This window comes from uncultured Brevundimonas sp., from assembly GCF_947305955.1.
In the GTDB taxonomy this organism is placed as follows: domain Bacteria; phylum Pseudomonadota; class Alphaproteobacteria; order Caulobacterales; family Caulobacteraceae; genus Brevundimonas.
Map to the genome: position 1 here is coordinate 55669 of NZ_CAMZFB010000001.1, position 53230 is coordinate 108898.

62 protein-coding genes, 1 tRNA gene and 1 pseudogene (2 of these 64 running past the window's edge) are annotated in these 53230 nt (G+C 62.4%); 30 read left to right on the forward strand and 34 right to left on the reverse strand.

The window, feature by feature from the left end; translation table 11 throughout:
- Both rph and Q0Y42_RS00275 read left to right on the forward strand, forming a co-directional pair.
- Window positions 1–109, forward strand: partial view of a ribonuclease PH gene (gene rph, locus Q0Y42_RS00270; RefSeq protein ID WP_297798917.1) — the 3' portion only. 611 nt of this gene lie to the left of the window's left edge; 109 of the gene's 720 nt are visible here — the last part of the coding sequence; its start codon lies beyond the left edge, outside the window; its stop codon occupies window positions 107–109.
- Between the two features lie 55 nt (window positions 110–164).
- Entirely contained in the window at window positions 165–545 is a 381-nt protein-coding gene (locus Q0Y42_RS00275) for a hypothetical protein (RefSeq protein WP_297798920.1), read from the forward strand.
- A gap of 274 nt (window positions 546–819) precedes the next feature.
- Here the strand turns inward: Q0Y42_RS00275 and pnp are convergent, their stop codons facing one another.
- The 10 genes from pnp to rimP all read right to left on the reverse strand — a co-directional run bounded on the left by pnp (window position 820) and on the right by rimP (window position 12550).
- On the reverse strand, window positions 820–3048 hold the full coding sequence (gene pnp / locus Q0Y42_RS00280) for a polyribonucleotide nucleotidyltransferase (protein ID WP_297798922.1): 2229 nt from the start codon (window positions 3046–3048) through the stop codon (window positions 820–822).
- Between the two features lie 257 nt (window positions 3049–3305).
- Window positions 3306–3575 carry a 30S ribosomal protein S15 gene (gene rpsO / locus Q0Y42_RS00285; protein ID WP_292039642.1) on the reverse strand — a complete coding sequence of 90 codons (270 nt, stop codon included), beginning with the start codon at window positions 3573–3575 and terminating at the stop codon, window positions 3306–3308.
- Between the two features lie 89 nt (window positions 3576–3664).
- Entirely contained in the window at window positions 3665–4597 is a 933-nt protein-coding gene (gene truB / locus Q0Y42_RS00290; protein ID WP_297798928.1) for a tRNA pseudouridine(55) synthase TruB, read from the reverse strand.
- On the reverse strand, window positions 4597–5049 hold the full coding sequence (gene rbfA, locus Q0Y42_RS00295) for a 30S ribosome-binding factor RbfA (protein WP_292054887.1): 453 nt from the start codon (window positions 5047–5049) through the stop codon (window positions 4597–4599). The genes truB and rbfA overlap by 1 nt, the downstream gene beginning before the upstream one ends.
- Window positions 5050–5121: 72 nt before the next feature.
- On the reverse strand, window positions 5122–5817 hold the full coding sequence (locus tag Q0Y42_RS00300; RefSeq protein WP_297798933.1) for a DUF2459 domain-containing protein: 696 nt from the start codon (window positions 5815–5817) through the stop codon (window positions 5122–5124).
- Between the two features lie 3 nt (window positions 5818–5820).
- On the reverse strand, window positions 5821–6348 hold the full coding sequence (locus Q0Y42_RS00305; RefSeq protein WP_297798935.1) for a hypothetical protein: 528 nt from the start codon (window positions 6346–6348) through the stop codon (window positions 5821–5823).
- Window positions 6349–6466: 118 nt separating this feature from the next.
- Window positions 6467–9439, reverse strand: coding sequence for a translation initiation factor IF-2 (gene infB, locus Q0Y42_RS00310; protein WP_297798937.1), 2973 nt, complete (start codon window positions 9437–9439; stop codon window positions 6467–6469).
- A gap of 106 nt (window positions 9440–9545) precedes the next feature.
- Window positions 9546–10220 carry an RNA-binding protein gene (locus Q0Y42_RS00315; RefSeq protein WP_297798939.1) on the reverse strand — a complete coding sequence of 225 codons (675 nt, stop codon included), beginning with the start codon at window positions 10218–10220 and terminating at the stop codon, window positions 9546–9548.
- A gap of 18 nt (window positions 10221–10238) precedes the next feature.
- Complete coding sequence (gene nusA, locus Q0Y42_RS00320) at window positions 10239–11960, reverse strand: transcription termination factor NusA (RefSeq protein WP_297798942.1); 1722 nt, start codon at window positions 11958–11960, stop codon at window positions 10239–10241.
- Entirely contained in the window at window positions 11960–12550 is a 591-nt protein-coding gene (gene rimP / locus Q0Y42_RS00325; RefSeq protein WP_297798943.1) for a ribosome maturation factor RimP, read from the reverse strand. Before rimP ends, nusA begins: the two co-directional genes overlap by 1 nt.
- 166 nt (window positions 12551–12716) lie before the next feature.
- Between rimP and Q0Y42_RS00330 the strand changes: the two genes are divergently transcribed.
- The gene (locus tag Q0Y42_RS00330; protein ID WP_297798945.1) at window positions 12717–13250 is read left to right on the forward strand and encodes a biotin transporter BioY; all 534 of its coding nucleotides are present in this window, start codon (window positions 12717–12719) and stop codon (window positions 13248–13250) included.
- Here the strand turns inward: Q0Y42_RS00330 and trmB are convergent.
- Together trmB and htpX are read right to left on the reverse strand one after the other, a co-directional pair.
- Window positions 13237–13968, reverse strand: coding sequence for a tRNA (guanosine(46)-N7)-methyltransferase TrmB (gene trmB / locus Q0Y42_RS00335; protein ID WP_297798947.1), 732 nt, complete (start codon window positions 13966–13968; stop codon window positions 13237–13239). The two genes, Q0Y42_RS00330 and trmB, sit on opposite strands and share 14 nt — an antisense overlap.
- Before the next feature lie 56 nt (window positions 13969–14024).
- Entirely contained in the window at window positions 14025–15002 is a 978-nt protein-coding gene (gene htpX / locus Q0Y42_RS00340; protein WP_297798950.1) for a zinc metalloprotease HtpX, read from the reverse strand.
- 188 nt (window positions 15003–15190) lie between these two features.
- Between htpX and Q0Y42_RS00345 the strand changes: the two genes are divergently transcribed.
- Window positions 15191–15376, forward strand: a complete 186-nt coding sequence (locus tag Q0Y42_RS00345) for a DUF1674 domain-containing protein (RefSeq protein WP_297799050.1) — start codon at window positions 15191–15193, stop codon at window positions 15374–15376.
- A 92-nt stretch (window positions 15377–15468) separates the two neighbouring features.
- Here the strand turns inward: Q0Y42_RS00345 and pyrF are convergent, their stop codons facing one another.
- Window positions 15469–16203 (reverse strand): orotidine-5'-phosphate decarboxylase, encoded by a 735-nt coding sequence (pyrF, locus tag Q0Y42_RS00350; protein WP_297798952.1) that lies wholly within the window; start codon window positions 16201–16203, stop codon window positions 15469–15471.
- A gap of 100 nt (window positions 16204–16303) precedes the next feature.
- Here pyrF and Q0Y42_RS00355 point away from each other — a divergent pair, with 100 nt between their 5' ends.
- A complete protein-coding gene (locus Q0Y42_RS00355) occupies window positions 16304–16999 on the forward strand; it encodes a MarC family protein (protein ID WP_297798954.1) in 696 nt (231 codons plus the stop codon).
- A 45-nt stretch (window positions 17000–17044) separates the two neighbouring features.
- Here the strand turns inward: Q0Y42_RS00355 and Q0Y42_RS00360 are convergent, their stop codons facing one another.
- From Q0Y42_RS00360 to glpK, 4 genes are all read right to left on the reverse strand, one after another.
- Window positions 17045–17848: an SDR family oxidoreductase gene (locus Q0Y42_RS00360; RefSeq protein WP_297798956.1), complete on the reverse strand. Its 804-nt coding sequence runs from the start codon at window positions 17846–17848 to the stop codon at window positions 17045–17047.
- A 36-nt stretch (window positions 17849–17884) separates the two neighbouring features.
- Entirely contained in the window at window positions 17885–18355 is a 471-nt protein-coding gene (locus Q0Y42_RS00365; protein WP_297798960.1) for an Rrf2 family transcriptional regulator, read from the reverse strand.
- Window positions 18356–18448: 93 nt separating this feature from the next.
- The gene (locus Q0Y42_RS00370; RefSeq protein ID WP_297798962.1) at window positions 18449–19522 is read right to left on the reverse strand and encodes a phosphotransferase family protein; all 1074 of its coding nucleotides are present in this window, start codon (window positions 19520–19522) and stop codon (window positions 18449–18451) included.
- 25 nt (window positions 19523–19547) lie between these two features.
- Window positions 19548–21053 (reverse strand): glycerol kinase GlpK, encoded by a 1506-nt coding sequence (glpK, locus tag Q0Y42_RS00375; RefSeq protein ID WP_297798964.1) that lies wholly within the window; start codon window positions 21051–21053, stop codon window positions 19548–19550.
- A gap of 46 nt (window positions 21054–21099) precedes the next feature.
- On the opposite strand from glpK, the gene Q0Y42_RS00380 reads away from it, so the two are divergent.
- From Q0Y42_RS00380 to Q0Y42_RS00390, 3 genes are all read left to right on the forward strand, one after another.
- The gene (locus Q0Y42_RS00380) at window positions 21100–22077 is read left to right on the forward strand and encodes a threonine/serine dehydratase (protein ID WP_297798966.1); all 978 of its coding nucleotides are present in this window, start codon (window positions 21100–21102) and stop codon (window positions 22075–22077) included.
- A 68-nt stretch (window positions 22078–22145) separates the two neighbouring features.
- Entirely contained in the window at window positions 22146–22619 is a 474-nt protein-coding gene (locus tag Q0Y42_RS00385) for a MaoC family dehydratase (RefSeq protein ID WP_297798968.1), read from the forward strand.
- A gap of 100 nt (window positions 22620–22719) precedes the next feature.
- Complete coding sequence (locus tag Q0Y42_RS00390; protein ID WP_297798969.1) at window positions 22720–23619, forward strand: sulfurtransferase; 900 nt, start codon at window positions 22720–22722, stop codon at window positions 23617–23619.
- A 197-nt stretch (window positions 23620–23816) separates the two neighbouring features.
- Here Q0Y42_RS00390 and Q0Y42_RS00395 read toward each other — a convergent pair whose 3' ends face one another.
- A complete protein-coding gene (locus tag Q0Y42_RS00395; protein WP_297798971.1) occupies window positions 23817–24737 on the reverse strand; it encodes a Gfo/Idh/MocA family oxidoreductase in 921 nt (306 codons plus the stop codon).
- A gap of 6 nt (window positions 24738–24743) precedes the next feature.
- On the reverse strand, window positions 24744–25904 hold the full coding sequence (locus tag Q0Y42_RS00400) for a DegT/DnrJ/EryC1/StrS aminotransferase family protein (protein WP_297799052.1): 1161 nt from the start codon (window positions 25902–25904) through the stop codon (window positions 24744–24746).
- 208 nt (window positions 25905–26112) lie between these two features.
- On the opposite strand from Q0Y42_RS00400, the gene Q0Y42_RS00405 reads away from it, so the two are divergent.
- Window positions 26113–26622, forward strand: coding sequence for an HAD family hydrolase (locus tag Q0Y42_RS00405; RefSeq protein WP_297798973.1), 510 nt, complete (start codon window positions 26113–26115; stop codon window positions 26620–26622).
- Window positions 26623–26686: 64 nt separating this feature from the next.
- Window positions 26687–27562, forward strand: coding sequence for an alpha/beta hydrolase (locus Q0Y42_RS00410; protein ID WP_297798975.1), 876 nt, complete (start codon window positions 26687–26689; stop codon window positions 27560–27562).
- A 56-nt stretch (window positions 27563–27618) separates the two neighbouring features.
- Here the strand turns inward: Q0Y42_RS00410 and Q0Y42_RS00415 are convergent, their stop codons facing one another.
- Both Q0Y42_RS00415 and Q0Y42_RS00420 read right to left on the reverse strand, forming a co-directional pair.
- Entirely contained in the window at window positions 27619–27843 is a 225-nt protein-coding gene (locus Q0Y42_RS00415) for an alkylphosphonate utilization protein (RefSeq protein WP_297798977.1), read from the reverse strand.
- A 62-nt stretch (window positions 27844–27905) separates the two neighbouring features.
- The gene (locus Q0Y42_RS00420) at window positions 27906–29972 is read right to left on the reverse strand and encodes an NAD(+) synthase (protein WP_297798979.1); all 2067 of its coding nucleotides are present in this window, start codon (window positions 29970–29972) and stop codon (window positions 27906–27908) included.
- 85 nt (window positions 29973–30057) lie between these two features.
- Between Q0Y42_RS00420 and ftsY the strand changes: the two genes are divergently transcribed.
- The 3 genes from ftsY to Q0Y42_RS00435 all read left to right on the forward strand — a co-directional run bounded on the left by ftsY (window position 30058) and on the right by Q0Y42_RS00435 (window position 32304).
- Window positions 30058–30993 (forward strand): signal recognition particle-docking protein FtsY, encoded by a 936-nt coding sequence (ftsY, locus tag Q0Y42_RS00425; protein ID WP_297798981.1) that lies wholly within the window; start codon window positions 30058–30060, stop codon window positions 30991–30993.
- 6 nt (window positions 30994–30999) lie between these two features.
- A complete protein-coding gene (locus Q0Y42_RS00430) occupies window positions 31000–31602 on the forward strand; it encodes a septation protein IspZ (protein ID WP_297798983.1) in 603 nt (200 codons plus the stop codon).
- A gap of 129 nt (window positions 31603–31731) precedes the next feature.
- Window positions 31732–32304 carry a MarR family transcriptional regulator gene (locus tag Q0Y42_RS00435; RefSeq protein WP_297798984.1) on the forward strand — a complete coding sequence of 191 codons (573 nt, stop codon included), beginning with the start codon at window positions 31732–31734 and terminating at the stop codon, window positions 32302–32304.
- Here Q0Y42_RS00435 and Q0Y42_RS00440 read toward each other — a convergent pair.
- The 5 genes from Q0Y42_RS00440 to Q0Y42_RS00460 all read right to left on the reverse strand — a co-directional run bounded on the left by Q0Y42_RS00440 (window position 32301) and on the right by Q0Y42_RS00460 (window position 35145).
- Window positions 32301–32543, reverse strand: coding sequence for a hypothetical protein (locus tag Q0Y42_RS00440; protein ID WP_297798985.1), 243 nt, complete (start codon window positions 32541–32543; stop codon window positions 32301–32303). The two genes, Q0Y42_RS00435 and Q0Y42_RS00440, sit on opposite strands and share 4 nt — an antisense overlap.
- Before the next feature lie 58 nt (window positions 32544–32601).
- Window positions 32602–33162, reverse strand: coding sequence for a DsbE family thiol:disulfide interchange protein (locus Q0Y42_RS00445; protein WP_297798987.1), 561 nt, complete (start codon window positions 33160–33162; stop codon window positions 32602–32604).
- Window positions 33162–33317 (reverse strand): heme exporter protein CcmD, encoded by a 156-nt coding sequence (ccmD, locus tag Q0Y42_RS00450; protein ID WP_297798988.1) that lies wholly within the window; start codon window positions 33315–33317, stop codon window positions 33162–33164. Before ccmD ends, Q0Y42_RS00445 begins: the two co-directional genes overlap by 1 nt.
- 14 nt (window positions 33318–33331) lie before the next feature.
- Window positions 33332–34051 (reverse strand): heme ABC transporter permease CcmC, encoded by a 720-nt coding sequence (gene ccmC / locus Q0Y42_RS00455; RefSeq protein WP_297798990.1) that lies wholly within the window; start codon window positions 34049–34051, stop codon window positions 33332–33334.
- Window positions 34052–34125: 74 nt separating this feature from the next.
- A complete protein-coding gene (locus Q0Y42_RS00460; RefSeq protein WP_297798992.1) occupies window positions 34126–35145 on the reverse strand; it encodes an adenosine kinase in 1020 nt (339 codons plus the stop codon).
- An 88-nt stretch (window positions 35146–35233) separates the two neighbouring features.
- Here Q0Y42_RS00460 and Q0Y42_RS00465 point away from each other — a divergent pair, with 88 nt between their 5' ends.
- Window positions 35234–36118, forward strand: coding sequence for a transporter (locus tag Q0Y42_RS00465; RefSeq protein WP_297798994.1), 885 nt, complete (start codon window positions 35234–35236; stop codon window positions 36116–36118).
- Here the strand turns inward: Q0Y42_RS00465 and nth are convergent.
- The gene (nth, locus tag Q0Y42_RS00470) at window positions 36115–36864 is read right to left on the reverse strand and encodes an endonuclease III (protein WP_297798996.1); all 750 of its coding nucleotides are present in this window, start codon (window positions 36862–36864) and stop codon (window positions 36115–36117) included. The genes Q0Y42_RS00465 and nth overlap by 4 nt on opposite strands.
- Before the next feature lie 157 nt (window positions 36865–37021).
- Here nth and Q0Y42_RS00475 point away from each other — a divergent pair, with 157 nt between their 5' ends.
- From Q0Y42_RS00475 to Q0Y42_RS00495, 5 genes are all read left to right on the forward strand, one after another.
- On the forward strand, window positions 37022–38074 hold the full coding sequence (locus tag Q0Y42_RS00475) for an HlyD family secretion protein (RefSeq protein ID WP_297798998.1): 1053 nt from the start codon (window positions 37022–37024) through the stop codon (window positions 38072–38074).
- Window positions 38071–39642: a DHA2 family efflux MFS transporter permease subunit gene (locus Q0Y42_RS00480; protein ID WP_297798999.1), complete on the forward strand. Its 1572-nt coding sequence runs from the start codon at window positions 38071–38073 to the stop codon at window positions 39640–39642. Before Q0Y42_RS00475 ends, Q0Y42_RS00480 begins: the two co-directional genes overlap by 4 nt.
- Entirely contained in the window at window positions 39642–40235 is a 594-nt protein-coding gene (locus Q0Y42_RS00485) for a TetR/AcrR family transcriptional regulator (protein ID WP_297799002.1), read from the forward strand. The genes Q0Y42_RS00480 and Q0Y42_RS00485 overlap by 1 nt, the downstream gene beginning before the upstream one ends.
- Window positions 40236–40324: 89 nt before the next feature.
- Entirely contained in the window at window positions 40325–41104 is a 780-nt protein-coding gene (locus Q0Y42_RS00490) for a creatininase family protein (protein WP_297799003.1), read from the forward strand.
- Window positions 41104–41544 (forward strand): hypothetical protein, encoded by a 441-nt coding sequence (locus Q0Y42_RS00495; protein WP_297799004.1) that lies wholly within the window; start codon window positions 41104–41106, stop codon window positions 41542–41544. Before Q0Y42_RS00490 ends, Q0Y42_RS00495 begins: the two co-directional genes overlap by 1 nt.
- Here Q0Y42_RS00495 and Q0Y42_RS00500 read toward each other — a convergent pair.
- Genes Q0Y42_RS00500 through tsaD form a run of 3 tightly spaced genes read right to left on the reverse strand, consistent with a single transcriptional unit; the run spans window position 41541 to window position 44160 of the window.
- A complete protein-coding gene (locus Q0Y42_RS00500) occupies window positions 41541–41924 on the reverse strand; it encodes a Rieske (2Fe-2S) protein (protein ID WP_297799005.1) in 384 nt (127 codons plus the stop codon). The genes Q0Y42_RS00495 and Q0Y42_RS00500 overlap by 4 nt on opposite strands.
- Entirely contained in the window at window positions 41921–42919 is a 999-nt protein-coding gene (locus Q0Y42_RS00505; RefSeq protein WP_297799006.1) for an NAD(P)H-dependent glycerol-3-phosphate dehydrogenase, read from the reverse strand. The genes Q0Y42_RS00500 and Q0Y42_RS00505 overlap by 4 nt, the downstream gene beginning before the upstream one ends.
- Before the next feature lie 38 nt (window positions 42920–42957).
- Complete coding sequence (tsaD, locus tag Q0Y42_RS00510) at window positions 42958–44160, reverse strand: tRNA (adenosine(37)-N6)-threonylcarbamoyltransferase complex transferase subunit TsaD (RefSeq protein WP_297799007.1); 1203 nt, start codon at window positions 44158–44160, stop codon at window positions 42958–42960.
- A 51-nt stretch (window positions 44161–44211) separates the two neighbouring features.
- On the opposite strand from tsaD, the gene hemC reads away from it, so the two are divergent.
- The 5 genes from hemC (at window position 44212) to Q0Y42_RS00535 (ending at window position 47784) form a co-directional block, all read left to right on the forward strand.
- On the forward strand, window positions 44212–45153 hold the full coding sequence (hemC, locus tag Q0Y42_RS00515) for a hydroxymethylbilane synthase (protein ID WP_297799008.1): 942 nt from the start codon (window positions 44212–44214) through the stop codon (window positions 45151–45153).
- Window position 45154: 1 nt separating this feature from the next.
- Window positions 45155–45850 (forward strand): uroporphyrinogen-III synthase, encoded by a 696-nt coding sequence (locus Q0Y42_RS00520; RefSeq protein WP_297799010.1) that lies wholly within the window; start codon window positions 45155–45157, stop codon window positions 45848–45850.
- Between the two features lie 46 nt (window positions 45851–45896).
- Window positions 45897–45972: transfer RNA gene (locus Q0Y42_RS00525), tRNA-Thr, on the forward strand.
- A gap of 157 nt (window positions 45973–46129) precedes the next feature.
- Window positions 46130–46636: a DUF4365 domain-containing protein gene (locus Q0Y42_RS00530; protein ID WP_297799011.1), complete on the forward strand. Its 507-nt coding sequence runs from the start codon at window positions 46130–46132 to the stop codon at window positions 46634–46636.
- The gene (locus Q0Y42_RS00535; RefSeq protein ID WP_297799012.1) at window positions 46633–47784 is read left to right on the forward strand and encodes a hypothetical protein; all 1152 of its coding nucleotides are present in this window, start codon (window positions 46633–46635) and stop codon (window positions 47782–47784) included. Before Q0Y42_RS00530 ends, Q0Y42_RS00535 begins: the two co-directional genes overlap by 4 nt.
- Window positions 47785–47881: 97 nt before the next feature.
- Here Q0Y42_RS00535 and Q0Y42_RS00540 read toward each other — a convergent pair whose 3' ends face one another.
- The 3 genes from Q0Y42_RS00540 to Q0Y42_RS00550 form a co-directional block, all read right to left on the reverse strand.
- Entirely contained in the window at window positions 47882–48049 is a 168-nt protein-coding gene (locus Q0Y42_RS00540) for a helix-turn-helix transcriptional regulator (protein WP_297799013.1), read from the reverse strand.
- A gap of 24 nt (window positions 48050–48073) precedes the next feature.
- The gene (locus tag Q0Y42_RS00545) at window positions 48074–48373 is read right to left on the reverse strand and encodes a DNA-binding protein (protein WP_297799015.1); all 300 of its coding nucleotides are present in this window, start codon (window positions 48371–48373) and stop codon (window positions 48074–48076) included.
- A gap of 65 nt (window positions 48374–48438) precedes the next feature.
- Window positions 48439–48675 (reverse strand): helix-turn-helix transcriptional regulator, encoded by a 237-nt coding sequence (locus Q0Y42_RS00550; protein WP_292039736.1) that lies wholly within the window; start codon window positions 48673–48675, stop codon window positions 48439–48441.
- 339 nt (window positions 48676–49014) lie between these two features.
- Here Q0Y42_RS00550 and Q0Y42_RS00555 point away from each other — a divergent pair.
- The 3 genes and pseudogenes from Q0Y42_RS00555 to Q0Y42_RS00565 form a co-directional block, all read left to right on the forward strand.
- Window positions 49015–49209: pseudogene (locus Q0Y42_RS00555) on the forward strand (transposase); the annotation flags it as partial.
- Between the two features lie 347 nt (window positions 49210–49556).
- A complete protein-coding gene (locus Q0Y42_RS00560) occupies window positions 49557–49952 on the forward strand; it encodes a cupin domain-containing protein (protein WP_292039739.1) in 396 nt (131 codons plus the stop codon).
- 67 nt (window positions 49953–50019) lie between these two features.
- Window positions 50020–50727 carry an IS6 family transposase gene (locus Q0Y42_RS00565; protein ID WP_292039740.1) on the forward strand — a complete coding sequence of 236 codons (708 nt, stop codon included), beginning with the start codon at window positions 50020–50022 and terminating at the stop codon, window positions 50725–50727.
- A gap of 496 nt (window positions 50728–51223) precedes the next feature.
- On the opposite strand, the gene Q0Y42_RS00570 is transcribed toward Q0Y42_RS00565, so the two are convergent.
- The gene (locus tag Q0Y42_RS00570; RefSeq protein ID WP_297799017.1) at window positions 51224–51481 is read right to left on the reverse strand and encodes a helix-turn-helix transcriptional regulator; all 258 of its coding nucleotides are present in this window, start codon (window positions 51479–51481) and stop codon (window positions 51224–51226) included.
- Window positions 51482–51660: 179 nt separating this feature from the next.
- Here Q0Y42_RS00570 and Q0Y42_RS00575 point away from each other — a divergent pair, with 179 nt between their 5' ends.
- From Q0Y42_RS00575 to Q0Y42_RS00585, 3 genes are all read left to right on the forward strand, one after another.
- Complete coding sequence (locus Q0Y42_RS00575; protein ID WP_297799018.1) at window positions 51661–52008, forward strand: hypothetical protein; 348 nt, start codon at window positions 51661–51663, stop codon at window positions 52006–52008.
- Window positions 52009–52604: 596 nt separating this feature from the next.
- Complete coding sequence (locus Q0Y42_RS00580; protein WP_297799019.1) at window positions 52605–52976, forward strand: hypothetical protein; 372 nt, start codon at window positions 52605–52607, stop codon at window positions 52974–52976.
- 116 nt (window positions 52977–53092) lie between these two features.
- Window positions 53093–53230 carry the 5' portion of a hypothetical protein gene (locus tag Q0Y42_RS00585; protein ID WP_297799020.1) on the forward strand. 138 nt of this gene lie beyond the right edge of the window, so only the first 138 of its 276 coding nucleotides appear in the window; its start codon is at window positions 53093–53095; its stop codon lies off the right edge, out of view.

Below are 53230 nucleotides of genomic sequence, written 5' to 3' on the forward strand. Positions count from 1 at the left end.
CGAAAAGCGCGGCTTCAGCCGTGCCGAGTTCGACCAACTGTTCGCTCTGGCCGAAAAGGGCTGCACCGAACTGTTCGCCATCCAGAAGGCCGCCGTCGACGCGGCCTAAGGCGGAACTGGCGATATGGCTGGGGCTTATCTTTCTGAACAAGGAAGGAAGCCCCATGCCCCGTCAAGCCATCGCCCTTGTGTCGACGAGCCTGTTCGCGCTGATACTCAGTGCCTGCGACGCCCGCCCGTCTGACCCCGTCCCTACCCCTACAGTCCCACCGACAACGCCCGCCGCCGCCGCCGCCGAAACGACAGCCGCCATCCAGTCCGGCAGTTTGTCACCGCAGGGCCAGCCACTCGAAAAACCGGTCACCTGTCGCGAAGAGATCGGAGACGCCGCTGCACAGGCGCTGGTGCGTCGCTGCATTGCCGTAAGCCCCGCGACACGACCGCCGTGCAACGTCGCCAATCCCTGCCAGATGATCGAGGACGAGATTAAACGCGGCTGCGACTTCTTCGGCCCCAACGAAAAACCCGCCGAGTGCACGAGCTGAAATGCGCTCAAGTCGTGAGGGACCGCGCCACGAACGTAGCGCACTAATAACGCGCTCAAGTCGTGAGTGACCGTGTCACGAACGTAGCGCACTAATAACGCGCTCAAGTCGTGAGTGACCGTGTCACGAACGTAGCGCACTAATAACGCGCTCAAGAGTGAGTGACCGCGTCGCGAACGTAGCACCCGACAGAAGGCAAAGCCTTTTGTCGCTCGATCAAAAAACCCCGCCGGACGAAGTCCGACGGGGTTCTTTTTGATCAAAAGATCAACTCTTAGTCGCGGCGCGGACGACGACCGCCACGGTCGCCACCTTCACGCTTCGAACGACCACCGGTGTCTTCCGAAAGCGGCGGCTCGCCACGTTCGGCACGCTCGGCGTTGATCTTGTCGGTGATGTCCTCGCCGGTGGCTTGGTCAACAACCTTCATCGACAGCTTGGTCTTGCCGCGATCGTCGAAGCCCAGGAATTTGACCTTGACCTCTTGGCCTTCCGAAACGACGTCCGCCGGATTGGCGACGCGTTCCAGAGCCATCTGCGACACGTGGACCAGACCGTCACGGGCACCGAAGAAGTTCACGAAGGCACCGAAGTCGACAACCTTCACAACCTTACCGGTGTAGATGGTGCCCACTTCCGGCTCGGCAGCGATGGAGTTGATCCAGTCGCGGGCCGCGTCGATCTTTTCCTGCTCGTTGGCAGCGATCTTGATCGTGCCGTCGTCAGCGATGTCGATCTTGGCGCCGGTCTTTTCCACGATTTCGCGGATGACCTTGCCGCCCGAACCGATGACTTCGCGGATCTTGTCGACAGCGATCTTGATCGACTCGATCTTCGGAGCGAACTCGCCCAGCTCGGTGCGCGGAGCGTCCATGGCCTTCGACATTTCGCCGAGGATGTGGCTGCGGCCGGCGTGAGCCTGAGCCAGAGCCTGCTTCATGATCTCCTCGGTGATGCCCGGGACCTTGATGTCCATCTGCAGCGAGGTGATGCCTTCCGAGGTACCGGCGACCTTGAAGTCCATGTCGCCCAGGTGGTCTTCGTCACCCAGGATGTCCGACAGGATGGCGAACTCGCCCGACGGCTCCAGGATCAGACCCATGGCGATACCCGACACCGGACGGATCAGCGGAACGCCAGCGTCCATCAGGGCCAGCGACGAACCGCAGACGGTAGCCATCGAGGACGAGCCGTTCGACTCGGTGATCTCCGACACCAGGCGTATGGTGTACGGGAAGTCTTCCTTCGACGGCAGCATCGGACGGATGGCGCGCCATGCCAGCTTGCCGTGACCGATTTCGCGGCGACCCGGCGAGCCCATGCGGCCAGCTTCACCGACCGAGTACGGCGGGAAGTTGTAGTGCAGCAGGAAGTTTTCTTTGTAGGTGCCGGTCAGGCTGTCGATGTACTGCTCGTCTTCGCCGGTGCCCAGGGTCGCAACGACCAGAGCCTGGGTTTCACCGCGGGTGAACAGGGCCGAACCGTGAGTGCGCGGCAGGACGCCGACTTCCGAAACGATCGGACGGACCTTGTCGAGGGCACGGCCGTCAACGCGGTGGCCGTTCTCGATGATGTCGCGGCGCAGGACTTCGGCTTCGCATTCCTTGAAGGCGGCCGAGAATTTCGACGAGTCAACGCCGTCCGGATTCTCGTCGGTCTTCACCAGAGCTTCGGCAGCCTTTTGCTTGGCAGCATCGACGCCCGAACGGCGGTCGTACTTGCCCGGCAGCTTGTAGGCAGCCTTGATCTCTTCGCCGACCAGCTTCTTGATCGAAGCGACGACGTCCGAGTGGTCTTCAGCCTGGAAGTCGAACGGCTCCTTGGCGGCGTGCTCGGCCAGATCGATGATGGCGTCGATGACCGGCTGCATGCCCTTGTGGGCAAACATCAGGGCTTCGAGCATCTTCTCTTCCGAAAGCTCCTTGGCTTCGGATTCGACCATCATCAGGGCGTCAGCCGTACCGGCGACGACCAGATCCAGAGCCGACTCTTCCATCTGGGCGATGGTCGGGTTCAGCACCAGCTCGCCGTCGATCATGCCGACGCGGGCGCCACCGATCGGGCCCATGAACGGAACGCCCGACAGGGTCAGGGCAGCCGAAGCGGCAACCATCGACAGGATGTCCGGATCGTTTTCCAGATCGTGCTGCAGGACGGTAACGATGACTTGCGTCTCGTTCTTGAAGCCCTTGACGAACAGCGGGCGGATCGGACGGTCGATCAGACGCGAAACCAGCGTCTCCTTCTCGGTCGGACGGCCTTCACGCTTGAAGTAGCCACCCGGGATCTTGCCGGCTGCGAAAGTCTTTTCCTGGTAGTTCACGGTCAGCGGGAAGAAGTCCATTCCCGGCTTCGGTGCACGACCGTAGACGACGGTGGCCAGAACAACGGTTTCACCGTAGGTGGCCAGCACAGCGCCGTCAGCCTGACGGGCGATGCGACCGGTTTCCAGCGTCAGCGGGCGACCCGCCCACTCGATCGTCTTGCGTTTGATATCGAACATTTTTCTTCTTTCGTCTCCCGCGGGCGTATTCCCGTCGGGGGTGTGCGGAGCGTCAGGTCGTTCAGTCCTTCAGTCCCCGATAACCTGACAGCCCTCTGCCGTCAGATCGGTGAAGAGGACCATTTCTCGCGGCCCTCGCGTCGGTTGCGCCGTTGCATCCCACGGCGCCGGGAAACGTGCATACTAGGTGCGGAACGAGGCGCGGACGTGACCGCCCGCGCCTCGTGGAAATTCATCCGATCCGCAACCGGGGCGCCTTAGCGACGCAGGCCCAGCTTGGCGATCAGCGCTTGGTAACGAGCGCTGTCCACCTTGTTCAGGTGGTCAAGAAGACGACGACGTTGCGAAACCAGCTTCAGCAGGCCGCGACGCGAGTGGTTGTCTTTCTTGTGGGTCTTGAAGTGCTCGGTCAGGTTGGCAATGCGCTCCGAGAGGATTGCAACTTGAACTTCAGCCGAACCGGTGTCGCCTTGCGAGCGAGCGTTTTCAGCAATGACTTCAGCTTTACGGGCAGCCGTAATCGACATCGTATGTCCTTTCTTGCCCTATCGCTCGCCTCGCGGAGGCTCGCTGTATGAGGGCGCTAGACAACCTGAAAACGAGACAGGGTCTGTTCTCAGGTGAGGTTAAATACGCGGTCCGGCGCTAGCCGTCCGGCCTTGAGATTGCAGAGGCAAACCAGCGTCCCGTCGGAGTAGATTGCGACAGTCCCCTCGTCCGAACCTAGCCGGCTTTGGAGCTGTTCAACCTGCTTCGGCAGAAGAACGATGGGTCGTCCCTGTCTCAGAGAGAGGGCTTCCTGTTCCGTCACGGCCAGATCCGGGATGTCGTCCAGAGCGGTCGCCACAGGCAGAAGGCCTTCAGAGGCGGTGCCCTTATGCGCCAAATCCTCGAGAAAATCCAGTGTGACGGCGTTCTGTACGTTAAACGGCCCCACCATCTCGCGTCTAAGGACAGAAACATGCCCTTCGGCACCGAGAACGGCGGCAAGATCTCGCGCCAGCGACCGGACATAGACGCCCTTGCCCGTACGCATGGTGATTTCGACGTGGTCGGCATCGGGCGCGTCGGTCACGGCGGCCTCGTGGATCGTCACGCGACGGGATTTCAGTTCCACTTCAACGCCTTCGCGCGCCAGATCATAAGCGCGCTCGCCATTGACACGGATGGCCGAAAAGGCAGGCGGAACCTGATCGATCGTACCAACGAACTGCGGCAGGGCGGCTTTGACCTGTTCCACCGTCGGGCGCACATCCGAGCGTCCGATGATCGTACCCTCGCGGTCGATACTATCGGTGGAGATGCCCCAGTGGATGACGAAGCGGTAGATTTTCTGCGCGTCCATCATGAACGGCACGGTCTTGGTCGCCTCGCCCAGCGCGATAGGCAGGATGCCGGAGGCCAGCGGATCGAGCGTACCCGCATGGCCTGCCTTCTGGGCGTTGAACAGACGGCGAACCTTGGTCACAGCCTCGGTCGAGCCCATCTCATAAGGCTTGTCGAGGCAGATCCAGCCGTTGACGATCTCGCCCTTCTTGCGACGGGCCATCAGTCTTCCTGCGGCTCGTCTTTGGCCTTCAGGTCGGCCTGAATGCGCGGATCATTGAACAGGGCGTCCATATAACCGGCGGCATTGAAGCTCTTGTCGTGCAGGAAACGCAGTTCCGGCGTGTATTTCATGTCGATGCGACGACCCAGCAGGCCGCGCACAAACTTGGAATGCTCGTTCAGAGCCTTCTCGACGTCTTCTTCCAGACCGTTGGTGTCGGCGGTCGTAACGCCCGCGCCCAGCGGCTCGACAAAGACGGTCGCGTGACGCAGGTCCGGGCTCATGCGGACTTCGGTCACGGTCAGCGAGACGCCCATCAGGGCCTCGTCGTGGATTTCGTTTTCACGCAGCACATCGACCAGAGCGTGACGGATCAGCTCGCCCGCGCGCAGCTGGCGCTGGCTGGGACCTTGCGGGCCGGTGGCGTTGCGGGTGTGTTGTTTGCGGGCCATTTGACCTGCCTCCTTCTTCTCGCGCCGCCGGGGATCGGACGCCGGCTGATGAACGCGAAGGGCGGGGTCTAGTCATTGTGGACGCTCAAGTCCAGTTCGACCCTCGTTATAGCGCTCGATCGCATCGGTCAGAGACTGCGAGCGCAAGGCGCGGCCAACGGGGACGCTAATGCCGCCCGCATAAAGCACCTGCGCCATCCAGTGGTTACAGACATGGGCGACCGAGAACCGCTCACCCGAGGCCCAGAAGGTCGCTTCATAGGGCACATCATCAGCCAGTCCGTCAGCGGCGATCGGATCACCTGAGGCCGTACTGGAAAGGGTCTGCAACAGTCGCTGACGGACGCCCTCTATGCCCGCCTGATCAAGGGTGAAGGCCACGCCCTCATAGGGAAAGGGTTTATCCGGCTGCGTTCTGACCGGAATAAGCCTGACCACGGCGGGTGATCCGCCCGGCGTAAACAGGGCGCGAAGTCCGTCGGGGATGCGGTCCCGCACCGGTCCCTGTTCGCGATAGAAGCGGCTGTCGCCCCACCCGACCAGAAACCAGTCGCCTTCACCGCTTTGGGCCACGGCCTCTGACAGGGCGTCGTCATAGGCCATCAGCACATGGCGCGGCACGGCCAGATCGGTGTGAAAACCGTTGTCCAAGAGATAAAGGGTCGCTACTGGCGCGCCCCGTTCGGGCGCGGCTTTCCAGTCAGCGCTCCACCAACCCGCCAATGCGGCCATCACCATCACGCCAATCAGGATCAGGCCGCGCCACATGTCCTAGCGGTCCGAAGGCATCTCGCCCGAGGCATTGGGCAGGCTGGCCCACTCGCCCCGATAGCGATAGTTCAACGCCACGCAGTGGCGATATTTGCCGTCAGGCCAGATGCCGACAGCGTGCATGGTGACCGGACGCCCCGAGCGGACACGGCCCACCACAAACCACGCCTCGGTCGATCCCGGACACAGGGCGCGCGACAGGGCAGGCCCGTCACCCTCGGGCAGGATGGCATAGATGTCGCCGCCCCTCGCCTCGGACGGCAATGCCTCGGCGATCCCTGACGGGGATGCGGTGCGGAAACTGGCCGAGCCACGGGCCGAGGTGGAGAACAGGCCGCGCACGCGCGTGGCACCGAACAGGCCCCGCTCGACCTCAAGCGTAATGCCGCGCGTCAGGGACTGGGTCGTACGATCCGCAGCGTCAAAGGCGTAGAAACGCGTGTCGGCCAGGGCGGGCGTCGACAGGCCCGAAATCATCAAAACCACAGCGCCAAGGCCGTATCGAAAACGCATCCAGGACTTCCCCATGATCTGGCCCCCCGCTGCAATCTGGGGGAGCGATCTTTGTCATGCAACCCAAAGAAAAAGGCGCGGTACCTTTCGATACCGCGCCCTTTGATCCTGTTCACTGTGGAACAACCGCACCCTAGTCGAGGGTGCGCTTGATCTCTTCCACGGTGAAGCATTCGATGAAGTCGCCTTCCTTGATGTCCTGGAAGCCGGCGAACTGCATGCCGCATTCCTGACCCGACGGGACTTCGTTGACTTCGTCCTTGAAGCGCTTGAGCGTGTTGAGCACGCCCAGTTCCAGCACCACCACGTCGTCGCGGATGATACGGACGCGAGCGCCCTTGCGGACCACGCCTTCGGTGACACGGCAGCCGGCGATGCGGCCGACCTTGGTGATGTCGAAGGCTTGCAGCACCTTGGCGTTACCCAGGAAGGTTTCGCGTTGGATCGGTGCCAGCATGCCCGACAGCACGCCCTTAATGTCATCCAGCAGGTCGTAGATGATCGAGTAGTAGCGGATCTCGACGCCTTCACGCTCGGCCAGATCGCGGGCCTGCTTGGAGGCACGGACGTTGAAGCCGAGGATCGGAGCGCCAGCCGACTTGGCCAGGTTGACGTCGCTTTCGGTGATACCACCGGCAGCGTGGGCCACGATGCGCGCACGAACTTCGTCGTTGCCCATCTTCTCCAGCGAAGCGGCGATGGCTTCGGCGGTACCCTGCACGTCCGACTTGATGAGGACCGGCAGTTCGCTGATCTTCTTCGAGCCGAGCTTGGCCATCATATCGGCCAGCGACAGAGCGCCACCCGACACTTGCGACTTCTCGCGCTTCTTGCGCTGACGGTATTCCACCAGCTCGCGGGCGCGGGCTTCGGATTCCACCACGGCGAACGCATCACCCGGCGTCGGAGCTTCCGACAGGCCGAGGATTTCGACCGGCAGCGACGGACCGGCTTCGGTCAGTTGCTCGTTGCGTTCGTTCAGCAGGGCACGGACCTTACCCCATGCCGAGCCGGCCACGACGATCTCGCCGCGCTTCAGCGTACCGCGCTTGACCAGAACGGTCGCCACGGCACCACGGCCCTTGTCGAGCTGGGCTTCGATGACGACGCCTTCGGCCGAACGGTCCGGATTGGCGCGCAGTTCGAGAACTTCGGCTTGCAGCAGGATGGCGTCGGTCAGACCCTTGAGGTTGGTCTTTTCCTTGGCCGACAGTTCCACCACCATGGTGTCACCGCCGTAGGCTTCGGCCACGATCTCGTGTTGCAGCAGCTCGTTGATGACCTTCTGCGGATCAGCGCCCGGCTTGTCGATCTTGTTGACAGCCACGATGATCGGCGAGTTGGCGGCCTTGGCGTGCTGGATGGCTTCGACGGTCTGCGGCATGACGCCGTCGTCGGCAGCCACCACCAGAACCACGATGTCCGTGACGTTCGCACCGCGAGCACGCATGGCCGAGAAGGCGGCGTGGCCCGGGGTGTCGAGGAAGGTGATGCGCTGACCATCTTCCAGACGAACCTGATAGGCACCGATGTGCTGGGTGATGCCACCGGCTTCGCCAGCGGCGACGTCGGTCGTACGCAGGGCGTCCAGCAGCGAGGTCTTGCCGTGGTCGACGTGACCCATGATGGCGACGACCGGAGCACGGGCTTCGGTAGCATCGCTGTCATCGGCTTGCGACAGGAAGCCCTCTTCAACGTCGGAGTCAGACACGCGCTTGACGGTCATGCCGTATTCCGAGGCCACCAGTTCGGCGGTATCGGAATCGATGACGTCGTTGATCTTCATCATCAGGCCCTGACGCATCAGGAATTTGATGATGTCGACACCACGGACAGCCATACGGTTCGACAGTTCACCCACGGTGATGACGTCAGGAATGACGACTTCGCGCGGACGGTTCGGTGCGTCGGTCGACGAACCTTTACGCTTTTCTTTTTCACGTTCGCGGGCACGGCGGACCGAGGCCAGCGAGCGCATGCGTTCGGCACCGGCATCATCACCAGCGACTGAGTGAATGGTCAGACGGCCTTCGCGACGCTTGGGCTCGCCACGGGTACGGCTGACAGCCTTGCCCGGAGCGTTTTCACCGAAGCGCTTCTCGCGGTCGTCCCCACGGTCCGGACGGCTGAAGCCACCGCCAGCGGAACGGGCCGGACGGGCGACTTCCGGCTGTGCCGGCGGTTGGTTCGGAGCCGGACGGGCACCCGGACCGGTACGCGGGCCCTTGGCCGCACCCGGAGCCGGACGCGGGTTCAGAGCCGAATAACGAACGGTTTGAGCCGGACGGGCCGGACGATCACCACCCTCGGTACGGCCCTGACCTTGCGGACGGCCACCTTGCGGGCGGTTGCCTTGCGGGCGATCGCCTTGCGGACGGTCATTGCCGCCCAGAGCCTGTTCACGAGCCGAGCGGCCACCCAGACCGCCCTGTGCCGGAGCACGGCCGGACGGAGCCTTCGGTGCGCGCTGGCCAAAGTTGACTTGCGGGCGCAGCTTCGGCGCGGGCTTGGGAGCCTCGGCAGCCTTGGGCGCTTCAGCCGGCTTGGCAGCCTCGACCGGAGCACCCTTGGGGGCTTCGACCGGCTTGGGCGCTTCAACGGGCTTGGGAGCCTCTACCTTGGGAGCGGCAGCAGCCTTGGCAGCTTCGGCCTTGGCGGCCTCGGCAGCGGCGGCGGCAGCAGCAGCGCGTTCAGCCGCAGCCTTTTCAGCCGCAGCCTTTTCGGCAGCCTGCTTGCGCTCGCGTTCAGCCGCAGCGGCGGTCGCGGCAGCGATAGCGCGGCGACGGGCTTCCATCTCCTCAGCGGACAGGCCGCCTTGCGAAGACTGGCCACGCGGAGCCGACGAGCGCGGAGCGCCGCCGTCTTGGCGCGGACGGGCTACATCAAAGCCCTGCGGGCGTTGATGGCCGCCGCCAGCGCCTGGACGGCGCTTGGTTTCGACAACAACCGTCTTCGATCGGCCATGGCTGAAGCTTTGCTTCACCGTTCCGGTCGAGACCGAGCCTGCAGCCCGCGGCTTCAAAGTCAGCGGGGCGCGTGCGCCACCTTGCGAAGGCGCATTGCCAGGGGTCTTGCCGTCGTTGGTTTTGTCGTTTTCGTCGCTCATCCGGTCGCTTTACTTGTGGCGGAGAATTCCGCCTTCGTCTTTCATACCCATACACGAATGCGGCCCCGCCTTCTTGCAGAAGACCGGCCCGCACCCACCAAACCCTTTAGGGCTCTCCTTCAGAACCAAGATTCTGAAAATCCTCGTGGCAGTCGCCCGGTTCCACCTGGCGCCAATCCTGAGGCTGGAGAGTCCGAAAACCTGCCAAACGTTCGACCTCTCGGGTCCAACTCTCGGCACGTCCGCCTTTCAGCAGGACGGCGTGTATCGCATTTTCCAGCCCAAGGGCCAAACTCAATTCATCCGCAGAGAACGCGCCGCATAATTTCGGCGCCGGAGACACATGTCTCGCAAGGGCTATCAGCTTGTTGCGGCCATCGGCCGAGCCATCGGACGCTTCCAGCATCCAGGCTACCTTGCCACTGCGGATAGCCGCTGCGGATTTTTCAAAGCCAGAGATAAGTACGCCTTCGCGTCGGGCAAGGCCCAATAGGTCCAAACAGCGCTTTTTCAGCAGGTTTTCGACCATATCCGACAGATCGGCTGCCGGTTTCAGCGGGGCCTTGGCGGCCCGCGCGAACATATTCTTCTTTACTGCCGCATCGATGGAGGCGCGATCGGCCGCGACCCAAAGGCCGCGACCGGGCAGTTTGCGCGCCAAGTCGGGATAAACCGCGCTGTCCGGACCAGCAACGAAGCGGATCAGACGAGACTCATCGAGAACCTGGCGGGACACCAGATCCTGACGCTCTCTATCGATCAGCACCTCGGAAACAGTCATGAACAGCAGCGGTCCTCATCACGCGTCTTGGGGTTCGTCGGTGTCGCCTTGCGGCTCACCGGCTTCAACTTCGCCTTCGGCGAGGTCGTATTCACCGTCAAAGGCTTCTTCGCCTTCGATCTCTTCTTCGTATTCCGGCTCGACCTGCGGCAGTTCCGAAGCGTCGATCCAGCCAGCAGCCACACGGGCTTGCAGGATCAGCAGTTCGGCAGCTTCCTGCGACAGGTTGAAGCTTTCCAGAACACCGGCAACCTTCACACGCTCGCCGCCGCGGATTTCAACACCGCCACGGATTTCGTCGGTGGCCAGATCAGCCAGGTCTTCCACGGTCTTCACGCCACCTTCGCCGAGGGCAACAGCCATCTGCGGGGTGATGCCCGGAACTTCCAGGACGCCGTCCTCGACACCCAGCGCCTTGCGCTTGTTGTCCAGTTCGGTGGCCTGACGCTCCAGATACTCGCGGGCGCGGGTTTGCAGCTCGTCTGCGGTTTCCTCGTCGAAGCCTTCGATCTCGGCCACTTCGTAAGCCTCGACATAGGCGAGGTCTTCCACGGTGGCGAAGCCTTCGGTCACCAGCAGCTGGGCGATGGTTTCGTCAACGTCCAGAGCTTCCTGGAACAGGGCGGTGCGCTCAGCGAATTCCTTCTGGCGACGTTCCGAGTCCTGGGTCTCGGTGATGATGTCGATCTGCCAGCCGGTCAGTTGCGAGGCCAGACGCACGTTCTGGCCGCGACGGCCGATGGCCAGCGACAGTTGATCGTCCGGAACCACGACTTCAACGCGGTCGGCGTCTTCATCCAGAACCACCTTGGACACTTCAGCCGGAGCCAGAGCGTTCACGATGAAGGTCGGCTCGTCATCAACCCACGGGATGATGTCGATCTTCTCGCCTTGCAGTTCAGCCACAACGGCCTGAACGCGCGAACCGCGCATACCCACGCAGGCACCGACCGGATCGATCGAGCTGTCGTTCGACAGCACGGCCATCTTGGCGCGCGAGCCGGCGTCGCGGGCGGCGGCGCGGATTTCGATCACGCCGTCATAGACTTCCGGCACTTCCTGCGAAAACAGCTTGGCCATGAAGCCCGGATGGGCGCGCGACAGCATGACCTGAGGGCCCTTGGCCTCGGGACGGACGTCGTAGATGTAGGTGCGGATGCGGTCGCCGATGTTGAACACTTCGCGCGGGATCGACTGGTCGCGGCGCATGATGCCTTCGCCACGGCCTAGATCCACGATGGTGTTGCCGTATTCGACACGCTTGACCGTGCCGTTGACGATTTCGCCGACGCGGTCCTTGAACTCTTCGTACTGGTTGGCGCGCTCGGCTTCGCGGACCTTGCCGGTCACGACCTGACGGGCCATCTGGGTCTGAACACGGCCGAACTCGAACGGCGGCAGGACCTCGATGTATTCCTTGCCGACAAAGGCTTCCGGATCGCGCTTGGAGGCGTCACGCAGGCGCACCATGGCGCTGTCGTTGAACTCTTCCAGCTCGTCTTCCGGCTGCCAGTCGTCGGCCACGATGGTGGTGTGACGGGTCAGCGAAAGCTCACCGGTCTTGTGGTCGATCTTGGCGCGGATGTCGTGGTGCGCGCCATAGCGCGACTTGGCGCCTTTCTGGATCGCTTCCTCGATCGCGTCGATCACGATCTCGCGGTCGATGTTCTTTTCACGCGCGACAGCGTCGGCGATCGAGAGCAGTTCCAGACGGTTTGCGGAAATTCCGGTCACGGCCATCAGGCTTCGTCCTTGGACAGGTCAGGGTTTTCGGTATCCGGCGCGCCTTCCGGCAGGCCGTCATCTTCTGGCTCGCCACGGGCGGCACGCAGGGATGCGCCACGCTTGAGCAATTCGTCGGTCAGCACCAGCTTGGCATCGGCCAGCCAGGCGAACGGGATAAGGGCGGTGTCTTCCTCGCCGTCGAGGTCGATGGCGATGTCCTCGCCTTCGGTACCGGCCAGAATACCTTTGAAGCGCTTGCGGCCCTCGACCATACGGTCGGTTTCAAGGCGGGCCTCATAGCCTTCGAACAGGTCGAAGTCCGACAGACGGGTCAGCGGACGGTCGATACCCGGCGAGGAAACTTCCAGCAGGTATTCGCCGGCGATCGGATCGGCGGCGTCAAAAACTTCGGAAACGGCACGCGACAGACGGGCGCATTCCTCGACCGAGATGTCGTGGTCTGCCTTGCGTTCGGCCATGATCTGCAGACGACGACGCAGAGTGCCGCCCATCAGGCGCACGCGTACCACCGCCAGCCCCTGGCTGTCGGCGATAGGGTCGATCATCTCGAGAAGAGCACGGTCTTCTGCGGTTTTGGCCCGCACGCGGAACCTCCGGAAAAACAAAAGCGACGGACCGTCCGGACCGCCGCTGGAAACGACGTCGTTGGACGTCGGCCTAACGATGTGGAGGCTCATATAGGGCAAACCCGCCCTCTTGTCAGCCCTTAAACACTTGCAGCCTCACGTAACGTCGTGCTTCAGCGCTGTAATGAAGCAATTTCTGACACGCCTGTTGGCCATTATCGGTTTTGCCCTGCTGACCACCGCAGGGGCCCAGATCGATGTGCCGATGCACCCCGTCCCCATGACCATGCAGTCCTTTGCCATTTTGTTGGCGGGGCTGGTTCTGGGGTCCCGCGACGGCTTGTTGGCAGTTGTGCTCTACCTGCTGGCGGCGATGGTGGGCCTGCCCGTTCTGGCCGAGGGCGCTTCGGGACTGGGTCCGTTCACCGGACCGACGGCCGGATATATCTATGCCTTTCCGTTCGCCGCCTTTATGGCCGGACTGTTGTCAGAACACGCCGAAAAACGCGCTTCCGGCATTCATCCCGCCCTGATGGTCGGTGCCCTGTTCGGGCTTCATCTTTTGCTGCTGGGCGTCGGCACCGCGTGGCTGACGACCAAGATACCGGTTGGCGATGCCGTCAGCGGCGGCTTCACGCCCTTCCTGATCGGTGGGGGCGTGAAATCGCTGCTGTGCTGGCTGGTCTGGTCCGCGTGGCGGCGGTTCAGACGCGCTTGAACTGGATGAAGATCGGGTCGGTGTCGCCCAGCTTCTTTTCCTCGTAGCGGGTCACGAAGTGATCCGACGGCGGCACGAACCAGTCCTGCCCTTCCGTCTCGATACGCTCCAGCCCCTCGGTGCGAAGCAGGCGCTCCAGCGTCCATTCGGCATAGTCGAACCAGTCGGTGACGAAACGCACCATGCCGCCCGGCTTCAGCAGGCGGGTGATCTCCTGAGCCGTTTCGTCCTGCAGGAAGCGGCGCTTATTGTGGCGGGCCTTGTGCCACGGATCGGGGAAAAGGATCATCACGCGATCCAGCGAGGCTTCCGGCAGGGCCGACATGACTGCGCGGGCGTCATCGGCGTGCAGGCGGACGTTCTTCAGATCGCCCTCCTCCACGTGACGCAGGGCCGAGGCCACGCCGTTCAGGAAGGGCTCGCAGCCGATCATCAGGGTGTCGGGGTTTTGCGCCGCCTGATGGGCCAGATGCTCGCCGCCACCGAAACCGATTTCCAGCCAGACAGCCTTGGCATCCGGCATCATCGCCTTGGGATCGATCGGGCCCAGCTTGGGATCCGGCACGGCGATCTGCGGCATCAGAGTGTCAAACAGTGCGGCCTGACGGTTCTTGATCGGGCGCGACTTGATGCGTCCGAACGAGCGCAGCGGACCGTTGGGCTTGGCCCAGTCGGGACGGTCGTTGTTGTTTTCGGGGGTGTCGGGCGTATCAGTCATGTGCGCGCCCCTAGCCGATTAAGCGCGCACACGCAAAGTGTAGGAAGGCCTAAGCCTCAGCCCCACGGCCCGCGAGGCGCGTCCTGTGGTGTCGTAGGCACGCTGGTGGACGGGGCCGACGGCGTGGTCGGAACGCTGGTCGAGGCAAAGCCCTGCGGGGCATTGCGCGGGGAGCGGCCCATCTTCATCGCCAGTTCCATCAGGGCGCGCACGCGGTTGTGGGTCGCCGGATGGGTCGAGAACAGGTTGTCCGCGCCCTTCCCGTTCAGCGGGTTGATGATGAACATGTGGGCCGTAGCCGGATTGCGCTCGGCCTGCGGGTTCATATTGCCACGCGCATAGGCTTCGATTTTCTGAAGCGCGCTGGCGAGGGCATCCGGATCGCCCGCGATCTCGGCACCGACGCGGTCAGCCTCGTATTCACGCGAGCGGCTGATGGCCATCTGCACCAGACCCGCTGCCATGGGGGCAAGGATCATCAGGGCGATGGTGCCGATCATGCCGCCCGGACGCTCGCGGTCGTCGCTGCCGCCAAAAAACATGGCGAAGTTGGCCAGCATCGAGATCGCGCCCGCGACCGTGGCCGTGATGGTCATGGTCAGGGTGTCGCGGTTTTTCACGTGGGCCAGCTCATGCGCCATCACGCCGCGGATTTCGGCGCGGGTCAGCATGTCGAGCAGGCCGGTCGTCGCAGCCACCGCTGCATTCTGGGGATTGCGGCCCGTGGCAAAGGCGTTCGGCTGGTTGTTAGGGATGATGGTGATCTTGGGCAGGGGCATGCCCGCATCCAGCGCCATCTGCTTGGTATCGGCCACATAGGCGCGCACCACGGCATTGGGGTGGCTCTCGTCTACCACCTCGGCCTTGTACATCTTCAGGACGATCTTGTCGGCGTTCCAATAGGAAAACAGGTTCATCCCCGCCGCCACCACAAAGGCGATGGCCATGCCGCTGGTACCACCAACCATGAAGCCGATCCCCATGAACAGGGCGGTCATCACAGCCAGTAGTGCGAAGGTCTTGAGATGATTCATTGGGCTTTAGTCGTCAAAGTGGGTGGCACAAGCGTCCTTATCCCCTATTTGAGCATCTAACTCTCCGCTCTCAAGACGGTGCCCCTGTGACCGAACATCCCACCCCATCGTGCGGCTGCCATTCGGATGGCTGCTCGACCCACGTTCACGACGACGCACAAGCCGATGCGCCGCGCTTCAACGAAGACGTGCCGCACGCCACGCCCGAGCGCCCGCTGAGCGATGCCGCCCGCCGCGCCTTGCTGGAAGCGGCGGAACGCCGCGCTATCGATCTGGCCTCGCAGGATCGCCCGACCGAGGTCGGCGGCCGCAAGGGGCCGGAACCGACCCGTTTCGGCGACTGGGAAAAGAAGGGCATCGCGATCGATTTCTGAGATCGCGCCTGCGCCTCGCGACCTTGTGCCGCAGGCGGGCTTCCTATCAAAAAACGGCGGCTCCGGTTGGGGCCGCCGTTTTTGTATGTCTATCAGACCCGAGCGATCTCTTGGGTGATGGCCTGCGCCGCCTCGCGTGGATTGGCCGAAGCCGTGATCGGGCGACCGATAACCAGATGGGTCGCGCCCGCCTTCAACGCCGTCGATGGCGTCGCGGCGCGGGCCTGATCATCCAGCGATGCCCCTGCCGGACGCACACCCGGTGTCACGATCAGGAAATCGTCGCGGCCTGCCTCGGCCGCGATCTCGCGGACGCGAGCGGCTTCGTGCGGGCTGGAGACCACGCCGTGGATGCCCGCCTCGATGGCCTGACGCACGCGCAGTTCGACCAGATCTGCCGCCGAAAGGCTGTGATCATCGGCCATCAGGTCCTCATCCGTCAGGCTGGTCAGAACGGTGACGCCCAGAATCTTCAAGTCGGAGCCAGCCGCACCACGCGCCGCCGCCGCCATCACCTGCGGGCGGGCATGGACAGTCAGCAGGTCACAACCCGAACCAGCCAGCACCGCCGTCGCCTTTTCGACCGTCGCGCCAATGTCGTGCAGTTTCCAGTCGAGAAAGATTTGCGCGCCCGAAGCCTTCAGCTCGCGGGCCAGCGCCATCCCGTCCGAGGCGAACAGTTGCAGCCCAACCTTATAGAAGCCCACGGCATCACCGATGCGCTCGACCAAGGCGCGCGCCTCGTCCGCCGTCGGCACGTCCAGCGCGCAGATCACGCGGGGATCAAACGGACGGTTGGCCAGCTCCGGCGAGGCGAGGTTTGACATTTTGCTGCTCTATGCGGGTTGCAGCCGCGCGCATATGCCTTGATAGGATGACATCAAGGGCTGCGACCGGCGCGGCTGATTTTTATGGTGAGATGAGGCGATGAACGCCAGCGAACTGGGTGTCAACCTCTTCGTGACGCTCTTTGCGTTGCTCGATCCTATCGGCAACCTGCCGATTTTTGCGGCCGCGACCATCGGTGCGACCCTGCGCCAGCGCGTCTCGGTCTCCTTCCTGATCTGTCTGTTTGCGGCGGCCTTCCTGGCCTTCTTCCTGTTCACGGGTCTGGGCCTGCTGCAGTTCTTCGGCATTTCGCTGGCTGCCTTCCGCATCGCGGGCGGTATCCTGCTGCTGTTCCTGGGTCTGGACATGGCGCGCGAGGACTTCCTCGCCACCTTCACCGACAAGGACCACATGCACGACAAGGGTGATGTGCGCGGCTATGCCCGCCGCCGCTTCCAGCGTCTGGTGGTGCCGTTCGCCATCCCGCTGATGATCGGCCCGGGGGCCATCTCGGCGGTCATCATCAATGCGGGTGAAGCCGCCAAGCTGGGGGCCATGGGCATGACGTGGTCGATGGTCGCCATCGCCGCCGCCTGTGCCGTCTCCTTCGTCTGCTTCTCGATGACGGGCTGGCTGAGCCGCATTCTCGGTGAAGTCGGCATGGCCATCATTGTGCGCGTGCTGGGTCTGATCCTGTGTGCGCTGGCGATCCAGTTCATTCTCATGGGTCTGGGCGAGGCCCTGCCCGGCATGATCAGTTCGGGCGTGACGACGCCCTACCCTTCCGGCAACTGATCCAAACAAAAACGGCGGCTTCGAAGGAAGCCGCCGTTTTCAATTTCAGATCCGTTCCAGCGCCTTGGCGTGTTTGGCGGCGGTGTTCAGCCCGATCCGGTCCGGCATCAGCTTGCTGATCGTCGCCAGCACCCGATAGCGCTTGCCCGGAATGATACGCGGTTTGTCGGCCTCGACCGCGTCCCAGCCCTCCTGCGCCACGCGCTCGGCGCTCAACCACATCCATTTCGGATAGGCCTTGGACACCTGATCGCGTGAGCCGTTCACATCGTGGAACTCGGTATAGGTATAGCCGGGGCAAAGCGCGGTGACGTGCACGCCCTTGCCGCGGTTCTCGATCCAGAGGCCTTGGGAGAAGCGGATCATGAAGCTCTTGATCGGGCCGTAAAGCGTGTCACCGCCGGTGGCCTGAAGGAAACCCGCCATCGAGGCCACATTCAGGATGCGGCCCCAGCCGCGCTCTTGCATCCCCGGCATCCATGCACGGGACAGTTCGACCGGCACGGTCAGCATCACACGCAGCATGGCGGCCTGCGCCTCGGGCGGGGTGGTGACAAATCCCTTGGTGTTGCTGAAGCCCGCATTGTTGATCAGGCCATCAACCGTCAGGCCCTTTGCGGCGACGGCAGCGACCAGTTTTTGCGAGGCATCCGGTTCGGCAAGGTCCGCCGTGATCACATGGGCCTTGATGCCGTGCGCCCCCTCGACCTCGGCAGCCAAAGCGTTCAGCGGGGCCTCGCGGCGAGCGATCAGGATCAGGTCATAGCCCTTGGCCGCGCACACGCGTGCCAGTGCCGCACCAATCCCTGCCGATGCGCCTGTAATGGCAATCGTGCGTCGTGCCGTCATCCGTCCCTCCCCTAAGCGGATGCTATGTCGGTGATCTTAGGCCGCCTGCGGACAGGAGGCGTGCGGAGCCAAGCCGCGCAGACATTCCGGATCCTCAGCCAGAAGGTCGGCGATCGTGATCTTGGCCAGAGCCTCGGCAGCGGCGGTGTCGGCAGCCGTCAGGGCCTTAGCCACCTGACGCGGGATATGCTGGCCCACCGGACAGCCCTTGGCACCTTCGGGCGTGGAGCCCAGATGGGCGCAGCCGTTCACCGCCCGCAGGACCTCGTCCAGATGGATGGTCTCGGGACGGCGCAGCAGCCACGAGCCACCGCTGGCCCCCGGACGGGTGGCGATCAGGCCCGCCTTGGCCAGCAGGGCCGTGACCCGGCGGATCACCACCGGATTGGTCGGAACCGATGCGGCCAGCACGGCACTGGGCGCGGCATCCTTGGCCTCATACGCATTCTTGTGCGCCAGATAGGCCAGAGCGTGGGCGGCGACCGGGAATTTTTGGCTGTCAGACATGGGTCATATCTCTCCGACCCTTAAAGTAGGGTCTGCCGATCAGTTTCACAAACCAATCTGCACCAGATTCTGTTTCTTTTGTGTGATGGTTTACTAAGCACCTGCCTTTACAGCAAAATTCCATGCCGCGTCCGACAAAGGTCCAACCTGTGCGGCCATGGATCTGGCGTGGTCGCTGGCCGCGGTGCCATCCCTGACCCGCCCGGCAATGCCCTGACAGATGGCGGCCAGACGGAACAGATTATAGGCCAGTAGCCAGTCCAGATTGTCCGGCTTGCCAAGGCCTGATGCCTGACCGTAACGCTCGGCCAACTCGTCGATTGACGGGATGCCCAAGGCCTCTAGGTCCGCACCCAGAAGGCCGTTTCGCAAGGTTTGCGGAATGGCATAGGCAATCAGCAGATAGGAGAAATCGGCCATGGCATCGCCCAGCGTCGACAGCTCCCAGTCCAGCACCGCCTGTACGCGCGGCTCGGTCGGATGCAGGATCATATTGTCGAGCCGCCAGTCGCCGTGGACGATGCGACTTGGCCCCTCGGCGGGCAAGGTCTGCGGCAGGAAGTCGATCAGGCGGTCCATGGCCACGATCGGTTCGCCCTCGGAGGCGCGATACTGTTTGGTCCAGCGGCCTACCTGACGGGCGAAATAGTTTCCGGGCTTTCCATAGTCGGCCAGACCGATCTCGACCGGATCAAGACGGTGCAGTTCGGCCAGCGTATCGACCTGTGCGAACCAGATATCGCGTCTCTGTTCGGGGGTAAGGCCGGGCAGTTTCAGGTCCCAGTAGATGCGGCCCTCGACCTTTTCCATCACATAGAACATCGAGCCGATGATGCCGTCGTCGGTACACAGCCCATAGGGTCGCGCCACCGGAAAACCCTGACGGTAAAGGGCGCTGATCACGGCAAACTCGCGGTCCACCGCGTGGGCGCTGGCCAGAAGGGTGCCGGGCGGCTTGCGACGCAGGACATAGGCGCGCGAGGGCGTCCTCAGCTCATAGGTCGGGTTGGACTGGCCACCCTTGAACTGGCGTACCTCCAGAGGCCCTTCAAACCCTTCGACATTGGCCGTCAGCCACGCCTGTAGCGATACCTCGTCCAGCCGATAGCGCGCATCCACCTCGCGCGTGCCGGAAAAAGCCTGTTGGGCGTCCAGTGCCTCGGTCATGTCATCCCTCCCCTGAGACTCTTGCCTATTCTTCGTCGGTGGCCGCCACGATGGCCGCTCTGACCGCCCGCCGCCATCCCTTGATCAATCGGGCCCGCTGGTCACTGTCCATGTCAGGCTTCCAGATGGCCGGAGCGGTTTGAGGCGGTGACCACAGGGTCTCGGTCATTCCGCACCCGAAGGCCGCCAGCCGCGCGGCACCCAGCGCCGTCATTTCCTGAAACGCCGGACGCTCGACCTCGATGTCGCAAATGTCGGCGATGAACTGCATGACGAAGGCATTGGCCGTCACCCCGCCATCCACCTTCAGCCGTTTCATCGGCGGTGCCCCGTCCTTGCGCAGCGCTTCGAGCAAGTCATAGGTCTGGTAAGCAAGGCTCTCCAGCGCGGCTCGCACCAGATGGGCCGGACCGCTGTCGCGGCTGAGACCGATCACCGTGCCACGGGCGTCCGGCTCCCACCACGGCGCGCCAAGACCGGTAAAGCCGGGCACCAGATAGACGCCGCCATTGTCCTTCAGCGTCTGGGCCACAGCCTCGGACTGGCGGGAATCCGTGATCGCCTTCAGCCCGTCGCGCAGCCACTGCACCGCCGAGCCCGCCGAGAAGATCGAGCCTTCCAGCGCATAGTGGACCCTGCCCCCCGCAGCCCAGCCCATGGTGCCCAGAAGGCGGGCGTCTGAGCGGACGATGGCCTCGCCCGTATTGGCCACTAGAAAGGCCCCCGTGCCATAGGTGATCTTGGCATCCCCCGCCTCCAGCGCGCCGTGCCCGACAAGGGCCGACTGCTGGTCACCCGCCACGCCATGGATCGGCAGGGCCTTACCCAGAAGGGCCGGAGCGCAATCCCCGAAATGGCTGTCGCTGGGCCTGATTTCGGGTAGGGCCTCTATCGGCACGTCGAACAGTTCGCACAATGACGGCGACCATTCGCGCGTTTCCAGCGCCATCAGATTGGTACGGGCGGCATTGGTCACATCGGTGACGTGGGACGCGCCATCCGTCAGCTTCCACATCAACCAGCTGTCGATGGTGCCGAGCTTGATCTCGCCCGCCCTCGCCCGCGCGCGACCGTTCTCAACCTGATCCAGCAGCCAAGCGTATTTGGAAGCCGAGAAATAGGGATCGAGGATCAGCCCCGTCTGGCGGCGCACCTCAACCTCATGGCCCGCCGCGATCAGCTCGTCCATCCGCTCGGCGGTGCGGCGGTCCTGCCAGACGATGGCACGGTGCAGGGGCTGGCCCGTGGCCGCGTCCCAAATCACCGAGGTTTCGCGCTGGTTGGTGATGCCGACAGCGGCGAAACGCTCGACGCTGCCTGCCTTTCTGATCACCTCGCGACAGGTCTGAAGCGTGGCGCGCCAGATCTCATCCGCATCATGTTCGACCCATCCCGAGTGCGGGAAATGCTGGGCCAGTTCGATCTGGCTGAGCGCCAGAACCGAGAACACCCCTTCGGGCGAAACCTCGAAGGCAATGGCGCGTGTCGAGGTGGTGCCCTGATCGATCGACAGGATGAGATCACGTTTCATGGTGCCAACTATGCAGATGTCACAGTTACCCGTTAAGGGGGAAAGTATGCGCACCCCGAGCTATACCGGCGTTGTTGACGCCGCCCGCCAGATCGCCCCCGCTATTGTCCGCACCCCCCTTATCGAGCACCCTGCCCTGAACGACGCCATTGGCGGACGGGTGCTGATGAAGGCCGAGACGTTTCAGGTCGCCGGCGCCTTCAAATTCCGCGGGGCCTATAACCGCATCAGCCGACTGACCGAGGACGAGCGCCAGCGCGGCGTGGTCGCCTTCTCGTCAGGTAACCACGCGCAGGGCGTCGCCGCCGCCGCCAAGATGGCGGGCACCCACGCCATCATCGTCATGCCGTCCGACAGCCCCAAGGTGAAGGTCGAGGGCGTGCGCAGCTTCGGCGGCGAGGTACGCTTCTATGACCGCTGGACCGAGAGCCGCGAGGCCATCGGTGCCGCCATCGCCGAGGAACGCGGCAGCATCCTCGTGCCACCGTTTGACGACCCCTACATTATCGAGGGTCAGGGCACCTGCGCGCTGGAACTTCTGGACGATGCCGATACCCCCATCGACCAGTTGCTGTGCGGAGCCTCGGGCGGCGGGCTGATGGCCGGCATCAATCTGGTCATGGCCGAACGCAGCCCCCAGACCGCCGTCTATGTCGTCGAACCGGAAGCCTTTGACGACACCCGCCGCTCGCTGGAAGCGGGCGAGCGCACCGCCCACCCGCAAGGCAAGCCGTCCATCTGCGACGCGCTGATGGCCCCCATTCCGGGCGAGCTGACCTTTCCGATCAACCGTCGTCTGGCCGGTGCCCTGGCCGTGTCGGATGCCGAGGTGGCCGAGGCCATGCGCTTTGCCTTTCGACACCTGAAGCTGGTGATCGAACCGGGTGGCGCGGTGTCCCTCGCGGCCCTGCTCTCCGGCAAGATCGACGCCAAGGACAAGACCACCGCCATCATCCTGTCAGGTGGCAATGTGGACCCCGAGCAGTTCGCCGAGATCATCAACGGCCGCTTCCAATCGGCATAACGCCGAATTTGCGTTTTGGTCGGTAAGACGCAAACCTTCCCCAAAATCATAAGGGGAGGTTTCGCGTCATGCCGTCTGCACAGGATTTGCCTCAGCTTGTCGGGACCGAGGTCGGCGTCAGCCGCTGGTTCCAGATCGATCAGGATCGCATCGACGCCTTTGCCAAGCTGACGGAGGACGAGCAGTTCATCCACGTCGATCCCGACATGGCCAAACACACCCCCTTTGGCGGCACCATCGCCCACGGCTTCCTGACGCTCAGCCTCGGCTCCGCCATGAGCTATGACGCCGTGAAAGCGCTCGATGGCGTGGTGATGGGTGTGAACTATGGCTTTGACCGTTTGCGGTTTCTCGCGCCCGTCAGGGCCGGAAAGCGGGTTCGCGGTCGCTTTGTTCTGAAGAATGCCGAAAACAAGGGCTCAGACGGCGGTGTCACCCGCTGGCTTCTGACCCACGAGATCACGGTGGAGATCGAGGGCGAGAACAAGCCCGCCCTGATCGCCGACTGGCTGTCCATGCAGATGGTCCGCGACCAGATTTAGAAAATCTGATCACGAGTGCAGAAATAATCTCCCTGCGGTTGCATTGCCTGACCCGTTGCTCGCGCCGACATAGGGCTCTGCTTGTTTGGAGAGATGACCCATGGTCGACACCGTTCCGTACGTGGTGAGTGGAGAGTGGCTGGAGGCCCGCCTTGGCGATCCGGCGATCCGCATCGTGGATGCGACCACCCGCCTGAAGCTGCCGAATGACGACGGTCCGCCCACCTTGGAATCCGGCCGCGATGGGTTTGCGCGCGGCCATATACCCGGTGCCGTCTTTGCCGATGTCATGGATGACTTTGCGGACCCGGATGCCCCCTTCCCCATCACGGCCGCGCCGTCTCAGCGTTTTGCCCAAGCCGCCTCTGCGCTCGGCATCGGTCCGGACACCCATGTAGTCGTCTATGACCAGATGGATGCCGCACTGGGTCAGGAATATTACCAGTTCTGGGCCTCGCGGTTCTGGTGGCAGTTGCGTCTGGAAGGCCATGCCAAGGTGTCGGTGCTGGATGGAGGTCTGGGCCGCTGGAAACGCGAAGGTCGCCCCGTCACGCAGGATATCGCCGCCTATCCGCCCGCGCCCTTCGTCGCACATCGCCAGCCCGAACTGCTTGCGACGGTGGATCAGGTCACCGCGGCCATCGGCGATCCCGACACCGTGCTGATCAATGTGCTGGACCGCGACACCTTTACCGGAAAGCGCCAGCCCTATGCCCGACGCGGCCACATCCCCTCCAGCCAGAACCTCTTCTTTGGCACGCTGGTTGATCCGGTGACCGGCGGCTATCGCAAGCCCGAGGACATCCGTCCCCTGTTCGAGGCCGTTGGCGCACTCGATCCGTCAAAGAAACCCGTCTTCTATTGCGGCGGCGGCATTGCCGCCACGGTCGCCGCCCTGCAACTGGCCCAACTGGGCCGTTCCGATGCAGCGGTCTATGACGGCTCCATGGTCGAATGGACCAGCGACGACAGCCGCCCGATGGCGACGCTGGAGGAATAAGGTACGCCCGTAGGCACCCTTGCCGCCTGCTCACCTATTGGATGAAGTAGGCCGGACTTAATGTTCCACGTGAAACCAAGGCACTGACTATTCGAAAGAATGTCGGTCGCTTGATCGGAATGCATACGATCCCGCGCATATAAAAAGGGCGGCTCTGTTTGAGCCGCCCTTTTCGTTATCGAATGCCGATTGGTCGCTTATTCCGCGAGGCAGCGCAGGGCCACTTCGAGGTTGCGCAGGCCGTCCTCGCCGGTGACGGCGGGGGTTTCGCCCGTGGCGATCGCCGTGGCGAAGGCTTCCAGCTCCTTCTTCAGCGGCTCGTTCGGCCAGCTGTTCAGCATGCGGGTCGAATAGGAACCGTCCGGCTGCTGGCCGAAATATTCGGTGACCTGGCGGGTGATCAGATCGGCCACGACGAAGCGCGACTTGGTGGCGACCTGCAGGGTGCGGGTCTTGTACGGCGTCACCCAGTTGGTGGTGATGTGAGCGATGGTGCCGCTTTCCATACGGAACTGCAGCAGGGCCGAGTCCTCGCGCAGGGCATGGGTGTGGCCCAGCAGCGATTGGACATCCTTCATCTCCGAACCGGTCAGGTGGCGGATGATATCGATGTCGTGCACGGCCAGATCGATAACCACGCCGACGTCACCCATACGCGGCGGGAACGGGCCCACGCGGGTGATCTGGATGGAGATGATCTCGTCATCGGCAATGGCGCGTTTGACGGTTTCGACCGCCGGATTGAAACGTTCGACATGGCCGACCATCAGCACGCGGTTGTTGGCGCGGGCGGCATCGATGATGCGCTGGGACTCGTCAACCGTCGGCGCGATCGGCTTTTCGACCAGAACGTGGATGCCGCGCTCCAGCAGGGCCACCGCCGTTTCGGCGTGGAAACGGTTCGGCGTCGCGACCACAGCCGCGTCGATACCCGAGGCGGCAAAGGCGTCCAGATCGGTGAAGGCCGAGGCCTCATAGGCAGCGGCCACACCCTCGGCGGTCACGCCATCGGGATCGAACACAGCCGACAGATCGAACTCGCGCATGTCATTGGCGACGCGGGCGTGGTTGCGGCCCATGACGCCGACACCGGCGACACCCAGTTTCAGAGCGGTCATTGAAGTTTAGCCTTTGAACGAAGCAACAGCGGCGATGATCTTGTCCTGAGTGGCCTCGTCCAGGTCCGAGTGCATCGGCAGGCTGATGACCACATCCTTCAGACGCTCGGTTTCCGGCAGACCGCCGGCACCGCGCGGGAAGGCTTCATACGCCGGCTGCATGTGCAGCGGGATCGGGTAATAGACGGCAGTCGGGATGCCCTGTTCCTTCAGGTGGGCGGCCAGAGCGTCGCGGTTCGGATGCTCGATGGTGTACTGCGCCCAGTTGGAGATGTTGCCGGCCGGAACGTCCGGCACCTTGGCGACGTGGGCGCGCAGGCCCTCGTTGTAGCGGGCGGCGATACGGTTGCGCCACTCGATCTCCTGACCGAAGACCTTCAGCTTTTCGATCAGGACGGCGGCCTGAATGGTGTCCAGACGGCTGTTCCGGCCGATACGCATGTTCAGGTATTTCGGATCGTGGTCGAACGTCTTACCTTCGAGATCCACACCCACGGCCTTGCCGTGAACGCGCACCGAATCCAGCAGCTGGGCCAGTTCATCGTCATTGGTCAGAACCGCACCGCCGTCGCCGTAGCAGCCCAGCGGCTTGGCCGGGAAGAAGCTGGTGGTGGTGACATCGGCCCAGTTCAGCGGATGCTTGCCATCCACGGTGCAGCCAAAGCCCTGCGCCGAGTCCGAAATGAATTTCAGACCGTGCTGGTCAACGATCTTCTTGATGGCCGGATAGTCAGCCGGTTGACCGAACAGGTCCACGGCGATGACCACGCGCGGGGTCAGACGAGCCTCGGCCTTGATGGCGTCGATGGCGGCGGCCAGCTTGGCCGGGTCCATGTTGTAGGTCACCGGATCGACGTCCACAAACACCGGCTCGGCACCGAACCACGGCACGACCTCGGCGGTAGCGGCAAAGGTGAAGCTGGGCACGAAGACGGCATCGCCCGCGCCAATGCCCCATGCCATCAGCGGCAGGGCCAGTGCATCGGTACCATTGGCACAGCCCAGCGCGTGCTTGGCCTGACCAAAGGCAGCCAGATCGGCTTCAAACTGGCGGACCTGCGGGCCCATGACCCATGCACCACCGACAACGGCCTCGGCCACAGCAGCTTCGATCTTGCCGTCCAGACGGACACGTTGGGCTTGAAGGTCAATAAACGGGATCATGATTTCGCTCTCCACACGATCGGGGGCGGCACCCGAGGGGCGCGTCAAAACTTTTGCGACGGTCTAGCAAATGCTGCCATCCGTTCAAAACGCGGCGGGGTCACTTCACGTTGCCGGATGCTACGAAACCCGTAACAATTCGCCCGCGACAACAGCGCGCCGTGATGTAATGAAGCGGTGACTGCCCAATTTTCGCATGGTGACCCCCATTATGAGCCGCCCAGCCGCCTTTCTCGACCGCGACGGTGTTCTGATCCACGATGTGGGCTACCCGCACCGCCCCGATCAGCTGCAGATGATGGATGGCGCGGCAGCCGCCGTTAAGCGTTTGAATGACATGGGCTTTGTGACGGTGATCGTCACCAACCAGTCGGGTATCGCCCGCGGCTATTTCGATGAAGACACCATGCACGCCTTCCACGAACTGCTGCTGGCAGAACTGGCCAAGGGCGGGGCAAGGATCGATGCGATCTATTTCTGCCCCTATCACTCGGTCGCTGCCGATCCGAAATACCTGCACCCCGACCATCCGGACCGCAAACCGAACCCCGGTATGCTGCTTCGCGCCGCCAGCGACCTAGGTCTCAGCCTCGACGAAAGTTCCATCATGATCGGAGACAATACCTCCGATATCGAGGCCGCCCAAAATGCTGGAGTTAAAGGGTTTTTGTTCAAAGGCGGCAATCTAGACACCTTCGTATCGACCATAGTCGGCGACTGATCGACTTTTCCCTATCGGGTGAATAACCTGTCCCTCTACCACTCACGAGGGGCCGAGTTTTTATATGTCGAATGCCGAATTTTCCGAGTTTTTCTGGACCAGTCGAGACGGTCTGAAACTCTATGGGCGTGATTACGTCCCGGCGACCGACACCGACAAGCTGCCCGTCATCGCCATTCACGGCCTGACCCGTAACAGCGCCGATTTCGAAGGCATCGCGTCCATTCTCAAGGCCAATGGCCGTCGTGTTATCGCCGTGGATGTCCGGGGGCGGGGGCGCTCGGACAAGGCCACCGACCCGATGACCTATGTGCCGACGACCTATGCAGGGGATATGGTCGATCTGCTGGCGCAAAAAGGCATCGAGCGCGCCGTGTTCATGGGAACGTCCATGGGCGGACTGATCACCATGTGTCTGGCCGCGCTCAAGCCCGATGCCATCGCCGCCGCCATCCTGAACGACGTCGGACCCGAAGTGGCACCAGAGGGTCTGGCCCGTATTGCCGCCTATACCGGCAAGCCTGTTGTGATCAAAAACTGGGTCGACGCGACCGAATACGCCCGCCAGATCAACGAGGTCGCCTTCCCCCACTACGACCAGAGCGACTGGGAAGCCTTCGCCCGCCGCATCTTCAAGGAAGATGAGAACGGCGTGCCGGTACTGGCCTATGATCCCGACATCTCCGCGCCGATCCGCGCGGCGGGTTCTGGCGCACTGGTGCCGGACCTGTGGCCGCTGTTCCGCGTTCTGGCCGAGCGCCCGACCCTGATCGTGCGCGGCGGCACATCGGACCTGCTGTCGACGGCCATTGCGGGCCGCATGATCATGGAAGGCAAGAACACCCGCCTGATCGAGGTGCCCGATATCGGCCACGCGCCGATGCTGGACGAGCACGAGGCGAGCGAGGCCATCCTCGACTTCCTCGGCAAGGTCGACTGACCGAGTAAACAGGCAAAGCAAAAGGGGCGCTGGTGACAGCGCCCCTTTTCATTGGGTCAGGCCTTTTTGACGAACTCGGTCCGCAGGACGAGGCCGCGTACCTTTTCGACATTGGCCTCGATCTCTTCAGGATCGCCGGTCAGGCGGATCTTCTGGACCTTGGTGCCGCGCTTCAGCGTGACGCCGCCGGAGCCCTTGACCTTGAGGTCTTTGATGAGGGTGACGCTGTCGCCGTCTTTCAGCTCTGCGCCGTTGCTATCGCGTGTGATTTCGTCGGTCATTTGCGCCCTCTAGCGAACCGCCCCGCTCCAAGTCCAGAAAAACCTTGTTAAGGACAGGGTTTTTATTTCACAGCCGACAGGGTGACCGGCGGCAGGTTGGCATCCAGCTCGTCCAGCCACACCCGCGCCGAGGAATCCGATGGTGCCCGCCAGTCGCCGCGCGGTGACAGCGAGCCTCCCGTGACCACCTTGGGACCATTCGGCACGGCGGAGCGTTTGAACTGACTGGTCTGGAAGAAGCGGATCAGGAATTTGCGCAGCCAGAAACGGATCGTCTCCAGATCGTACTGGACCTTCTCTTCCTCGGGCGTGCCGACGGGCCATAGCCCCCTCTCCCGCTCGCTCCACGCCTGATGGGCCAGATAGGCGACCTTGGACGGGGCCATGCCGAAACGGCTGATGTGGAAGAGGAAGAAGTCGTTCAGCGCATAGGGGCCGACCGTGCCCTCGGTGGACTGGATCTTGCCGTCGGCTCCGGCTGGCACCAGTTCAGGCGAGATCTCGGTCGCGAGGATGGAATAGAGCGTCGGGCTGGCCTCTTCGCCTACCAGCTTCTTGTCCGCCACCCAGCGGATCAAGTGCCGGATCAGGGTTTTGGCCACGCCGCCATTAACGTTGTAGTGGCTCATGTGGTCGCCAACGCCATAGGTGCACCACCCAAGCGCCAGTTCCGACAGATCGCCCGTACCCAGCACAAAGCCGTTGTTGTGGTTGGCCAGACGGAACAGATAGTCGGTGCGAAGGCCCGCCTGAACGTTCTCGAAGGTCACGTCATAGACCGGCTCGCCCTTCGCGAAGGGGTGGCCGATACCTTCCAGCATGGCGCTGGCGGCGGGGCGGATATCGATCTCGTGGCCGGATACGCCCAGCGCCTTCATCAGCGCCCAGGCGTTCGACTTGGTGCCGTCGGAGGTCGCAAACCCCGGCATGGTATAGGCGAGAATACCCGTGCGCGGCAGGTTCAGACGGTCAAACGCCCGGCACGCCACCAAGAGGGCCTGCGTGGAATCCAGCCCTCCCGACACACCGATCACCAGAGTTTTCGAGCCCGTCGCCGTCATGCGGCGCATCAGGCCCTGAACCTGAATGTTGAACGCCTCGAAACAGTCCTGATCCAGCTTGGCACCGTCATCAGGCACGAAGGGGAAGCGGTCCATCGCGCGGATCAACCCGCCCGACGGGCCTTCGGCGGCGATGAAGGGAACCACCGTCGCCACCTCGCCCTCATGGCGGGCGCAATCGGCGAAGGTGCCGTTGCGCAGGCGGTCCAGACCGATCCGGTCCACATCCACATCGGCGATGGTCAGGTGGCTTTCCAGCGCGAAGCGTTCGCCCTCGGCCAGTTTGGCACCCAGTTCATAGACGGTCGCCTGACCGTCCCATGCCAGATCGGTCGTGCTCTCCCCCCAACCGGAGGCGGCAAACACATAGGCCGACAGAGTGCGGGCCGACTGGCTGGCGCACATCAGGGCACGGTCCTCGGACTTGCCGATGACGATGTTGGAGGCCGACAGGTTGCAGAGGATGCGCGCCCCCGCCAGTGCGGCACGCGTGGACGGCGGCTGCGGGGCCCAGAAGTCCTCGCAGATCTCGACGGCAAAGGTGAAGCCCGGACGGTTGGCCGCCTCGAAAACCAGACCCGGCTGGAAGTCCACTTCCTCGCCGTTCAGTACCACCACATCCTCGGTGCGCGAGGCGGCGGGCGCGAACCAGCGCTTTTCATAATATTCGCGGTAGTTCGGCAGATAGGACTTCGGCACCACGGCCAGAACCTCGCCGCCCGACAGCACCACCGCACAGTTGAACAGGGCATCGCCCTGACGGATCGGCGCGCCGACCACGGCCACCAGTCCGGCCTCTTCCACCACTTCGGAAATGCGGGCGATCTGGCGTTCGACCTCGTTCAGCAGCGGGGCCTGATGGTGCAGGTCGTCGATGGCATAGGCGCTGATCGACAGTTCGGGAAAGACGATCAGATCGACTTCGGACTCCGCCGCCTGCTCGATCAGCCGGATATGCTCGTCGGCATTGGCGACGGGATCGGCGATGTGAACCACAGGCGTTGCCGCCGCCACACGGACGAAGCCATGGGTGCGGGCGTGGTAGAAGTCGTGGGTGGTGCGGGCCATCAAGCTTTCCAATGCGCGAAACCAACTTCATATCCATATAGGTTCGCGCGTGACCTGAGAACCGCACTCCGCTAGAGCAGTGATTATGAGCGATACGCCGAAAAAAGGCTGGTTCCAGCGCCTGAGCGAGGGGCTGTCCCGGTCCTCCAAACAGATGACCGAACAGGTCGTCTCCGCCTTCGTCAAAGAACCTCTTTCCGAAGAGGCGCTTGAACGACTGGAAGAGCACCTGATCGAAAGCGATCTTGGCCCTGCGGCCTCCGCCCGCATCGTGGAGCGTTTCCGCGCCCTGCGCTTCGGCAAGGAGTCCAACGAGCGCGAGATCAAGGAAGCTTTGGCCGAGGCCGTGGCGCAGGAACTGCTGCCGCGTCAGGCCAAGTTTGACCCGCTGTCGGGCGAAAAGCCCTATGTGGTGCTGTTCGTCGGTGTGAACGGTTCGGGCAAGACCACGACCCTGGGCAAGATCGCATCGGACCTGACCGCCAAGGGGGCCAAGGTCATGATCGTGGCCGGCGATACCTTCCGTGCCGCCGCCCGCGAACAGCTCAAGGTCTGGGCCGACCGCGCAGGCGCTCATTTCGAGAGCCGCCGCGACGGTGCCGATGCCGCGGGCCTTGCCTTCGATGCCTATACAAAGGCCAAGGCCGAGGGCTTTGACGTGGTGTTGATCGACACGGCGGGCCGCCTGCAGAACAAGTCCACCCTGATGGACGAACTGCTGAAGATCGTGCGCGTGCTGAAAAAGGTCGATGCCGACGCCCCGCACGAGACCCTGCTGGTGCTGGATGCCACCGTGGGCCGCAACGCGCTGGAGCAGGAAAAGATTTTCGGCCGCACCGCCTATGTGTCCGGCGTGGTTATGACCAAGCTGGACGGAACGGCGCGCGGCGGCGTGCTGGTGCCCGTGGCACAGGCGTCCGACGCCCCCATCAAACTGATCGGCGTGGGCGAAGGTGTCGAGGACCTTCAGGACTTCGACGCCGTCGCCTTCTCGCGCTCCCTCGTCGGTCTGGAGGACTGATCTTTCGTGTCTGAGAACAAAAAAGCCTCCAACCTGCGCCAAGCCGTCGATTTCGGTGCCCTTGTCGCCTTCATGGGCTCCTATGCCTTCCTGCGCTTTTTCAAGGGACAGGAAAGCAGCGAGGCCCTGATCTCGGCGACGTGGGTACTGGTGGGCGCGTCTCTCATTGCCCTGATCGCCGGATGGCTTTTGGAGAAACGCCTTGCGCCCCTGCCGCTGTTCAGCGGCCTGTTCGCGCTGGTGTTCGGCACCCTGACCATCTTCTTCCACGATCCGAACCTGCTGAAGATCAAGATCACGGTTCAGAATCTGGCCCTCTCCGCCATTCTTCTGGGATCGCTGGCGTTCAACAAGGCGGCGTTCAAATACCTGCTGGGTAGCGCCTTCAACCTGACCGATGCGGGCTGGAAGGGTCTGACCCTGCGCTACGGCCTGTTCTTCCTGACGGTCGCCATCGTCAATGAAGTGATCTGGCGCACCCAGACGGACGACTTCTGGGTCGCCTTCCGTGGCGGTCTCTGGATGGCCTCCGCCGCCTTCGGCATCTGGCAGGTCTTCTTCATCATGAAGCATCTGGTGAAGGACGAGGACGAGGCCAAAGACGCCTGATCCGCTCACGAACAATAAGAGGCCCGTTCGAAAGGACGGGTCTTTTGCATTGCGCGTCACAGTTGCGTCGTCAAAACGTCAATCCCAGTTGTTAGTCCGACAGGACAGCCCCAACCGCCGGAGAGCCACGTGACTAAAATCGCTGCCCATAGCGGTCCGGTACCGGAACTTGCGCGCTCGCCCAGCCACCTGCTGCATCGGGCCTTGCAACTGTGCGTCGATGTCTATGGCAACGAAAGCGGCGAGGCTGGCGTCACCCAGCGCCAGTACGCCGTGCTGGAGGCGGTGTCCCAACATCCCGGCCTGACCCAGACCGATCTGGTCAAGGCCACCGGCATTGACCGCTCGACCCTAGCCGATCTCGTCAGCCGCATGACCACCAAGGGCCTGCTGGAGCGCGAACAGTCCGCCATCGACGCCCGCGCCAAGGCCGTCAGACTGTCTTCGGCGGGTGCGGAAGCGCTGGAAAAGGCCCGCCCCTGCGCCCTGTCGGCAGACAAACGCATCCTTGCCCTTCTGCCCAAGGGACGCCGCGAAGCCTTTATCGATACGCTAGCCCTGTTGGCCGAGGTCGCGGACGCGGCCCCCGAAGAGGCCAAGCGCGCCAAGAAGGCTGCAAAGAAGGCCGATAAAGAGGCGCGAAAGGCCGCGAAGCTGGCCAAGAAGGCCAAGGCCGAGAAAGCCCAGTCGCGCAGCCGCTAGACGCGGATATCCAGCAGGCTACCCGGGCGACGCATGGCGTTGGGTGCAGGCTCAGGTGCGGTTACGGGCTCGGAATCTCGCAACTCAAGCACCGCCTCGGCCTGAACACTCTGGGTGACCGGACGGAAGAAGGCCGTCTGCGCCTCGCGCAGGGCCTTGGCCGCATTCACCACAGCCGAACCGCCCTGCCCTTTCAGGCTGGGTGGAAATGGTGGGCGTTCTGACAGGATAGCGGCCATGGTCCGTAGTATTACGGATGAGCCCTAATCTACGGTTAACGCAATGTTGACCATATCCTTAACGCGCAGGCGTGGCGCGATAGGCATCCAGAAGTTGTACGCGGTCGGCATCGGTGATCACCGGCCCCGTGGTCTTGTGCTTCACGATCCCGTAGGCGTCGATGACGAAGGTCTCCGGCACGCCCGAGATTCCAAGGTCCAGACCCGCCCGTCCCTCGGCATCCACCAGCACGATGTCATAGGGATCGCCCAGTTCCTCGAGGAAGGCGGCGGTCTTGGCCGGATCGTCCTTATAGGCGATGCCGATGATCTTCACGCCCTCGGCCTTGAGCGCCATCAGCTGCGCGTGTTCCAGACGGCACGGCGCACACCAGCTGGCAAACAGGTTGATGACCGCAGGCTTGCCGACCGACGCGGTCCGCGCATCCAGCATACGGCCCGACACCTCGGCCCCTTCCAGCATGGGCAGGGTGGTTTCCGGCACGGGCTTACCCACCAGCGCCGACGGCTGATAGCGCGCCCCCTTGCCGCTTTCGGCCATGCGGTTCATCTGGAAGGCCAGAAAGCCCCCCAGCAGGACCAGAGCCACAATCGGCAGTACGGCCATCCAACGGGGCATCAGCGGACCTTTCTGCTTTCCAGTCGAACCAGCTCGGCCTTCCAGCGGCGCGCCTCGATCAGGGCGCGGGCGGCCAGAGCCACAAAGACCACCGCCGTGATGGCAAAGGCGGGCCAGACGAAAGCGGCATATTTGCCCATGTCGAAGTCGAGCATTCAGGCGTCTCCGGTCAGGCGTTAAAGGCAGCGCGGGCGCGCAGGGACAGGACGCGGCGGCGGCGGACCTCGGTCCGGATCGCAGTCACCCAGATCGCGCCAAAGAACAGGCCATAGCCGAGGATCATGGCGATCAGACCCGGCAGATAGGCCGCATCGACAGAGGTGCCGCCCGAGCGGATCAGCGAGGCGGGCTGATGCAGGGTATTCCACCAGTCTACCGAGAATTTCACGATGGGCAGGTTGATCAGCCCTACGAGGCCCAAGACGGCGGCGGCACGCGACGCCCTTTGCTCGTCATCGATCGACGACCGCAGGGCCATATAGCCGATATAGAAAAGGAACAGCACCAGCACCGAGGTCAGGCGGGCATCCCAAACCCACCACGTACCCCACATCGGCTTGCCCCACAGCGATCCGGTAATCAGCGCCAGCGCGGTCAGCGCTGCCCCCGGAAGGGCTGCGGCCTTGGCTGCGGCATCGGCCAGCGGATGGCGGAACACCAGCGCAAACAGGCTGGAAACCCCCAGCGCCGCATAGGCGCCCAGACCGACAATGGCGGCGGGCACATGGATGAACATGATGCGGACGGTATCGCCCTGCTGGTAGTCTTCGGGGACGGCAAAGGCCTGAAACGTGCCGAAGGCCAGCAATCCGACAGCCAGCAACCACAGCACCGACACCAGCGGTGTTGTGAAACGCATGAATTTGTCGGGATTTGCGAGACCAAACATATCGGAGCGATTACTTGGCCTGAGCGTCCACGGCAAGCGGGCGCGTGAAGCACCCGCCGCCGCAAACGGTCGCCTTAGAGGGCGAGGGACTTTTCCTTGGCCAGTTCGGCCAGCGACACCTGCGGGCGCGGGCCCCAGTGCGCGATCACTTCGCAAGCGGCCAGCGAGCCGAGCTTGCCGGCGTCTTCCAGCGATAGACCGCGGGCAACGCCCAGCAGGAAGCCGGCGGCGTACTGGTCACCGGCACCGGTGGTGTCCAGAACCTTGTCGACCGGGAAGGCCGCAACGGCGTGACACTCGGTGCCCGAGATAACCACCGAACCCTTTTCGCCACGGGTCACCGCCGCGATATCGACCATGGAAGCCAGCTGGTCGGCAGCGGCATCGAAATCTTCGGTTTCGAAAAGGGCGGCCAGTTCGCCTTCATTGGCCAGCACGATGTCGGCCGAGGCCTTGATGAAGTCGAGCAGCTCGGCGCGCCAGCGATGGACGACGAAGCTGTCCGACAGAGTGATGGCAACCTTGCGGCCTGCCTTGTGGGCTTCGGCAGCGGCGGCCTCGAAGGCTGCACGGGCCGGAGCCGGATCGAACAGATAGCCTTCCAGATAGACGATGGCGCTGTCGGCGATAAGGCCCGCGTCGATATCGGCCACGGTCAGCTGGTTCGCGGCACCCAGGAAGGTGCACATGGTGCGCTGGCCGTCATCGGTCACATTGATCAGGCAGCGGCCGGTACCGGCACCGCCTTCAAGAACCGGCGTGTCGAAGTGGACACCGCCCGCACGGATGTCATGAGTGAAGACGCCGCCGAGCTGGTCATTGGCGACCTTGCCGATATAGGCGGCGCGACCGCCGTAGGAGGCCACACCGGCCACCGTATTGCCTGCCGAACCACCCGAGGCTTCGACGCCCGGAGCCATGGTTTCATACAGTGCGGCGCTCTGGGCTTCATCGACCAGTTGCATCGAGCCAGCCACCAGACCTTGCTCGGTCAGATAGGCGTGCTCGCACGGAGCCAGAACGTCCACGATGGCATTACCCACCGCGCACACATCGAAACGGGCGCCATTGGCGAAGGAAGGGGTTTGGGTCATTCAAAACCCCTTAGCCTCCCTGAGAGGGCTTCGCCACATTGCAGATTTGAAATTACAAATTCCCGCGCCATCGTTGCATAAGGCGCCCATGGCAAAGATCGTCGTTCTTACCCCCTCCCCGTCTGATCCCTCCTATTCGAGCCAGTGGCCGCAGGTGCTGGAGCGCCTGAAAGAGGCCCTGTCACCCGAAGGGTTCGAGGTTTCCACCTCGCCATGGACGGACCATGTCCAATCGGCAGAGGGTCTGCGGGACTATGACCTGATCCTGCCCCTGCTGACGTGGGGCTACTACACCGACTATGCCGACTGGTGCCGCGCCTGCGACCTGTGGGAGGCCGAGGGCCTGCCCGTGGCCAATCCGGCCCGTACCCTGCGCTGGAACTCCGACAAGGCCTATCTGAAAGGCCTGCGCGATGCCGGTATCCCCATGGCCGCGACACTGTTTGTCGATCAGGCGACCGAACAGAATGTCGCCGAGGCTTTTGACGCGCTCGGCACCGATGTCCTGATCGTCAAACCCACCATCTCGGCGGGCGCATGGCGCACCTTGCGTATCCAGCGCGGGGACGATCTGGCAGCGGCCATGCGCGACGCGCCGCAAGGGGCGGCGATGATCCAGGCCTATCTGCCCTCTATCGAGACGGCGGGCGAAACCTCGCTGCTCTTCTTCGGCGGTGCCCTCAGCCACGTCGTGAACAAACGCCCCGGCACCGAAGGCGAGTTCCGCATTCAGGTCCAGTACGGTGGCCGCTATCAGGCCCTGCCCCAGCCGCCGCAAGGCGCGCTGGAACTGGCCCAGCAGGTGCTGGCACAGTTCGATGACGATCTGCTCTATGCCCGCATCGACATGACCCAGACCGATGACGGCCAATGGGTGCTGATGGAGGCCGAACTGGTCGAGCCGGACTTCTATCTGGCGTCGGATCCCAAGGCCGGTGCCCGCTTCGCCGCCGCCGTCAAAGCGCGGATTTAATCGGCAAAGCTCGCCCGCGAGGGGCAGATGTCCGCAAGGATACAGCCCCCGCATTTGGGCCGCTGTGCCAGACAGGTGTAGCGGCCATGCAGGATCAGCCAGTGGTGCGCCTTGGCCAGCCACTTCTTGGGTACCACCTGATGCAGCTGGTCCTCGACCTTGTCCGGCGTTGAGCCGTTGGCCAGCCCGAGGCGGTGCGAGACACGGAAGACGTGGGTGTCGACGGCAATCGCGGGTTCGATACCCAGTTCGTTCAGCACCACGCTAGCGGTCTTGCGCCCTACACCCGGTAGGGCCTGCAGGTCTTTGCGATTAAGCGGCACCTCGCCGCCGTGCTGGTTCACCAGTATGCGGGCCGCCGCGATCACATTCTTGGCCTTGGTGCGGTAAAGCCCGATCGAGGAGATCAGCGGGATCAGCCCCTCTTCGCCCAGCGCCAGCATCTTTTGCGGCGTATCGGCGACGGCGAATAAAGCCTTGGTCGCCTTGTTCACGCCGACGTCGGTCGCCTGTGCAGACAGGGCCACCGCCACCACCAGCGTATAGGGATTGACGAAATCCAGCTCCGTCTTGGGATCGGGCATGATGCCGGACAGGCGCTCGAACACCGTCTCGACCTTGGCCTTGGTTGGGGGCCAGCGGACGATGACACCGACGGGGGCCTTCTTGGGCTGTCGTGACCGTTTGGCCGGACCGGTGGGCGTCAGTGCGGTTCGAACGGCGCGGCTGGGCTTTCGCTCTGTCATGGCCCACCCATGCCCGCGCCCCTTTGCGATTTCAAGTTCGCCGCAGAGATCGACACATCCGCGACATTCTGGCGCACTTTGTTCTCGACAAAACCACCAAGTTGATTTCTAGACGTGCTCGTCCATTTTTCAGCGTCGTCAGAAACGGCATCCCTCGATGAGTGCTCCCAAGCGTAAGCGTCTCCCCCTCATTCTCGCTATTGTCACCGCCATCGCCCTCGTTTGCGGCGGCACCTGGTGGTGGATCAACAAGCAGCGGTGGGAAAAGACCGATAACGCCTTTGTTCAGGCCGATATGGTCAGTGTCTCGCCGCGTATCGGCGGCTCTGTCGTCGAGGTGCTGGTGAAGGATAACCAGTATGTCGAGGCGGGCACCGTGCTGGTTCGGCTCGATGATGCCGATGCCCGCGCCGCCCTCGCCGAGGCCGAGGCCAATCTGGCGGCTGTGCTGGCGTCGGTGGGCAATGTCGATGCCCAGACCGCCCAGCAGCAGGCCGCCATCGCGGCCCGCTCTGCCGCCGTCGATCGCGCCCGCAGTCAGGCCGAACTGGCTCAGAAGGAACTGAACCGCTACGGCCAGCTGGCCTCGCAGGGCTGGGTGTCGGGCCAGCGTCTGGATACCGAACGCGCCGCTGCCCAGAACGCCCGCGCCGGTGTCGAGGAAGCCCGCGCGGCCCTGACCGCCGAGCAGCGCACTTTGGCTGTCCTGAACTCTGCCCGCGCCCAGTCCTCGGCCACGGTCGACCAAGCCCGCGCCGCGGTTGAAAAAGCCCGTCTGGCGCTGGAGCGCACCGAGATCCGCGCCCCTGTGGCCGGGGTGGTCGGCGCGCGCGGTGTGCGCGTGGGTCAGGTGGTCGCCGCTGGCACCCAGCTGATGTCCGTGGTGCCGCTGAGAGACGTCTATGTGGTCGCCAATTTCAAGGAAACCCAGCTGGAGCGCATGCGTCTGGGGCAGACCGTCAGCATCCAGGCCGACGCCTATCCTTCGGTGAAATTCACCGGCCGCATCGAAAGCTTTGCGCCGGCAACCGGTGCCGAGTTCGCCCTGATCCCGGTCGAGAACGCCAGCGGCAATTTCACCAAGATCACCCAGCGTGTTCCGGTTCGCATCGCGCTTGACCGCGTGGAAGGTATCGAACTGCGCCCCGGCCTGTCGGTCCACGCCAAGGTCGATCTGAAGAGCGAAGGCCGCACGGCACCTCGCCAATGACCGCAATCAATACCGTCGAGGAAGAAAAGCCCGTCAACTGGACGGTCCTCATGCTCGGCTTTGCGGGCATGGTGATCGGCCAGTTCATGGCCATTCTCGACATCCAGATCGTGGCCGCGTCCCTGACCCAGATTCAGGCCGGCATCGGGGCCTCTGCCGACGAGATCAGCTGGATCCAGACGGCCTATCTGATCCCCGAGGTGGTGATGATCCCGCTGTCGGGCTTCCTGTCGCGCCTGTGGGGCACGCAGAAGGTCTTTCTGGCTTCATGCGTCGGCTTTCTGCTGACCAGTGTGGCGGTCGGTCTGTCCTCATCGATCGAGATGATGATCTTCTTCCGCGCCGTTCAGGGCTTTGTCGGCGGAGCCATGATCCCGACCGTGTTCGCCGTGGCCTTTACCGCCTTCCCGCCGGAGCGACGCGTGACGGCCAGTGTCATCATGGGTCTGATCGTGACACTGGCCCCGACCATTGGTCCGACGCTGGGCGGTCACCTGACCGAATGGCTGAGCTGGCGCTGGCTGTTCTTCATCAACGTCTTTCCAGGCCTGTTGGTCCTGTTCCTCGTCGGGCGCTATGCCAATTTCGACAAGGGCGATCCCAAGCTGGCCAAGGGCTTCGACTGGTTCGGCCTGTTCCTGATGGCCACCTTCCTGATGAGCCTGCAGTTCGTGCTGGAAGAAGGGGCCAAGAATGACTGGTTCGCCGACGACCACATCCTGCTGCTGACAGTTGTCGCAGCCATCACCGGCCCTGTCTTTGTCTGGCGTTCGCTGACCAGTGCCAATCCGCTGGTGGAGCTGCGCGCATTCGGCAATCGCAACTTCATGGTCGGGGTCATCATGACCTTTGTGGTGGGGGCCGCCCTGTTCGGCGGGTCCTTCCTGATCCCGCTGTTCCTGTCGCGGGTGCGCGACTATTCGGCAGCGGAGGTCGGCACCACCATGATCGTGTCCGGCCTCAGCATGTTTGCGGTCGGCCCCTTCGTCGGGCGTCTGGTGCGCAAGGTCGATGCCCGTATCCTGATGTTCATCGGCTTCATGATGGCCGCATGGGGCATGTGGGATGCGCGTCTGGTCACCGAAGACTGGGCCTTCTGGGAGTTTGCCGGGGTTCAGGCCATGCGCGGTGCTGGCGTGATGATCGCCATGATCGCCTCGCAACAGGTGACCATGACCACCCTGCCCCCGCACATGGTCAAAAATGCCTCGGGCCTAGTGAACCTGTCGCGCAATGTCGGCGGGGCGTTCGGTCTGGCGCTTCTCAATACCAGCCTGACCGAGAACACGGCGCGACATATGGGCGAATTGACCAGTGCTCTGGACCGCACCAATGTGAGGGCCACGATGATGATCGAGGCCCTGACCCAGCGGTTCCAGAACTCGGTCGATCCCCATGCTTCGGCTTTGAAGGCGGTGTACGGCATTCTGCAGAAACAGGCGACAACCATGGCTTTCGGCGATGCCTTCGCCATGCTGGCCATCGGCTGCGCCTTGACGGCCTTCATCACCCTGATGTCCAAGCCGGTGAAGCCGGGCAGCGCCCCGCCGCCCTCGGACGTGCACTGATGCCTCGCGCGCGCGGACAGATCGACGAGCACAAGAGCGACGCCATTCTGGCGGCGGCTGTAGAGCTGTTCTCCACCAAGGGGCCGGCCACCACCATGGCCGATATAGCGCGCGCCGCAGGCGTGTCGAAACAGACGCTCTACAACCGCTATCCCAACAAAAGCGAGCTGGCCCGCACGCTCCTGTCACAACGCTCGCTGGCGATTACCTCGCCTCTGGGCAATGACGGTCCGCTGGAAGAAGCGCTGGAAGGGGTGGCAAAGGGACTGATCGAGCGGGTGCTTGATCCGCACAGTTCGGACCACTTGCGGGCGATGGCAATGTCGTCCCATGACGATCCCGAACTGGCCCGCGCCGTGTTCGAGGCCGGTCCCAAACAAAGCCTGTCGCGCATCGCCGAATGGCTTTCGCGCCAGCACGAGGCAGGGCGTCTATCGGTCCCCAATCCGGCAGAGGCGGCCGAAATCTTCGTCGGCATGGTTCTGGGCCACTGCAAGTTCCGGCTTCTGATGGGCATTCCCCCTTTCGAGCACGAGCCCATGGCCCATGCGCGCGAGGCCGCCCGCCGCTTTATCAAGGCTTATGCGCCCTGAACGCGAACGATTTGGCCTTTACGCGCGGATCAGCCTAAACCCCTATGCAAAGAAGCTGGCGACGGCCGCCAGCCCTGCGGAGCCTATTCATGCTGATCCATCTTTCGTCCTGGCCTGAAATCGATGCGCGTCTGAAGTCGGGCGGTGTCCTGTCCAAGACGGTTGTCGTTCCGATCGGTTCGAACGAGCAGCATGGCCCGACCGGCCTTCTGGGCACCGACTGGCTGTGCCCGGAAATCATCGCCCACGCCGCCGAAAAGACCAATGACGATATCGTCGTCACCCCGACCTTCAACATCGGCATGGCCCAGCACCATCTGGCCTTCCCGGGCACCATCACCCTGCGCCCCTCGACCTTCATGGCCGCCATCGCCGACTGGGTGTCGTCGCTGACCCGCCACGGTTTCGAGCGCATCTATTTCCTGAACGGCCACGGCGGCAATGTCGCCACCATCGAAGCCGCCTTTGCCGAAATCTATGCCGAATGGTCGTTCACGCCCGAGCCGTGGGCCGAGCGTCCGCCCTTCATCCTGAAGCTGCGTAACTGGTGGGACCTGCCGGGCGTGCAGAAATTCTGCGAGGACATGTTCCCCGTCGGTCACGGCTCCCACGCCACCCCGTCGGAAATCGCCGTCACCTACGCTGCCTATCCGGACCGCGTGAAGACCGCGACCTATGAGCCGAAGATCGCCCCGAACGGCCCGATCCGCGACGCCAACGATTACCGCGCCCGCTTCCCCGATGGCCGCATCGGTTCGGATCCGGCACAGGCTTCGCCCGAAAAGGGCCAGCAGATCATCGACAAGGCCCTGCCGGCCCTGATCGAGGACCTGACCGCCTTCGCCACCGAAGTCCTGCCGGTCGCCTGATGAAACATCCGGCCCGTTCCGTCCTCAAATCGCTGGATACCCTCAACCGTCTCGGCATCGAGACGGCTGAGGCCTCGGTCTATGTGGTCAACCATCGCCTTGGCATGACGGGACAGGCCGGACTTTCCGAAATGGGCGTCATGGGCCCCGAAAAGGTCGAGGCGGCTGCCGCCTCGGCCGTCGCAGGGGTCCTCAGCGCCATCGATGTGGCCACCACCGCCGCGGACATGACCAAGCGCCAGCTCGACAATGCCGTCAACAAGCTGGGCAAGGCGCGTGACATTCACGATGCGGGCGCTTGGCTGGGCGAAGCGGTCGGCCAGTCGCTAACCGACGGCCTGACACTCTGGAACCGGATGCTGACCGGACAGGTGGAGATGCTGCGCCCGATCCATTCGCGGGCCACCGACAATGCCCGCCGTCTGGCGGCGCGCGACTAGGCGGTTTTCACCACCCCGTCCACGACCTGAACCGGCCACGGGGTCAGCTTGCCGCCCGCGCACGGACCACCGACGCATTTGCCACTGATCGGCTCGAACACCGCCCCGTGCCAGCCGCACAGGATCAGCTCGCCGTCACGGCTCAGATAGCGGTCCAGCTCCACCGCGATGGGAAAGCCTGCGTGCGGACAGCGGTCCACCCAACCGGCCACCTCTCCGTCCTTCTTCACCACAAAGCCGTGGAAGAAGGCATCGCCGATCTGCAGCACAAAGCCGCGCGATCCGGGATCGGCCAGATCGCTTTCAAGACAAAGGGTCACATTGGCGGGTGTCTTCCAGACCCGCTTGCGCTCCATCTGCTCGGCAGCGTGCTCGCTCATTCGCGCTCGGGCTTCAGCGGACGCGACAGCAGGCTCTCGATGGCCGCATCGACCGTAGTCTCGCCGGCCAAAACCGCCGCGACGGCTTCAATAATCGGCGTCTCGACGCCCAGTTTGCGCGACAGCTCGCGAACGGCCGGAGCGCTTTCATAACCTTCGGCCACCGAGCGTTTGCCCGCCAGCGCCTGTTCGACCGTCTGGCCCTGACCCAGAGCCAGGCCGAGGCTCATATTGCGCGACTGCGGGCTGGAGCAGGTCAGCACCAGATCGCCCAGACCGCACAGGCCCGTAACCGTTTCGGCACGCCCCCCCAGAGCCTCGGTCACACGCACGATCTCGGCAAAGCCGCGGGTGATGACGGCGGCATGAGCGCTTCGGCCCATTTCGCGGCCCTCGACGATACCGCAGGCGATGGCCAGCACGTTCTTCAGCGCCCCGCCCGTCTCGGCACCGATGATATCGTCGGCATAGTAGGGACGGAATACCGGACCCGACAGCGCACCGGCCAGCTTTTCGGCCATGTCGATATCGGCGCAGGCCAGCGTCACGGCGCTGGGCAGGCCACGGGCCACCTCACCGGCGAAGCTGGGGCCCGACAGGACCGCCGTGGTCGCGTGCGGAATGGTTTCCGCCAGCACTTCGGCCATCAGTTTCAGAGAGCCGCGCTCGATCCCCTTGGAGCACAGCACCACCGGCAGCCCCTCGCGGGCATGCGGCGCAAAGGCCGACAGGGTAGCGCGCATGTGCTGGGCGGGCGGTACGGCCAGAATCAGGTCGCAACCGGCCAGATCGGCCAGATCGGGCGTGACCTCGATACCCGCATCCAGTTCCACACCCGGCAGGAAGGCTTCGTTGGCGCGCCGCGCCCGAATGCTCTCGACCACCTCGGGCTCGCGCGCCTGAAGCGTGACCTTGAGGCCCGCCGCCGCTGCGCTTTGCGCCAGAGCAGTGCCCCACGCACCGGCCCCGATCACACCTGCCGTTTTGAATTCCATAGTCACTCCACTGGCCCCGCCCCCGCGAGGGCCGTGCCTTAAGCCTTGGCGCCTTTACGGCCCTGTTTCTTGTGCACAGGATCAACTGTCGCACGCGCCTCGTCCAGAGGCCATCTGGGACGCGCCACCGCATCCATATCCGACACCCAGCCTTTTTCCAGCCTTTCGGCACCGGCCAGCGCAATCATTGCGGCGTTATCGGTACAGAAGGCCATCGGCGGGGCGAAAAAGCCGAAGCCGTATTTCTCCGCCAGATCGGTCAGGGTCTGGCGCACCGTCTTGTTCGCAGCGACGCCGCCCGCAACCACAAACAAACGCTGTCCACTCTTGGCAGCACCGGCTTCCACATCAAACGGCTGCAAGTCGGCGTGGCGCTCCAAATAATCCTTCATCGCCCGCTCGGTGCGCTCTTTCAGTTGGCGCGCGATGGCTTTTTGCACGGCATCGGCCAGATCGGCCTTGTCCTGTTCGGTTTCGCAGGTCTGGGCCAGACGCGAGGCTGCGGTCTTCAGGCCCGAGAAGGAGAAGTCGCAGTCCTTGCGCCCCAACAGCGCACGCGGCAGCTCAAAGCGCGAACCGTCCCCCTTGGCGGCAAGCTTCTCCAGCGCAGGGCCTCCCGGATAGGGCAGGCCCATGGCCTTGGCGATCTTGTCAAAGGCTTCGCCCGCCGCATCGTCGATGGTGGTGCCAAGGCGGCTCATATCGCCGATGCCGCGCACCTCCAGTAGCTGGCAGTGACCGCCCGACACCAGCAGCAGCAGGAAGGGATAGGCCGTCTCTGCCCCCAGACGCGCCGATACCGCATGGCCTTCAAGGTGGTTGATAGCAATAAGCGGCAGGTCGCGCGCCAGCGCCACGGCCTTGCCGTAGGACAGACCCACCATCACGCCGCCGACCAGACCCGGCCCCGCCGTCGCGGCCACGCCATCCAGCGCATCCCAATCCAGACCCGACTGGGCCATGGCCTGACGGGTCACGGTGTCGATCATCTCGACGTGGCTGCGCGCCGCGATTTCCGGCACCACACCACCATACGCCGCGTGCTCGTCGATCTGGCTATGGATGACGCTGGACAGCACCTCCGCACCATCAGGCCCAAGGCGCACGACCGAGGCCGCCGTCTCGTCACAGCTGGTCTCCAGACCCAGAACGGTGAGAACTTTGGTCGATTTTTCGACCTTCGGACCGTCTGTCCGATTTGCTCCGCTTGTCGGGCTGATATAGTTCGCGGCGGTATTCATTGGGTCGAGGTAGCGACCCACCCCACCTTTCGCAATGTCTGGCGCGTTTTCATGACCCCGCTTCTTCGCATCGGCACCCGCCGTTCCAAGCTCGCCCTCGCCCAATCGGGCATGATGCAGCGGGCCATCGGCCGTGCCCTCGGCGTGCCGGAGAACGAGGTCGAGACCCTGATTCCGCTGGTCGAGATCGTGACCACGGGGGACAAGATCCAGGACCGTCGCCTGCTAGAGGTGGGCGGCAAGTCCCTATTTACAAAGGAAATCGAGGAAGCGCTTCTGGATGGTCGCGTCGATCTGGCCGTCCACTCTATGAAGGACGTGCCGGCCGAGCAGCCCGCCGGACTGGCCATCGCCGCCATCCCCGAACGCGAAGACCCGCGCGACGCCTTCATTAGCCATAAGTCCAAGACCTTTGCCGACCTTCCGCAGGGCGCGAAGGTGGGCACGGCCTCGCTGCGCCGTCAGGCACAACTTCTGTCCGCACGTCCCGATCTTCAGATCGAAATGCTGCGCGGCAATGTCGATACCCGCCTGCGCCGTCTGAACGAGGGCGATTTCGACGCCATCCTGCTGGCTTGTTCGGGCTTGAACCGCCTGGGTTTTGATAACGTCATCACCGAGCGTCTGGATCTTGAGGCCTTCCTGCCCGCGCCGGGTCAGGGTGCGCTCGCGCTCCAGACCCGCGCCGAAGATGTGGACAGCGCATGGGCTATCGCCCTCGACCACGCCCCGACCGCTCTGGCCGTCGCCGCCGAGCGCGGTGCCATGCTGGCACTGGAAGGGTCGTGCCGCACCGCCATCGGCGCCTTTGCCCGTATCGACGGTGACGATCTGTTGGTCACCACCGAAATGCTGTCGCCCGATGGTGGCCAACGCTGGACCCGCTCGGGCCGGATCAAGGCCACCGCCAACCGCGATGAAGCGCGCGCGCTCGGCCTGTCGCTGGGCGAAGCGGTCAAGGCCGCGGCAGGCGACCAGAAGATCGCCATCTGACATGGCAAACGGGCCGCGCGTCTGGGTGACACGGACCCTGCCGGGCGCGCAGGCCACCGCTGACCGCCTGCGGGCCATGGGTTTCGATCCCGTCGTGCGTCCCTTACTGGAAGTGCGCGCTTTGCCCGACGCAATGGCGCAGGCTCCCGATCCGGCCACCCTCGCCTGTATCGCCCTGACTAGCCCGAATACGCTGGACGCCATGGGTAAGGCCGCCCGCCCCTATCTGGACCTTCCCGCCTTCGCCGTCGGCGACGCCACCGCCCGCGCGGCACAGGCTGCAGGCTTCAAGGATGTGCGCTCCGCCTCCGGCGACATCCACGACCTCGCCCGATTGATTTCAGCATGCGCGCCCTCGGGCACCGTATTCGCACCGGGTGCGGCCATACCCGCAGGCGACCTGCCCGTCCTGCTGCCGGACCGCACCGTCATCCGACTGCCGCTCTACGCCACGCAGGAAACTGACGCCGCGATTCCCGAAGGCATCAGGTTCGCCCTCATCCACTCGCCTCGCGCTGGGGCCATCCTCGCTGCCAAACTGGCCCAAACACCCGCCGCAGCCCTCAACATCATCGCCATATCGCCCGCCGCAGCACGCCCGCTGGAAGGCCTTCCCGACGTCCGGATCTGCATCGCCGAACACCCCGATGAAGAAGCCATGCTAAACGCCCTTGGCAATTCAGCAGAGGCCGTATAAGAAACCCGCCTCTCCGCCCCGTCAGGCCAAGCCGACGCGGAACAGGGCCGCTTTAGCTCAGCTGGTAGAGCACCGCATTCGTAATGCGGGGGTCACGTGTTCGAGTCACGTAAGCGGCACCACCCTTCCAGACAGTATATGAACTTCGCCTAAGGCTAACGTGCCTTTGGGAAGGATCCGTCGTGGGTTCCTAGTGGGTGCACGTTAGCCTTGGAATGTACGCCGAAAGGTAACGCAACTCGTATTGCGTCAAGCCTCCCTATATGACAACGGTATCTAATGCTTGGGGATGATGCACTACTTGCTCCGACGGATGTCGAAGAAGCCTATTCGATTGCGTATGTTCACGCGATTTCCGCAGGACTTGGCTATGTTGTTTCGCAGAAAAATTTTGACCGCGACGGCATAGACCTGACTATCGAAGCTGGGGACGGCTTTAGACCTAAACTCGACATCCAGTTAAAAGCTACCATCAACCTGAAAGAAAATGACGCCGGTATTTTTCGCTACCCGTGCAAGAAGCGTAACTACGACCTCCTGAGAGAGCCTACACAGACCCCACGTTTACTAGTTGTGCTGCACCTACCTTCCAATGCTAATGATTGGTTAACGGTTACGCCTTCAGAGCTAGTTCTGCGAAACTGTGCGTATTGGGCAAATCTCTTAGGGGCACCTGAGGTGGAAAACGAGACCTCTGTGACTATCGATCTTCCGAAGAATAATCGGTTTGATATCGATGGCCTTAAGGCTCTCATGGATCAATCTCGTACGGGCAAAATCCTATGAAAGCCCATATCATTGACGTCGATGCCCTACGCGCCATAAGCCCAATGGCACTAGCGTCGTATGCGAGAGCTGAAGGCTGGCAGCGCTTAGAAAGTTATGGAGATCATAGCGAGGTATATCACCGCCCCCAAATGGGCGAAGTGATCATTCCCGGCACTGAAGCTTTATCTGATTATCACTCGGTAGTTAGTGATTTGATCGCGTCGTTCGCCCGCGCAGAGGCTAGAGATGAACTAGCTGTCTATAGAGATTTAGTAGGGGCTGATCGCGACGTAATACGCGTTCGCTCTCCCGAAGCTGATGGTGACGGCTCTGTACGCATAGAAGCAGGCGTTGATTTAGTTTTACACGCCAGAGACCTTCTCCTATCCGCAGCATGCGCCGCCAAAGAACCAAGGGCCTCCTATCGAGCGGGCAAAGTAAAAGACGCCACAGATTACATGGATCGCGTCCGCTTAGGTCAAACAGAGCATGGAAGCTTTGTTGTAACATTGCTCGCCCCTGTGCCTCCTGCGCTAGACACATACGGCACTCAAGCCGAGCTTTGGCCTTCTGAGACAAGCGAACCTTTTGATAGGCTAGTTACAAGAAGACTGGCCGATGGATTACAAGCTGCTCGTTCAGCGGCTGAGCACGTTATGAGAACAGGCGGTGGCCTCACACCCTTCCGGGATGCCGTTTCTAAGGGAGTAAGCGCGAACCTTTGCGAAGCTCTAGCTCAGCTTATTGAAAGAGGTGAAGGCCTTGAGGTCTCAGTAACGTGGGCAAAAACCCGCCTCACACCTGAACCTCGTCGCAAAATCTTTTTCTCTCGCTCTGAAGGCGAGGTTCTTAGAGAGGCGGCAAGAGTTTTTCGAACACTAGAGCCCCGCCCAGATGAAACCATTGAGGGCTTCGTGATCAGTTGCGATCGCAAAACCGACGAAACATCCGGAAGGGTAGCGATCAGAACGATAATTGACGGACAGCCATCGTCAGTTAAAGTAGAGCTAAGCCCCAGTCTATATTCAGAGGCCGTTCAAGCCCACGAGAAAAAGCAACTCGTTTCATTAAACGGGGACCTCAAACGCCACGGCCAAAGATGGCACCTAGTAAACACAAGAGATATAACCGCTATCGAAATTAACGGCGACGAAGATGACCTTTAATATGTAATATGAATATTATATATAGTCATACGGCGCGCGCTTTCGACCATCTTATATGAAACCCTCATAGCCTTCCGCTTTGAGGGTTTTTCTTTACCTAAATTGCGATCCGCTTCGATAGCCGTTTCAACACCTGCTCAAACAGGCTTGCTGGATCAGCTTTCATAGCCTTGGCGAGGGCCACAAACTCCAACACATCCACCCGGCGCTGACCGCGTTCGATGATGGAAATGTAGGTCTGATCTTTCCCTACCAGCTTGGCCAATGACGGCGCGCTAAACTTCCAGATCTAAACGTCATCATCTCCGACAGGACCGCCCTCGTTCTCCATACGGCGTATGGATCGAACTTCCAGTCTGGTGAACTTAAGCCGCACACCGATGCCGCCGTCAGCTTCGGTCAGGAACACTGCACCACCTTCTTCCAGCGTGGACTGGATGCGTTCACGGGCTTCCTCGCCGGGATCGACATTCTCACGCTCGAATGCCGCCAGTACTTCCAACTCTACAGCGGCTTTATGCGCCACATGTTCACGCGGCCACTGCACCAGCGCACGAGCAGCGCGGGCTTGATATCCGGTAAGTTTCATTGGGTGTCCCTCATAGCTAAACAGTATGCCGCTATTCAGACATACGGTGCCTTGGGAAGCCACTGCTATAAATCAATAAAGCCCTGAAGCAGCTTTGATGGATCACGTCCCAATGCCTCTGCGATCTGGCAGAACTCGATCACGTCTATCCGGCGCTCGCCCCTCTCCACCTTTGAAACGTAGCTTTGCGGCTTACCCAGCCGCGTCGCCAGCTCAACTTGCGTAAGGCCAGCCTCTTTTCGAGTGGCGGCAAGGAAGCTGATGAACGCCTGATGCCGGTCCGTGAATATCGATGACGGCAAAGAGCGCCCCTCCGAGGTGAGGCTCTTTCGCTAAATCCTAAATCGGTATATCCCAGATTGGGTTATTCGTGGTTGGGGGGAGGCAGCTGTCGCTCGGCGTATGAACGCACCAATCAAGATCACAGCCTGAGTAAAGCCGAGCGCAAAACTCGGCATCTTATATGATGTGCAAATCCTGGCGCATCTCACTCAATATCAATGAGAAAACACCTGATGAATACCAACACCAAACGCATGGTGCTTGCCGCCATTGCAGCCTTCTACGTCGTGGTCGGTGACGTGACCCCCTGAAACTCCTCCAGGAATAGCTAGAGTCCGCCCCTCGAAAGGACGGACAGAATGAAGCGATCACGGTTTACGGAAGAGCAGATCATCGGGATCCTGCGCGAGCAGGAGGCCGGTGTTCCGGTGACGGGTCTGTGCAGGAAGCACGGACTGAGCTCGCCGACCTTCTACAAGTGGAAGGCCAAGTTCGGCGGCATGGATGTGTCTGAGGCCCGGCGGCTGAAGGCGCTGGAAGACGAGAACGCCAAGGCAAACCGACAAGGCGCTCACATCTGACGCGATGATCTGATCACGGCCCGTCCCTCGTGCTACCAGCATCGCGCGGCAGATCGCTTACGACCTCATGGTTCGTCCGTGTCGTCTGATCTCTTTGGCTGAAAGGCCAGCCAAATCAGCCCGCTCAAGCCCAAGATCTTCAGAGCCGTGCCCGTGTGCATGTCCCTCCCGACGGGAGGGCAGGGCAGAGACAGGAGCCAAGCTCTATAGAGGGTGGTTCACATTGACGCGGATCAATGGTCGCCGACCGTCTGGAATGGTAGCGTTGCCGTGACGCATTATAATGGTAGCGTTGCCGTGACGCATTATAGGAGAGCGCGATGAAGGGCTTCGTCGATGACATCGACCGGCTGACGGTCGAGAACAAGGACTTCCGCCGGGTGCTATACACCGGCAAGCACCTTCAGTTGGTGCTGATGGCACTGCGGCCCGGCGAGGAAATCGGCGAGGAAGTCCACGACGACCACGACCAGTTTTTCCGCATCGAGAAGGGCGAGGGCGAAGTCTGCATCGATGGTCAGCGGACGAAGATCAAAGCCGATGACGCGATCATCGTCCCAGCGGGCGCCCGCCACAACGTCATCAACACGGGCGACAAGAAGCTGAAGCTCTACACCGTCTACGGTCCGCCGGATCACAAGGACGGGATCGTGCGCGCCACGAAGGCTGAAGCCGAGGCAACCGAAGAGCATTTCGACGGGACGACGACGGAATAGGCGGCGGCGGGGCTCTGTCAGCCCAAACTTGATTGCCGATCGCGAGCCTCGCGCCTAGCCTCGCGGCATGGCCAAATCGACCAATCCGTTCCGCTGGTTTGACAGCTCGCCCGAGGTGATCCGCCTCGTGGTGCTGATGTACGTGAAATACCCGCTGTCTCTGCGGAACGTCGAGGACCTTCTGGCCGAGCGCGGCATCGACATCTGCCATGAGACGGTGCGGCTTTGGTGGAACCGATTCGGCCCGATGTTCGCCGCCGAGATCCGCAGGAAGCGGGTCGATCACATGCGCGCCTACACTCACTGGCGCTGGCATCTGGACGAGGTCTACGCGAAGATCAACGGCGAAATGCATTACCTCTGGCGCGCCGTCGATCATGAGGGCGAGGTGCTGGAATCCTTTGTCACCAAGACCCGGGACAAGGCCGCAGCACTGAATTTCATCAAGAAAGCCATGAAGCGCCACGGCCGCCCCAAGGCCATCGTCACCGACGGCCTCCGCTCGTATCGCGCCGCGATGAACGACCTCGGCAATGGGGAGAAGCAGCATATCGGCCGTTGGGCCAACAACCGGTGTGAGAACTCACATCTGCCGTTCCGACGGCGAGAACGCGCCATGCTCCGCTTCCGCCAGATGAAGACCTTGCAGAAGTTCAGCTCCGTCCACGCCGCCTTCCACAACCACTTCAACCAGGACCGCCACCTCATCAGCCGAGACGACTTCAAAGCCCGGCGATCGGCTGCCTTTGCCGAGTGGAAGACACTTGCCGGATAGCCTACACGCCCCTGCCCCAAATGCGTCAACTGGAGACAAGTTGGCGTTGGACTGACAGCACCCTTCAACGTCACCCACAGCGGCACCATGCCTCTATCGGGTATGTCTCGTTCAAAGCGTTTGACGGAACGACTTTCAGAGGCGGCTACAGCCATCTCTCCGAGCGTTCCGTCAGCACAGTAACCACCATATAAGAAATGCCCGACAGGAAAGTCACGGGGTCGTCTTGGGGGGCGCTTCGTGACGCCCTGTCGGGCTACATTAGGTCAGTACGTTGACCTAACGTCATCATAGAACCACGACTTAAGCTTTACGGCGAGTCATATATATCGACGATATACATAAGTCGCACACCACCTCACCCCCTCCCCCCCTTTTGCGGCGAGAGCTGCGTGACCCGGCTTCGGCTTAGGCACCGATCACTACCCCAAACCCAACTGACCCCCGTGGCCATCCGCTGCGGGGGTTTTTCTATGCCCGCAAAGGAGAAACGTACCTAAATAACGATCCTTTTAGACAGCCGCTTCAGCACCTGCTCAAACAGCCTCGCTGGATCGGCTTTCATAGCTTTAGCGAGAGCCACAAATTCCAACACATCCACCCGGCGCTGACCGCGTTCGATAATGGAAATGTAGGTCTGATCTTTCCCTACCAGCTTGGCCAGTTCCGTCTGCGTCAAGCCTGAAGCCTTACGCGCTTCGGTGAGCACCTGAACGAGGTGTTTATGATCACCACCAAAGATCGTTTTTGACATCTGTGGGACCGCCGAGTGTGAACCGGCTACCCAACTATATGGAAAAATCGTTTAGGCAATTTTTCCCTATTTCATTATGGAATATTTCCATAATAACGATGCTCAGGACTTGGGGAGGTCCAGCATCATTTCACTCAAAACCCAGCCACGCCCCTAGGGCATAAACACAAGGAAAATCGATGAATACCAACACCAAACGCATGGTGCTTGCCGCCATTGCAGCCTTCTACGTCGTGGTTGGTGGCCTATGGGCGTCCAACTTCATTCCGCTAAAGCACTTCGATGCTCAGATGGCACGTAAAGAAAAGCTCATAGACAAGATGGGTTTCTCAGCAGCCTATGACTCCGAGGAATACCAGAAAACAGAAGCCTATCTGCTCAACAACGTCCTGAGCTATGAGGGCAAGGTGCTGAAGGCCCGTCGCTTTGGCTCCATCATCCTGTGGGGCACGATCGCCTTGGCTGCCGGTGGCGGTGTCCTGTTCATGACCCGTGGCCGCAAAACCGCCCAAGCAGGTGCCCAATGAGAGCCGTTATCGCTACGGCCCTTTGCGTGGGCGTCATGGCACTTAGCGCTTGTGCCTCTGCTCCGGCACGCACACCCGGCACCTATGTCAGTCAGAGCGAGCCTGTCTATCTGATCACCGAAGCTCAAGCCGATCAGATCCTGGTGGACGCAATGAACGTAGAGTTCGGAACCGCGCCAATTGTACGCGTTGAGGCCCCTAACAAGGGCTATCAGGCCACCATCAAGTTCCTCGTGGACAGCCATCAGATTGTTGCCACCATGGTTCCCTCAAGGGGCCGGACCGCCGATGGTTCTATACAGAGTGGCTACTACTTCAACGTCACTCACAGCGGGACCATGCCTCTATCGGGTATGTCTCGTTCAAAGCGTTTGAGGGAACGGCTTTCAGAGGCGGCTACAGCCATCTCTCCGAGCGTTCAGTCAGCAAACTAAACGGCTAAAGCCAGTCGAAGCGGACACACCCCCTTTCCCCCTTTTGCGGCGAGAGTTGCGTGATCCCGCTTCAGCTTAGGTGCCAATCACTACACCAATCTCAACTGACCCCCGTGGCCACCCGCTGCGGGGGTTTTTCTATGCCCGCAAAGGAAACCGCCCATGATCACCCTCACAGACATCTTCGAGGTGTCCGCCACCCTTGAGGACGGCAGCCTAGACGTATCCCTACGCGCCCTTCTCGGGTTTCGCGCTTGGCACATGGTTGTTGAGCATGAAGCTGAACTCGGCACCGATGCCCTTATCCATGTCGTCCAGGCTGGTGATAAGGCCGACACCATCAACGAAGCCCTTGGCTTTGCCATCACAGGTGACGATGCAGAGCCTCCCTCCTTCATATCCATCGAGGATCACGGCGGTCAGTGGTTCGAACTAGCCTATGCCCGTGACGATGCCTCTCATCAACGCATCTTCATCGAGGTTCATCCAGACACTGATCAGGACCTTCTGACCATGTGCTTCGCCAACATGTGACGACACCAACAACTCCAAGCCCACCACACCCTCACGGTTATGCCGTCGAGGGATTTTTATGCCTGAAAGGTCCCCAATGCCTACCAACACCCCATCACCTAGCTATGACCAGTAAGGTGATCACCCTGCTTATCGCGCTGCTGGTTCTGAGCCTTGCCAAAGTCCTGCTGATCATCCTAGCGCTAGCAGCCTTGGGGCTCACGCTGTGCTGTCTAGCGGTAAGGCCAAGAGCCACCCTTCTGGCCTTAGCCCTG

What these genes read in the sequence shown, in the direction of transcription:
- Q0Y42_RS00275 (WP_297798920.1), top strand. Translation starts at nt 165, where the DNA reads ATGCCCCGTCAAGCCATCGCCCTTGTGTCGACGAGCCTGTTCGCGCTG.
- pnp (WP_297798922.1), bottom strand. Translation starts at nt 3,048, where the DNA reads ATGTTCGATATCAAACGCAAGACGATCGAGTGGGCGGGTCGCCCGCTG.
- rpsO (WP_292039642.1), bottom strand. Translation starts at nt 3,575, where the DNA reads ATGTCGATTACGGCTGCCCGTAAAGCTGAAGTCATTGCTGAAAACGCT.
- truB (WP_297798928.1), bottom strand. Translation starts at nt 4,597, where the DNA reads ATGGCCCGTCGCAAGAAGGGCGAGATCGTCAACGGCTGGATCTGCCTC.
- rbfA (WP_292054887.1), bottom strand. Translation starts at nt 5,049, where the DNA reads ATGGCCCGCAAACAACACACCCGCAACGCCACCGGCCCGCAAGGTCCC.
- Q0Y42_RS00300 (WP_297798933.1), bottom strand. Translation starts at nt 5,817, where the DNA reads ATGTGGCGCGGCCTGATCCTGATTGGCGTGATGGTGATGGCCGCATTG.
- Q0Y42_RS00305 (WP_297798935.1), bottom strand. Translation starts at nt 6,348, where the DNA reads ATGGGGAAGTCCTGGATGCGTTTTCGATACGGCCTTGGCGCTGTGGTT.
- infB (WP_297798937.1), bottom strand. Translation starts at nt 9,439, where the DNA reads ATGAGCGACGAAAACGACAAAACCAACGACGGCAAGACCCCTGGCAAT.
- Q0Y42_RS00315 (WP_297798939.1), bottom strand. Translation starts at nt 10,220, where the DNA reads ATGACTGTTTCCGAGGTGCTGATCGATAGAGAGCGTCAGGATCTGGTG.
- nusA (WP_297798942.1), bottom strand. Translation starts at nt 11,960, where the DNA reads ATGGCCGTGACCGGAATTTCCGCAAACCGTCTGGAACTGCTCTCGATC.
- Q0Y42_RS00330 (WP_297798945.1), top strand. Translation starts at nt 12,717, where the DNA reads ATGAAGCAATTTCTGACACGCCTGTTGGCCATTATCGGTTTTGCCCTG.
- trmB (WP_297798947.1), bottom strand. Translation starts at nt 13,968, where the DNA reads ATGACTGATACGCCCGACACCCCCGAAAACAACAACGACCGTCCCGAC.
- htpX (WP_297798950.1), bottom strand. Translation starts at nt 15,002, where the DNA reads ATGAATCATCTCAAGACCTTCGCACTACTGGCTGTGATGACCGCCCTG.
- pyrF (WP_297798952.1), bottom strand. Translation starts at nt 16,203, where the DNA reads ATGTCAAACCTCGCCTCGCCGGAGCTGGCCAACCGTCCGTTTGATCCC.
- Q0Y42_RS00355 (WP_297798954.1), top strand. Translation starts at nt 16,304, where the DNA reads ATGAACGCCAGCGAACTGGGTGTCAACCTCTTCGTGACGCTCTTTGCG.
- Q0Y42_RS00360 (WP_297798956.1), bottom strand. Translation starts at nt 17,848, where the DNA reads ATGACGGCACGACGCACGATTGCCATTACAGGCGCATCGGCAGGGATT.
- Q0Y42_RS00365 (WP_297798960.1), bottom strand. Translation starts at nt 18,355, where the DNA reads ATGTCTGACAGCCAAAAATTCCCGGTCGCCGCCCACGCTCTGGCCTAT.
- Q0Y42_RS00370 (WP_297798962.1), bottom strand. Translation starts at nt 19,522, where the DNA reads ATGACCGAGGCACTGGACGCCCAACAGGCTTTTTCCGGCACGCGCGAG.
- glpK (WP_297798964.1), bottom strand. Translation starts at nt 21,053, where the DNA reads ATGAAACGTGATCTCATCCTGTCGATCGATCAGGGCACCACCTCGACA.
- Q0Y42_RS00380 (WP_297798966.1), top strand. Translation starts at nt 21,100, where the DNA reads ATGCGCACCCCGAGCTATACCGGCGTTGTTGACGCCGCCCGCCAGATC.
- Q0Y42_RS00385 (WP_297798968.1), top strand. Translation starts at nt 22,146, where the DNA reads ATGCCGTCTGCACAGGATTTGCCTCAGCTTGTCGGGACCGAGGTCGGC.
- Q0Y42_RS00390 (WP_297798969.1), top strand. Translation starts at nt 22,720, where the DNA reads ATGGTCGACACCGTTCCGTACGTGGTGAGTGGAGAGTGGCTGGAGGCC.
- Q0Y42_RS00395 (WP_297798971.1), bottom strand. Translation starts at nt 24,737, where the DNA reads ATGACCGCTCTGAAACTGGGTGTCGCCGGTGTCGGCGTCATGGGCCGC.
- Q0Y42_RS00405 (WP_297798973.1), top strand. Translation starts at nt 26,113, where the DNA reads ATGAGCCGCCCAGCCGCCTTTCTCGACCGCGACGGTGTTCTGATCCAC.
- Q0Y42_RS00410 (WP_297798975.1), top strand. Translation starts at nt 26,687, where the DNA reads ATGTCGAATGCCGAATTTTCCGAGTTTTTCTGGACCAGTCGAGACGGT.
- Q0Y42_RS00415 (WP_297798977.1), bottom strand. Translation starts at nt 27,843, where the DNA reads ATGACCGACGAAATCACACGCGATAGCAACGGCGCAGAGCTGAAAGAC.
- Q0Y42_RS00420 (WP_297798979.1), bottom strand. Translation starts at nt 29,972, where the DNA reads ATGGCCCGCACCACCCACGACTTCTACCACGCCCGCACCCATGGCTTC.
- ftsY (WP_297798981.1), top strand. Translation starts at nt 30,058, where the DNA reads ATGAGCGATACGCCGAAAAAAGGCTGGTTCCAGCGCCTGAGCGAGGGG.
- Q0Y42_RS00440 (WP_297798985.1), bottom strand. Translation starts at nt 32,543, where the DNA reads ATGGCCGCTATCCTGTCAGAACGCCCACCATTTCCACCCAGCCTGAAA.
- Q0Y42_RS00445 (WP_297798987.1), bottom strand. Translation starts at nt 33,162, where the DNA reads ATGCCCCGTTGGATGGCCGTACTGCCGATTGTGGCTCTGGTCCTGCTG.
- ccmD (WP_297798988.1), bottom strand. Translation starts at nt 33,317, where the DNA reads ATGCTCGACTTCGACATGGGCAAATATGCCGCTTTCGTCTGGCCCGCC.
- ccmC (WP_297798990.1), bottom strand. Translation starts at nt 34,051, where the DNA reads ATGTTTGGTCTCGCAAATCCCGACAAATTCATGCGTTTCACAACACCG.
- Q0Y42_RS00460 (WP_297798992.1), bottom strand. Translation starts at nt 35,145, where the DNA reads ATGACCCAAACCCCTTCCTTCGCCAATGGCGCCCGTTTCGATGTGTGC.
- Q0Y42_RS00465 (WP_297798994.1), top strand. Translation starts at nt 35,234, where the DNA reads ATGGCAAAGATCGTCGTTCTTACCCCCTCCCCGTCTGATCCCTCCTAT.
- nth (WP_297798996.1), bottom strand. Translation starts at nt 36,864, where the DNA reads ATGACAGAGCGAAAGCCCAGCCGCGCCGTTCGAACCGCACTGACGCCC.
- Q0Y42_RS00475 (WP_297798998.1), top strand. Translation starts at nt 37,022, where the DNA reads ATGAGTGCTCCCAAGCGTAAGCGTCTCCCCCTCATTCTCGCTATTGTC.
- Q0Y42_RS00480 (WP_297798999.1), top strand. Translation starts at nt 38,071, where the DNA reads ATGACCGCAATCAATACCGTCGAGGAAGAAAAGCCCGTCAACTGGACG.
- Q0Y42_RS00485 (WP_297799002.1), top strand. Translation starts at nt 39,642, where the DNA reads ATGCCTCGCGCGCGCGGACAGATCGACGAGCACAAGAGCGACGCCATT.
- Q0Y42_RS00490 (WP_297799003.1), top strand. Translation starts at nt 40,325, where the DNA reads ATGCTGATCCATCTTTCGTCCTGGCCTGAAATCGATGCGCGTCTGAAG.
- Q0Y42_RS00495 (WP_297799004.1), top strand. Translation starts at nt 41,104, where the DNA reads ATGAAACATCCGGCCCGTTCCGTCCTCAAATCGCTGGATACCCTCAAC.
- Q0Y42_RS00500 (WP_297799005.1), bottom strand. Translation starts at nt 41,924, where the DNA reads ATGAGCGAGCACGCTGCCGAGCAGATGGAGCGCAAGCGGGTCTGGAAG.
- Q0Y42_RS00505 (WP_297799006.1), bottom strand. Translation starts at nt 42,919, where the DNA reads ATGGAATTCAAAACGGCAGGTGTGATCGGGGCCGGTGCGTGGGGCACT.
- tsaD (WP_297799007.1), bottom strand. Translation starts at nt 44,160, where the DNA reads ATGAATACCGCCGCGAACTATATCAGCCCGACAAGCGGAGCAAATCGG.
- hemC (WP_297799008.1), top strand. Translation starts at nt 44,212, where the DNA reads ATGACCCCGCTTCTTCGCATCGGCACCCGCCGTTCCAAGCTCGCCCTC.
- Q0Y42_RS00520 (WP_297799010.1), top strand. Translation starts at nt 45,155, where the DNA reads ATGGCAAACGGGCCGCGCGTCTGGGTGACACGGACCCTGCCGGGCGCG.
- Q0Y42_RS00530 (WP_297799011.1), top strand. Translation starts at nt 46,130, where the DNA reads ATGCTTGGGGATGATGCACTACTTGCTCCGACGGATGTCGAAGAAGCC.
- Q0Y42_RS00535 (WP_297799012.1), top strand. Translation starts at nt 46,633, where the DNA reads ATGAAAGCCCATATCATTGACGTCGATGCCCTACGCGCCATAAGCCCA.
- Q0Y42_RS00545 (WP_297799015.1), bottom strand. Translation starts at nt 48,373, where the DNA reads ATGAAACTTACCGGATATCAAGCCCGCGCTGCTCGTGCGCTGGTGCAG.
- Q0Y42_RS00560 (WP_292039739.1), top strand. Translation starts at nt 49,557, where the DNA reads ATGAAGGGCTTCGTCGATGACATCGACCGGCTGACGGTCGAGAACAAG.
- Q0Y42_RS00565 (WP_292039740.1), top strand. Translation starts at nt 50,020, where the DNA reads ATGGCCAAATCGACCAATCCGTTCCGCTGGTTTGACAGCTCGCCCGAG.
- Q0Y42_RS00570 (WP_297799017.1), bottom strand. Translation starts at nt 51,481, where the DNA reads ATGTCAAAAACGATCTTTGGTGGTGATCATAAACACCTCGTTCAGGTG.
- Q0Y42_RS00575 (WP_297799018.1), top strand. Translation starts at nt 51,661, where the DNA reads ATGAATACCAACACCAAACGCATGGTGCTTGCCGCCATTGCAGCCTTC.
- Q0Y42_RS00580 (WP_297799019.1), top strand. Translation starts at nt 52,605, where the DNA reads ATGATCACCCTCACAGACATCTTCGAGGTGTCCGCCACCCTTGAGGAC.